48 protein-coding genes (2 of these 48 running past the window's edge) are annotated in these 57,671 nt (G+C 69.5%); 16 read left to right on the top strand and 32 right to left on the bottom strand.

The annotated features are described in order from the left end of the window. Together MJQ72_RS22790 and MJQ72_RS22795 are read right to left on the bottom strand one after the other, a co-directional pair. Positions 1-903, bottom strand: partial view of an alpha-lytic protease prodomain-containing protein gene (locus MJQ72_RS22790; RefSeq protein ID WP_240592997.1) — the 5' portion only. Its footprint begins 423 nt before the window's first position; only the first 903 of its 1,326 coding nucleotides appear in the window; it begins with the start codon at positions 901-903; the stop codon falls past the left edge of the window. 134 nt (positions 904-1,037) lie between these two features. After that, entirely contained in the window at positions 1,038-2,021 is a 984-nt protein-coding gene (locus MJQ72_RS22795) for a LysR family transcriptional regulator (RefSeq protein ID WP_240592998.1), read from the bottom strand. Between the two features lie 162 nt (positions 2,022-2,183). Between MJQ72_RS22795 and MJQ72_RS22800 the strand changes: the two genes are divergently transcribed. Next, entirely contained in the window at positions 2,184-3,491 is a 1,308-nt protein-coding gene (locus tag MJQ72_RS22800) for a hypothetical protein (RefSeq protein WP_240592999.1), read from the top strand. Between the two features lie 82 nt (positions 3,492-3,573). Further along, positions 3,574-3,888 carry a hypothetical protein gene (locus tag MJQ72_RS22805; RefSeq protein ID WP_240593000.1) on the top strand — a complete coding sequence of 105 codons (315 nt, stop codon included), beginning with the start codon at positions 3,574-3,576 and terminating at the stop codon, positions 3,886-3,888. Between the two features lie 123 nt (positions 3,889-4,011). Here MJQ72_RS22805 and MJQ72_RS22810 read toward each other — a convergent pair whose 3' ends face one another. From MJQ72_RS22810 to MJQ72_RS22825, 4 genes are all read right to left on the bottom strand, one after another. Next, positions 4,012-5,199, bottom strand: a complete 1,188-nt coding sequence (locus MJQ72_RS22810; RefSeq protein WP_240593001.1) for a sodium:proton antiporter — start codon at positions 5,197-5,199, stop codon at positions 4,012-4,014. Between the two features lie 91 nt (positions 5,200-5,290). Beyond that, positions 5,291-7,561, bottom strand: a complete 2,271-nt coding sequence (secD, locus tag MJQ72_RS22815) for a protein translocase subunit SecD (protein ID WP_240601395.1) — start codon at positions 7,559-7,561, stop codon at positions 5,291-5,293. Positions 7,562-7,615: 54 nt separating this feature from the next. Then, the gene (locus MJQ72_RS22820) at positions 7,616-8,002 is read right to left on the bottom strand and encodes a hypothetical protein (protein ID WP_240593002.1); all 387 of its coding nucleotides are present in this window, start codon (positions 8,000-8,002) and stop codon (positions 7,616-7,618) included. Positions 8,003-8,031: 29 nt separating this feature from the next. Next, positions 8,032-8,607: a TetR/AcrR family transcriptional regulator gene (locus tag MJQ72_RS22825; RefSeq protein ID WP_240601396.1), complete on the bottom strand. Its 576-nt coding sequence runs from the start codon at positions 8,605-8,607 to the stop codon at positions 8,032-8,034. 81 nt (positions 8,608-8,688) lie between these two features. Between MJQ72_RS22825 and MJQ72_RS22830 the strand changes: the two genes are divergently transcribed. After that, a complete protein-coding gene (locus tag MJQ72_RS22830; RefSeq protein ID WP_016335231.1) occupies positions 8,689-9,018 on the top strand; it encodes a rhodanese-like domain-containing protein in 330 nt (109 codons plus the stop codon). On the opposite strand, the gene MJQ72_RS22835 is transcribed toward MJQ72_RS22830, so the two are convergent. After that, positions 9,009-9,659 carry a maleylpyruvate isomerase family mycothiol-dependent enzyme gene (locus MJQ72_RS22835; protein WP_240593003.1) on the bottom strand — a complete coding sequence of 217 codons (651 nt, stop codon included), beginning with the start codon at positions 9,657-9,659 and terminating at the stop codon, positions 9,009-9,011. The two genes, MJQ72_RS22830 and MJQ72_RS22835, sit on opposite strands and share 10 nt — an antisense overlap. A gap of 107 nt (positions 9,660-9,766) precedes the next feature. On the opposite strand from MJQ72_RS22835, the gene MJQ72_RS22840 reads away from it, so the two are divergent. Beyond that, complete coding sequence (locus tag MJQ72_RS22840; RefSeq protein WP_240601397.1) at positions 9,767-10,180, top strand: RidA family protein; 414 nt, start codon at positions 9,767-9,769, stop codon at positions 10,178-10,180. Positions 10,181-10,334: 154 nt separating this feature from the next. On the opposite strand, the gene MJQ72_RS22845 is transcribed toward MJQ72_RS22840, so the two are convergent. Then, positions 10,335-16,706 carry a DUF11 domain-containing protein gene (locus MJQ72_RS22845; protein WP_240593004.1) on the bottom strand — a complete coding sequence of 2,124 codons (6,372 nt, stop codon included), beginning with the start codon at positions 16,704-16,706 and terminating at the stop codon, positions 10,335-10,337. Positions 16,707-16,943: 237 nt separating this feature from the next. On the opposite strand from MJQ72_RS22845, the gene MJQ72_RS22850 reads away from it, so the two are divergent. Further along, positions 16,944-17,870 carry a hypothetical protein gene (locus MJQ72_RS22850; protein WP_240593005.1) on the top strand — a complete coding sequence of 309 codons (927 nt, stop codon included), beginning with the start codon at positions 16,944-16,946 and terminating at the stop codon, positions 17,868-17,870. On the opposite strand, the gene MJQ72_RS22855 is transcribed toward MJQ72_RS22850, so the two are convergent. The 7 genes from MJQ72_RS22855 to MJQ72_RS22885 form a co-directional block, all read right to left on the bottom strand. Further along, the gene (locus tag MJQ72_RS22855) at positions 17,857-18,696 is read right to left on the bottom strand and encodes an alpha/beta fold hydrolase (protein WP_240593006.1); all 840 of its coding nucleotides are present in this window, start codon (positions 18,694-18,696) and stop codon (positions 17,857-17,859) included. The genes MJQ72_RS22850 and MJQ72_RS22855 overlap by 14 nt on opposite strands. After that, on the bottom strand, positions 18,693-20,396 hold the full coding sequence (locus tag MJQ72_RS22860; RefSeq protein WP_240593007.1) for an ABC transporter ATP-binding protein: 1,704 nt from the start codon (positions 20,394-20,396) through the stop codon (positions 18,693-18,695). The genes MJQ72_RS22855 and MJQ72_RS22860 overlap by 4 nt, the downstream gene beginning before the upstream one ends. Continuing rightward, on the bottom strand, positions 20,393-22,915 hold the full coding sequence (locus tag MJQ72_RS22865) for an ABC transporter ATP-binding protein/permease (RefSeq protein ID WP_240593008.1): 2,523 nt from the start codon (positions 22,913-22,915) through the stop codon (positions 20,393-20,395). Before MJQ72_RS22865 ends, MJQ72_RS22860 begins: the two co-directional genes overlap by 4 nt. Then, positions 22,915-23,613 carry a TetR/AcrR family transcriptional regulator gene (locus MJQ72_RS22870; protein WP_240593009.1) on the bottom strand — a complete coding sequence of 233 codons (699 nt, stop codon included), beginning with the start codon at positions 23,611-23,613 and terminating at the stop codon, positions 22,915-22,917. The genes MJQ72_RS22865 and MJQ72_RS22870 overlap by 1 nt, the downstream gene beginning before the upstream one ends. Before the next feature lie 833 nt (positions 23,614-24,446). Continuing rightward, positions 24,447-25,985 (bottom strand): S8 family serine peptidase, encoded by a 1,539-nt coding sequence (locus MJQ72_RS22875; protein ID WP_240593010.1) that lies wholly within the window; start codon positions 25,983-25,985, stop codon positions 24,447-24,449. A gap of 27 nt (positions 25,986-26,012) precedes the next feature. Then, the gene (locus MJQ72_RS22880) at positions 26,013-27,470 is read right to left on the bottom strand and encodes a trypsin-like serine protease (RefSeq protein WP_240593011.1); all 1,458 of its coding nucleotides are present in this window, start codon (positions 27,468-27,470) and stop codon (positions 26,013-26,015) included. Positions 27,471-27,629: 159 nt separating this feature from the next. Then, the gene (locus MJQ72_RS22885) at positions 27,630-30,449 is read right to left on the bottom strand and encodes a LuxR C-terminal-related transcriptional regulator (RefSeq protein ID WP_240593012.1); all 2,820 of its coding nucleotides are present in this window, start codon (positions 30,447-30,449) and stop codon (positions 27,630-27,632) included. 385 nt (positions 30,450-30,834) lie between these two features. On the opposite strand from MJQ72_RS22885, the gene MJQ72_RS22890 reads away from it, so the two are divergent. Next, entirely contained in the window at positions 30,835-31,425 is a 591-nt protein-coding gene (locus MJQ72_RS22890; RefSeq protein WP_240593013.1) for a papain-like cysteine protease family protein, read from the top strand. Positions 31,426-31,429: 4 nt separating this feature from the next. Beyond that, on the top strand, positions 31,430-32,182 hold the full coding sequence (locus MJQ72_RS22895; RefSeq protein WP_240593014.1) for a hypothetical protein: 753 nt from the start codon (positions 31,430-31,432) through the stop codon (positions 32,180-32,182). Positions 32,183-32,275: 93 nt separating this feature from the next. On the opposite strand, the gene MJQ72_RS22900 is transcribed toward MJQ72_RS22895, so the two are convergent. From MJQ72_RS22900 to MJQ72_RS22910, 3 genes are read right to left on the bottom strand one after another with little or no spacing between them, the layout of a single operon-like run. Beyond that, the gene (locus tag MJQ72_RS22900) at positions 32,276-33,757 is read right to left on the bottom strand and encodes an NAD(P)/FAD-dependent oxidoreductase (RefSeq protein ID WP_240593015.1); all 1,482 of its coding nucleotides are present in this window, start codon (positions 33,755-33,757) and stop codon (positions 32,276-32,278) included. Next, positions 33,754-34,602, bottom strand: a complete 849-nt coding sequence (locus tag MJQ72_RS22905) for an SDR family oxidoreductase (protein ID WP_240593016.1) — start codon at positions 34,600-34,602, stop codon at positions 33,754-33,756. Before MJQ72_RS22905 ends, MJQ72_RS22900 begins: the two co-directional genes overlap by 4 nt. Further along, a complete protein-coding gene (locus tag MJQ72_RS22910) occupies positions 34,599-35,384 on the bottom strand; it encodes a patatin-like phospholipase family protein (protein WP_396427000.1) in 786 nt (261 codons plus the stop codon). Before MJQ72_RS22910 ends, MJQ72_RS22905 begins: the two co-directional genes overlap by 4 nt. A 197-nt stretch (positions 35,385-35,581) precedes the next feature. On the opposite strand from MJQ72_RS22910, the gene MJQ72_RS22915 reads away from it, so the two are divergent. After that, positions 35,582-36,214, top strand: coding sequence for a TetR/AcrR family transcriptional regulator (locus MJQ72_RS22915; protein ID WP_240593018.1), 633 nt, complete (start codon positions 35,582-35,584; stop codon positions 36,212-36,214). A 99-nt stretch (positions 36,215-36,313) separates the two neighbouring features. Here the strand turns inward: MJQ72_RS22915 and MJQ72_RS22920 are convergent, their stop codons facing one another. From MJQ72_RS22920 to MJQ72_RS22940, 5 genes are all read right to left on the bottom strand, one after another. Beyond that, entirely contained in the window at positions 36,314-37,258 is a 945-nt protein-coding gene (locus tag MJQ72_RS22920; protein ID WP_240593019.1) for a helix-turn-helix transcriptional regulator, read from the bottom strand. A 94-nt stretch (positions 37,259-37,352) separates the two neighbouring features. Next, positions 37,353-38,174: a CoA ester lyase gene (locus MJQ72_RS22925; RefSeq protein WP_240593020.1), complete on the bottom strand. Its 822-nt coding sequence runs from the start codon at positions 38,172-38,174 to the stop codon at positions 37,353-37,355. Next, a complete protein-coding gene (locus MJQ72_RS22930; RefSeq protein WP_240593021.1) occupies positions 38,171-38,959 on the bottom strand; it encodes a mesaconyl-C4 CoA hydratase in 789 nt (262 codons plus the stop codon). The genes MJQ72_RS22925 and MJQ72_RS22930 overlap by 4 nt, the downstream gene beginning before the upstream one ends. Next, the gene (locus MJQ72_RS22935; protein ID WP_240593022.1) at positions 38,956-40,110 is read right to left on the bottom strand and encodes a CaiB/BaiF CoA-transferase family protein; all 1,155 of its coding nucleotides are present in this window, start codon (positions 40,108-40,110) and stop codon (positions 38,956-38,958) included. The genes MJQ72_RS22930 and MJQ72_RS22935 overlap by 4 nt, the downstream gene beginning before the upstream one ends. Before the next feature lie 17 nt (positions 40,111-40,127). Then, entirely contained in the window at positions 40,128-41,276 is a 1,149-nt protein-coding gene (locus MJQ72_RS22940) for an acyl-CoA dehydrogenase family protein (RefSeq protein ID WP_240593023.1), read from the bottom strand. A gap of 86 nt (positions 41,277-41,362) precedes the next feature. Here MJQ72_RS22940 and MJQ72_RS22945 point away from each other — a divergent pair, with 86 nt between their 5' ends. The 3 genes from MJQ72_RS22945 to MJQ72_RS22955 all read left to right on the top strand — a co-directional run bounded on the left by MJQ72_RS22945 (position 41,363) and on the right by MJQ72_RS22955 (position 44,503). Beyond that, positions 41,363-42,310 carry a LysR family transcriptional regulator gene (locus tag MJQ72_RS22945; protein WP_240593024.1) on the top strand — a complete coding sequence of 316 codons (948 nt, stop codon included), beginning with the start codon at positions 41,363-41,365 and terminating at the stop codon, positions 42,308-42,310. Then, a complete protein-coding gene (locus tag MJQ72_RS22950; protein ID WP_240593025.1) occupies positions 42,307-43,089 on the top strand; it encodes an alpha/beta fold hydrolase in 783 nt (260 codons plus the stop codon). Before MJQ72_RS22945 ends, MJQ72_RS22950 begins: the two co-directional genes overlap by 4 nt. Positions 43,090-43,153: 64 nt before the next feature. Further along, positions 43,154-44,503 carry an MFS transporter gene (locus MJQ72_RS22955; protein ID WP_240593026.1) on the top strand — a complete coding sequence of 450 codons (1,350 nt, stop codon included), beginning with the start codon at positions 43,154-43,156 and terminating at the stop codon, positions 44,501-44,503. Between the two features lie 811 nt (positions 44,504-45,314). Here MJQ72_RS22955 and MJQ72_RS22965 read toward each other — a convergent pair. Beyond that, positions 45,315-46,448 (bottom strand): DUF222 domain-containing protein, encoded by a 1,134-nt coding sequence (locus tag MJQ72_RS22965; RefSeq protein ID WP_315860739.1) that lies wholly within the window; start codon positions 46,446-46,448, stop codon positions 45,315-45,317. A 259-nt stretch (positions 46,449-46,707) separates the two neighbouring features. Then, positions 46,708-47,766 carry an NAD(P)/FAD-dependent oxidoreductase gene (locus MJQ72_RS22970; protein ID WP_240593027.1) on the bottom strand — a complete coding sequence of 353 codons (1,059 nt, stop codon included), beginning with the start codon at positions 47,764-47,766 and terminating at the stop codon, positions 46,708-46,710. Between the two features lie 82 nt (positions 47,767-47,848). Here MJQ72_RS22970 and MJQ72_RS22975 point away from each other — a divergent pair, with 82 nt between their 5' ends. Next, a complete protein-coding gene (locus MJQ72_RS22975; protein ID WP_240593028.1) occupies positions 47,849-48,412 on the top strand; it encodes a TetR/AcrR family transcriptional regulator in 564 nt (187 codons plus the stop codon). On the opposite strand, the gene MJQ72_RS22980 is transcribed toward MJQ72_RS22975, so the two are convergent. From MJQ72_RS22980 to MJQ72_RS23005, 6 genes are all read right to left on the bottom strand, one after another. Continuing rightward, the gene (locus MJQ72_RS22980) at positions 48,409-49,410 is read right to left on the bottom strand and encodes a TerC/Alx family metal homeostasis membrane protein (RefSeq protein WP_240593029.1); all 1,002 of its coding nucleotides are present in this window, start codon (positions 49,408-49,410) and stop codon (positions 48,409-48,411) included. The two genes, MJQ72_RS22975 and MJQ72_RS22980, sit on opposite strands and share 4 nt — an antisense overlap. A 10-nt stretch (positions 49,411-49,420) precedes the next feature. Continuing rightward, positions 49,421-50,335, bottom strand: a complete 915-nt coding sequence (locus tag MJQ72_RS22985) for a LysR family transcriptional regulator (RefSeq protein WP_240593030.1) — start codon at positions 50,333-50,335, stop codon at positions 49,421-49,423. Beyond that, positions 50,332-51,513, bottom strand: coding sequence for a glycine C-acetyltransferase (locus MJQ72_RS22990; RefSeq protein WP_240593031.1), 1,182 nt, complete (start codon positions 51,511-51,513; stop codon positions 50,332-50,334). Before MJQ72_RS22990 ends, MJQ72_RS22985 begins: the two co-directional genes overlap by 4 nt. Next, positions 51,513-52,544 (bottom strand): L-threonine 3-dehydrogenase, encoded by a 1,032-nt coding sequence (tdh, locus tag MJQ72_RS22995; RefSeq protein ID WP_240593032.1) that lies wholly within the window; start codon positions 52,542-52,544, stop codon positions 51,513-51,515. The genes MJQ72_RS22990 and tdh overlap by 1 nt, the downstream gene beginning before the upstream one ends. A 70-nt stretch (positions 52,545-52,614) precedes the next feature. Further along, positions 52,615-53,295, bottom strand: coding sequence for a GNAT family N-acetyltransferase (locus MJQ72_RS23000; RefSeq protein WP_240593033.1), 681 nt, complete (start codon positions 53,293-53,295; stop codon positions 52,615-52,617). A 55-nt stretch (positions 53,296-53,350) separates the two neighbouring features. Beyond that, the gene (locus MJQ72_RS23005; RefSeq protein ID WP_240593034.1) at positions 53,351-54,034 is read right to left on the bottom strand and encodes a TetR/AcrR family transcriptional regulator; all 684 of its coding nucleotides are present in this window, start codon (positions 54,032-54,034) and stop codon (positions 53,351-53,353) included. 88 nt (positions 54,035-54,122) lie between these two features. Between MJQ72_RS23005 and MJQ72_RS23010 the strand changes: the two genes are divergently transcribed. After that, positions 54,123-54,878, top strand: a complete 756-nt coding sequence (locus MJQ72_RS23010) for a sigma-70 family RNA polymerase sigma factor (protein ID WP_240593035.1) — start codon at positions 54,123-54,125, stop codon at positions 54,876-54,878. Between the two features lie 4 nt (positions 54,879-54,882). Here MJQ72_RS23010 and MJQ72_RS23015 read toward each other — a convergent pair whose 3' ends face one another. After that, on the bottom strand, positions 54,883-56,622 hold the full coding sequence (locus MJQ72_RS23015; RefSeq protein WP_240593036.1) for an ABC transporter ATP-binding protein: 1,740 nt from the start codon (positions 56,620-56,622) through the stop codon (positions 54,883-54,885). A 73-nt stretch (positions 56,623-56,695) separates the two neighbouring features. On the opposite strand from MJQ72_RS23015, the gene MJQ72_RS23020 reads away from it, so the two are divergent. The 3 genes in view from MJQ72_RS23020 to MJQ72_RS23030 are tightly spaced (at most 52 nt apart) and all read left to right on the top strand, a layout consistent with a single transcriptional unit that may run on beyond the window. Beyond that, positions 56,696-57,034 (top strand): TetR/AcrR family transcriptional regulator, encoded by a 339-nt coding sequence (locus MJQ72_RS23020; RefSeq protein WP_240593037.1) that lies wholly within the window; start codon positions 56,696-56,698, stop codon positions 57,032-57,034. Continuing rightward, entirely contained in the window at positions 57,019-57,264 is a 246-nt protein-coding gene (locus MJQ72_RS23025) for a hypothetical protein (RefSeq protein ID WP_240593038.1), read from the top strand. Before MJQ72_RS23020 ends, MJQ72_RS23025 begins: the two co-directional genes overlap by 16 nt. A gap of 52 nt (positions 57,265-57,316) precedes the next feature. Then, positions 57,317-57,671, top strand: partial view of a CPBP family intramembrane glutamic endopeptidase gene (locus MJQ72_RS23030; protein WP_240593039.1) — the start only. It continues 527 nt past the right edge of the window; 355 of the gene's 882 nt are visible here — the first part of the coding sequence; its start codon is at positions 57,317-57,319; its stop codon lies beyond the right edge, outside the window.

The raw sequence follows: 57,671 nt of genomic DNA on the forward strand, positions 1-57,671 counted from the left end.
CTGGATGGTGCCGCAGTGCCAGCCCGTCGTGGAACCGGAGCGGCAGACCGACGCGCCGATCGCGGCCTCCTGCGAACCCGCCACCGGCACGGTGCCCGGGTAGCGGTTCACCAGCGGGCGCGGGGTGTTGCCCGCGTCCACCCGCACCCACGCGTAGTCGTTGCCGGGGAAGCTGGAGCCCGCGACGGTCCCGCTCGGGTTCGAGGTGCGGGTGCCGGTGGTGCCGCAGTGGCCCGCGGTGACGAAGCCGCCCTCGACCGAGAAGCCGATCGAGCACCGGCCCGAGCCGAAGGTGTAGGCATTGCCGCCGATGACGTCGATCAGCGGGACCGGGCTTTCGGTGCTGGTCTCGACCCGCACCGCGTCGGCACGCACGCCGGAGGCGGTCGCCCAGGACTTCGCGGCGGCTTCGCCACCCGCGTTGGCCAGGACGACGATCGAGTTGGTGGTGGCGTCGACGTACCAGCCGGGCACGGTCTTCGGCGCGCTGGTTCCCTTGGCGTCCAACGACAACTTCGCGGCGTCGAGCTGCGCGGCACTCCGGGCGACCGTCTTCGGGGTCGCGCCCGCCGCACGGACGACGCCTTCCCAAGCGGCGTCGGTGACCGCGACGGTCAGCGTGGTCCCGGACGCGTCCAGCCACGAGCCGGCGTAGGACGGGCCGAGCCGGGTCTTGAGGTCGCCGTCGGTGCGGGCCGCCTTCTGCTCACCGGCGAGGCGGGTCCTTGCCTGATCCGGGCTGATCTTCAGGTCACGTGCCAAGGCGGCGACGATCTCCGGCTGGACCTGGTCGGCCGCCGAGGCGGTCTGGCCGGCGCTGGCGCTCGGCGTCAGCGCGACGGCCGTGACCAGGCCCGCGCCGGTCAGGGCCGCCGCGGCGGCCGCTACGATCTTTCGGTTCATTTCAGGCGTTTCCTCACCGCGTTCCGGAAAGAAGATCTCGTCCCAGACCGTACGAGGCACCTGCTACAAATGGTACATACCATTTAGGTCATATCCACCAAGTGGACTGGACCTTTCGACCGCTCCCGTGCTGGTCAGCCCACTCCCGCGTCCGTGTAGTCGACGCCATAACCCGGATTCAGCTCCAGGTACTTCGAGTAGGCCGGCCGCCGGTCGATCAGTTCGCCGTACACCGCACGGGACAGCGCGATCATCTCCGCGGCGAAGGGACCCATCTCCCCGCGCTCCGACCAGCCGACGAGATTCCGCCAGCTCAGCGGATTCCCCGCGATCGGGACCGCGACGATACCCGGGATCTCGTGGAACAGCGGCTGGCACAACACCACCGCGTGTCCCGATTCGACCATCTCGATACAGGTCAGCACATCGGTCTCGTACAACGAACGCGGCGTGAATCCCGACCGGGCGCACGCGGACGCGAAACAGTCGCCGAAGCATCCGTCGCCCGGCGTCGCGCACCACCGTTCGTCCGCGAGGGCACCGAGTTCGACCTCGCTCTGCTGCGCGCGCTCGTCTCGCGCGGACATCAGCACGAACACCGGATGATGCGCGAGCGTCCGCCAGCGAAGACCGGGCTCCGGCGGCGGGCCCGCGTCACCGCAGACGCCGACGAAGGCGAAGTCCAGCGCGCCCTCGGCGGTCATGTCCGCGAGTTTGTTGGCCGACCACGACGTATGCGTGGCGACGTGGATGTCGGGATGCGTGGTGCCGAGGCGTTGCAGGAGCGCCCCCAGCATCGGCCCCGTCGCCGAGCCGAGCCGCAGGGTCACCGGCTCGCCGGTGCCCGCGTGCTGGGCGAGCCGCGCCGCCTCGTCGTGCAGCGACGACACGGCGGGGAGCACCATCTTGGCCCGGTCGAGGACGAGGAGACCGAGCGCGGTCGGCCTGGTGCCCGTGTGATCGCGCAGGAACAGCTTCCCGCCGAGGGTCCGCTCGATGCGCTTCAGTTGTGCGGTCAGTGCAGGCTGGGCCATTCCGAGCGTGTTCGCCGCCTTGGTGATACTCCCGAGTTCGGCGATCGCGCACATGATGCGCAGGTGGCGCAGTTCCAGCTCCATCCCTCTACGTTAGTAGACATAACTGGACTGGACCAGACAAACGATTGAGCCAAATGGCTTCGTATCGCTTGGTTCGCGGTATGCCATCGATGTCAGCAATCCCGGACATGCCGGGGCGTCCGGCCGATACTGTCTCCACGCAACCGACGAAGAGGGGGTTCAGTGGCGGACGAGCGTGGACGGATCCGGCGATCGCTGGCGCGTGTGATCACCGACGACAACCTGGATCTGTACGTACTGGGCACCGTCGCGCTGGCGTTCACCGTGCTGGGCGCGACCGGGATCTCGGACGTCAAAACGCTTTCCTCCGTGGTCACGGCGCTGCTGGCCCTGCTCGCCTTCTCCCAGATCCGCTCGCGGCGGCTGACCGAACAGGTCCGGGATTCCACCCGCGGCGGCCCCGCGGCACTTTTCGAACCGGAGTTCCCCGCGGATCTCATCTCCCGGCGCGCGGCGGCCTTCGACATCCTGCTCATCGGCCATTCGATGACCAGGACCGTGCAGGGCATGCGCAGCGACATCCGGTCGATCCTCGATTCCGGCGGACGGATCCGGGTACTCGTCCTGGATCCGACCGACGAAGAACTCGTCGCCGTCGCCGATCGCCGAATCTCCCAGAGTCTCGGACAAGGACGGCTGCGGCAGCGGATCCTCGCGACCCTGGACGAACTGACGTCCTTGAAGAGCAGGGCGGACGGCAGGCTGGAGATCCGGGTGTCGTCGCGGATCTCCTCCGCGGGTTTCAACTGTCTCGACGTCTCCACCAAACGGGGACTGATCTGCGTCCAGCACTACGAATACCGGCCGACCGGTGAAGCCTCACCGGTGTTCACAGTGGAACCGAAGGACGCGCCCTGGTACCGGCACTTCGCCGACGAGGCGGAACGGCTGTGGGAGGACGGCACCCCCTGGCCGCTGTCCGCCGCGGACCAGATCGCGCGGGCGCGCCGTCCGGTGTTCAGCGAGGACTTCGGCCCCGGACTCGCCGAGGCGATCGACGGCACGAGCGAACTGCTGATCACCGGGATGGCCCGCAACACCCTGGTGAACAACAACTACGGCAAGCTCGAAGCACGGTTGCGCGCCGGGACGAAGATCCGGTTCGTGCTCATCGACCCGCATTCGCCCGCGATCGACACGGCGGCCTCCCGCTACTACGCCGTGCGTTCGCCCGAAAGCGCGCGGGAGCGCGTCCTCCAAACGTTGCGGGTGCTGGCCGAACTGAACCGTTCGACCGGCGGAGACCTCTCCGTCCGGCTCGTCGCGCATCCCCTCGCGATCGGGGTCATCGCCACCGGCTCGGCACTGTTCGCCGAGTACTACACCTACCAGGCCGGTGATCCGAAGTTCGTCCTGCAGCCCGCGGACGGCGCGGCGTACCGGACGTTCCTCGGTGAAGCGGAGGCTTTGTGGAACAGCGCCGAGCCGTACGACCTGGCCGTGGACGACGTGGAGACCACGGCCGACTGACCCGATAACGGTTCGGAAACGAGGCTCGCCCGCTCGATTCCTCTCTCATAAGGTGCCTCTTTCGCGCCCAAGGGGAGGGTTCGTGCACATCCATGCCAGACGCCGATCCATCAGCTTCAGCGGCCGGACGATCACGATCAAAGCCGCGGTCAGCGGGCTCAACGACAAGAAGCACACCTTCAACCTCGAGAAGGTCAGATCCATCAAGAACATCCCGCCGACGGCGTTCAAGCCGGGAAGGCTCGTCTTCGAGGTGGCCGGCGCGTCCAAGGCGATCGTCGAGGACGTACCCATGTACGCCGACAAGGTCGACATGAACACCTTCACCTATGGCGGCATGAATTCGAAGCACGTGAAAGAGCTCGAAGCGGCGATCAGGAAGGCGATGAGCGGCTGACCTCGGGCGCTCCGGCGCCACCGGTCGCGAGTGGGCTGAAGGCTCCCATCACCGCGTCTGATGCGGTGAAGGGAGCCTTCGGCCCACGATCGGATGTGGGGTGGCTGACTGCGAAGGTGCCGGTCAGGTCCTCTTCGACTTGCGGTTCAGGAACGCCGAAGCCCCGACACCGTGCGCGGCGACGCTCGCCAGCACGGTCACCGACATGACGCTCAGCGCGACGTCGGCCGCCTCCCCGTCGAGTGAGTTGAAGGCCAGCAGCCCGAACACGATCGACGCCGCGCCGCGCGGGGCCAGCAGGCCGATGGTGATCCGGTCCTTCCAGCGGAAGTCCGTCCGCAGCAAGGTGAGCAGCACCGGGACGAGCCGGGCGACGGTCAGCGCGACGAGGCTGACGATCACGATCCCCCAGGTGAGGCCGAAGGACAGCACCAGCACCGCGGTGCTGCCGAAGACGAACCACATCAGCAGCCCGCACAACGAACTGACGTCCTCGGCGAGCCCGAGTTCCTCTTCGCCGGGGTGCCGCGCGGTCTTGTACGCGATCCCGCAGATGAACGCGGCGACGAAGCCGTTGCCGCCGATCGCGACGGCGGCGGTGTAGGTCAGCAACGGCAGGGCGACGGCCGCGACCCGCGCGGAATGCCGGGTCGACCAGCCGTGCCTGGCCGTCACGTTCATCGCCACCGCGGCCACCGCCCCGATGACGGAGCCCGCCAGCACGGCCAGCAACGCCGCCGGGATCGCGGCCTGCAGCGCTTCGCCCGGCGTGTTCGCCTGGTGGCGGCTCCCCGCGAGGGTGAGCGCGAAGATGAAGACCGGCGCGACGACACCGTCGTTGTAGCCGCTCTCGACGTTCAGCAGGTGCCGCACGCGTTCGGGCACCCGGACGTCGTGCACCACCGAGGTCGCGGGCGCGAAATCCGTCGGGGCGATGATGCACGCGATCAGCAGGACCGCCGCCCAGCCGAGGCCCGGCAGCGTCAGCAGGCCGACGCCCATGACGATCAGGATCGTCAGCGGCAACGCGATCAGCAGCAGCCGCACCGCCGTTTTCCCGTCGTGGCCGAGATAACCGCCCTTGACCGCGGTGGCGTCCACGAACAGCAGCAGCGCGAGGATCAGTTCCGCCGCGTTGAGCGCGATCTCGGTGTTGAGCCCGTTGCCGAGATCGTTGCGGGTGGTGACCCCGATCGCCAATCCGGCCGCGACCATCGCCATCGGCGCGGTGATCTGCCAGCGTTCCAGCCGGGCCGCGGTCATCGTCCAAGCCAGCACGACGACCGCGCCGACGAGCACGCTCTGGATCATCTACCCGCCCCTCGTTCCCGGTGGACTCCCCTGCCACCGGGAACGAGCATAGAGGCCGGGCGGAGCGCGGCGGTCCACAAAGGAACGCCGATCACACCACCGCGCCGTTGTCGTCCCGCTGCCGTGCCGGATTCGCCTTCCTGGCGGGACGTCCGGCCCCGGGCCACCGCTTGTCGAGCAGGATCGCGACGGGCCCCGCGGTGGCCACTGTGGACACCGTGCCCGCGACGAGGCCGAGCAGGAGCGCGAGCGCGAAGTCGGCCAGCGAGCCGTCCCCGAGGACCAGCAACGCCCCGAGGACGAACAGCACCCCGATCCCGGTGTTGATCGTCCGTGGCAACGTCTGCAGCACCGCCGTGCCGACGACGCGAGGGAACGGTTCCTTGCGGCGTTGTCCCCGTACCTCCCGCACCCGGTCGAAGACCACCACCGAGTCGTTGACCGAATAGCCGATCACCGTCAGCAGCGCGGCGAGGAAGACGCCGTCCATGGATTTGCCCAGCCAGGCGAAGATCCCGAGGATGATCAGGACGTCTTGAGCGAGCGCGGCCACCGTGGCCAGGCCGAGCCGCCAATCGAACCGCACCGCGAGGTAGATCAGCTGCGCCAGCACCGCGAGGCCGAGCGCGATCATCGCCTTGGTGCGCAGTTCGGCGCCGAGGCTCGGGCCGATCTTCTCGTCGCGGATCTCGGTGGCGTCACCGGCGACCCCGGCGACGGCGGCCCGGATCCGTTCGGTGGCGTCCTCGTCGATCGGCTCGGTACGGACCGAGATGTCCTTCTCACCTGAGGTCTGCACGACGGCGCGGGGGAAGCCTGCGTCGGAGACCGCGTCCCGGACCCGCTCGACGTCGGCGGGCGCCGAAGTGCTGTATTCGACGACGCGGCCGCCGGTGAATTCGACGCCGAGGTTCGGCCCGGCGACGAACAGCCCCGCGATCGCGGCGATCACGACCGCGCCCGCCACCATCAGCCAGCGCTTCGGTTTCCCGAGGAATTCGGGATCGCGGCGGTTCACCCAACGGCGGACCCGGCCTTCGTGGGTGAGCCCGGACAGCCGCGGTTTGCGCGCGACCACACCCCGCATCGTGAGATGCAGCAGCAACCGGGTGAGCACGAGCGAGATGAACAACGCGACGACGACGCCGATCGACAGCGTCACCCCGAAGCCGCGCACCGGGCCGGACGCCAGCCAGAACAGCAGGCCCGCGGCGAGCAGGGTGGTCACGTTCGAATCGACGATCGCCGACAACGCGCCGCTGAACCCGCGGCTGACCGAACGCGGCAGCGAACCACCGCGTTTGACCGAATGTTCCTCTCTCGCCCGTTCGAAGACGAGCACGGTGGCATCGACGGCCATGCCGATGGCCAGCACGAATCCTGCGAGCCCCGGCAAGGTCAGCGTCGCGCCGACGGCGAGCAGCGCGGCATAGGACACGGCCGCGTACGCCACCAGCGCGCCCACGGCGATCAGCCCGGCCAGCCGGTACACCGCGAGCAGGAACAGCGCGGTCAGCGCCAGCCCGATCACGGCGGCACGGGCACTGGCGTCGATGGCGGCGGCGCCGAGCGTGGGCCCGACGGTGCGCTGCTCGATGATCTCGACCGGGGTCGGCAGCGCGCCCGCGTTGATCAGCAGCGCCAGATCCTTGGCTTCGGCCGGGGAGAACCGCCCGGTGATCTGCGTGCTCCCGCCGACGATCCCGACCCCGCAGGCGACCTGCGGGCTCACCTGCGGCGACGAGATCACCTTGTCGTCGAGCGCGATCGCCACCCGGCGGGCCGGATCACCTGGCGGCGAGCACGCGGCCTGCCCGGTCAGCCGCTCCCAGGCGCGACCGGCATCCCCTTTGAAATCGACCGAAACCAGCCAGCCACCGCCCTGCGAATCGACCGACGAGCGCGCTTCGTCGACGCCTTCGCCGGTCAGCGCGGCGGGTCCCAGGGTGATCGGCTGCCCGCTCTCGTCGTTGAGGACTCGTGAGTCGCCAGAGGCGGCGGCGAGCACGGGATGGAAGGACAGCTGCGCGGTGCGGCCGATCACTTCGACGGCCTCGCGCGGATCCCGGACGCCGGGCAGCTCGACGATGATCCGGTTGTCCCCCGAGCGGGCCAGCATCGGCTCGGCGACACCCAGGGCGTCGACCCGGCGGCGCAGCACCTCGAGTGTCCGGTCGGTGGTCTCCGCGTCGGCGGTGACGGTGGGCGAATCCTTGGTCTCCAGCACGATCTGCGTGCCACCACGCAGATCGAGCCCCAGTCTCGGGGCGGTGGTCAGCAACAGGTACACGGTCGCGGCGAGAACGACCAGCGAGACGACGGCTCGCCCGGTCATGCCTCGCCGCGCGGTTTCGCGCGGCACGAAGTTCTCCTTGGTGATTCCCGGTTCGGGCACGCGAATACGCGCCCGTGAGCGTCAGACGGCTACCGGGAAAGGAGGAGCGCGATCACCCAGCGCGAGGCGGTTCGCCTTGCGCGAGGCGGGAGTGGTTTCGTCGTGGAGTTCGCTGAGGCGCAGCAGCGTCGTCGACGCGGGCCCGTGCGGGACGGTGCCGAAGAGAGGCAGATCACCGTGACCGTGCACACCCAGGAGCGCGGGTTCGGCGGCGAGCCTGCCAGCGGCGCGCACCGGCGCGACGGCCTTGGAGACCGAGGAATCGACCGTCGCGTTCGCCCCGCGCGACTCGTCCGCCGAAGCGGAACCGCCCGAGTGGAGCGCGAAGAACAGGCCGAGCGCGGTCAGCACGGCGGCGAGCAGCACCAGCACGGCCTGCCTGGCCGCCCTTCGGCTCTCCACCATCATCGACACACTCCCGGGTTCTCGCCGACACCTTACTGGGATCCGGCCTGCCGCCACAGCCGCGTGATCCCGGCGCGGACGCGGTCCTCCCCCAGTTCCGGCAGCAAGGCGGTCAGATGCTCGGCCGCCAGCGGCGCCAGCAGGGCGTGCGCGGCGTGCTCGGGGTCGGGGGTGCCGTCGAGCAGGATCGCGACGTGCCGGTGCCAGAACCGGTACGCCCCGATGCGGTAGCGCGCGCCCGGAGCGGCGGTCTCCGACATCCGCACCAGCGGCAGGTGTTCGAGCACGTAATCGACGTACGCCTCGGCGAAGGCCACCAGCCGGTCGGCGGGCGGAGCGCCGGGGCCCAGCGGGGGCGGCCCGTGCAGGATTCCCTCCTGGAGCAGGCGTTCCCGCGCGTCCAGCAGCGCGACGGCCAGCCCGGCCTTGTCACCGAAGCGGCGGAAGAGTGTCCCCTTGCCGACCCCCGCGGCCGCCGCCACCTGGTCCATCGACACCGCTTCGACCCCGTGCTCGGCGAAGAGCGACGCCGCCGCGTCGAGGATCGCGGCCCGGTTGCGGGCGGCGTCGGCGCGTTCCTTGGGCGGCGGCGTGCGCAGGAGATCCAAGGACGTTGCAGAAGCGGACTGCGGTCCGTTATGGTCGTGAGGCACATGCGGACTATAGTCCGATTAACTGGAGGTAGCGACATGACCGCACTCATCACCCGTGACGAACTGAAGGCCGCGATCGACGCGAAGACCGTGACGGTGGTCGACGCACTGGGTGGCGAGTACTACGCCAAGCAACATCTGCCCGGCGCCGTTCCCCTCGTCCTCGCCGACGTCGACGCGCACGCCGCGACCGTGCTGCCCGATCGCGGCGCCGCCATCGTCACCTACTGCTCGAACCCCGCCTGCCCCAACAGCGGCCAGGTCGCCGACCGGCTCACCGCCCTCGGCTACACCGACGTCCGCAAGTACCGGGAAGGCATCGAAGACTGGGCCGGCGCGGGGCTGCCCCTCGAGTCTCAGGTCTGAGCAGGGACGCGTTCCCCGAGGATCGGGACCCCGTCTCCGTCGAGTTCGGGGAGGTAGGCCGCCCGTCCGGTCATGGCCATGATCAAGGCCGAGGTCGTGCCCGAGACGAGCGGCCCGGACCCGATGGCGAAGGGGCCATCGGTGGCCTGCAACCGCAGCCCGCCGATGCGCCCCTTCGCCGTCACCACCAGGTCCGAGCTCCCGTAGTACCCCGCCAGCGCGGTGAGGACGGGGATCGGGTAATCGCGGCGAAGGCCGAGCGGACGGCGGATGTCCTCGGCGTGCACGATCGCCTCCCCCAGCATCGCGATCTTCGGCAACGGCGGTTTCGTCGTGCTGGTGACCACACGGCGGAAGCGCTCCAGCGTCTCGGCGCCGTCGTCGCCCAGGTGCTCGGCGAGCCGCATGGCGACCTGCTTGTCGAAGTCCCACCGGCAGCGGATCACCCCGGCCATCCACCTCAGCGGCGTGAGGCTCGCCCCCGCGGTGAGATGCGCGAGCACCTCGCGCACCGTCAGCCCGGCGCACAGCGACGCCGTCTTCCATCGCTCCTCGGTGAGCTCCGCGAGGTCGTCCGCCAGCGCCGCCCGCTCGGCGAAGATCAGCGGCCAGACCTCGGTCTTCGCTCCTGAATCCGTCATCCGGAACCCTTCTCGGTCGTCGTTGTCGAAGGTGAGACTGCCGACCCGGCGCGGAATCATCGGTACGTTGGAGACGATTTTCCGCAGTGGACGAGAAAAGGGGATTGATGATCCAGCGCTGGAATCCGGAGACCGTGGCGGCGCCGATCGGCCCGTACAGCCATCTGGTCCGCGTGCCCGCCGATCACGAGCTCGTGGTCGTGTCCGGCCAGATCGGCGTCCTGCCCGACGGCGAACTCGCCGGGCCCGACGCCGAGTCCCAGACCCGCGCGTTGCTCGCCAACCTCGAGCGGCTGCTCGAAGCCGCGGGCGCCGGCCCCGAACACCTGGTCAAGGTGTTCAGCATGCTGTCCGGCACCGAGCACCTCGCCGGGTTCCGCACGGCGCTACGCGAGACCTTCACCCGCTGGTACCCGGAAGCGGATTGGCCCGCTCAGTCGCTGATCGTCGTGGCGGCGCTGGCCAAGCCGGAGCTCGTCGTGGAGGTGGAAGCCCTCGTCGCGGTGCCACGCGGGTCGTGATCAAAGCCGTAACTCGCGTGCTCGAAGCCGTAACTCGCGTGCTCAGAGGCGTAACACCGAGTGCGGCCTCCAGACACGCGAGTTACGTGCCTGATCACGCGAGTTACGCCTTCGCGCACGCCGCGCCTGTGTTCCCGGACCGGATCGCCCGTTCCTAGGACTCCCGGCGCCTCCGTCCGGCGAGGAGCAGCAGCGCGCCGATGGCCAGCATCCCGAGGGCCAGCACCGTCATCGTCGTCACCGGTGAGCCGGTCACGGCCAGACCGGGCGGACGCGGGGTGGTCGGCGGCTGCGGGTTCGGCTTCTCCGGCGGCTGCGGAGTCGGCGGCACCGGGGTGTCGGTGTCGCAGTCGGGGTTCGCCGAACCCGGCGGGCAGTTGCCACCGGGCGTGTCCGACGTGACGACGTTGCGGAGGCGGTGGTCACCGGTCGCCGGCTTCCGCACGGTCACCGCGTAGGTGATGGTCGCCTTCTCCCCCGGCTTCAGCTCGCCCTTCCAGGTGAGCTTCGGCGCGGAGTAGGTGACCGTGCCCATGCTCGCCTTCGCGGTGCCGTCGAAGGTCGCGTCGTCCAGCACCTGGCTCAGGTCGTCGGTGAACGTCGCGTCGTCCACCACGGCCTGCCCGGTGTTCTCCACCGTGACGGTGTACGTGACGACCTCGCCCGGCTTCGCCTCCGTCTTGTCGACCGTCTTCTTGATCTTCAAGCTGGACAGCGGTGTCGTCGTGCCGCACTTCGGGTCCTTGCTGCCCGGCGGGCAGTTGCCGCCCGGGGTGTCGGACGTGATCACGTTGGTGAGCTTGCCGTCGCCGCCGGTCTTGGTGACCTTGACGCTGTACGTGACCGTCGCCGTCTGCCCGATCTCCAGATCACCGGTCCAGGTCAGCTTCGGTTCCTCGTAGGTCACCGCACCGATCGTCGCCGCACCGTCCTTCTGGAACACGGCGTCGTCGAGGACCTCGGTGAGGTCGTCGGTGAACGTCGCACCGGTCAGCTTCGTCTTGCCCGTGTTGCGCACGGTCACCGTGTACTTCACGACGTCGCCCGGGTTCGCCGTGGTCTTGTCCGCCTTCTTCTCCAGCGAGATCCCGGGCACCGGGGTGACGGTCGAACACGCCGGATCGTCGGACTGCGGCGGGCAGGTGCCCGGGGTGTTCGTGCTGACGGTGTTCCGCAGTTCGTGATCGCCCGTCACCGGGTTCTTCACCTTCACCGAGTACTTCACCGTGGTCGTCGCCCCGACCGGGAGATCACCCACCCACACCAGGTTCGGCGCGGCGAAGGTGAACGTCCCGGCGACCGGGGCCGCCGTGGCGTCGTCGGCGTAGTCGGCGTCGTCCAGCACTTCGGACAGGTCGTCCGTGACCCGTGCGGCGTCCTCGCCGACCAGAGGGACCTTGCCGGTGTTGGTGACGGTCACGGTGTAGGTGACGACATCGCCCGGGTTCGCGGTCTGCTTGTCCGACGTCTTCTTGACCGTCAGTTCGCGGGACGGCACGTCCGCGACGCAGTTCGGGTCGGTCGAATCCGGCGGGCAGTTGTTCCCCGGCGTGTCCGAGGTGACCACATTGGACAGTTTCTTGTCGCCGGGGTCCGGGTTCTTGATCTTGACCGTGTAGGTCACCGTGGCGATGGCTCCGATGGCGAGGTCACCGGTCCAGGTCAGCTTCGGCGCCGCATAGGTGACGCCGCCGATCGTCGCCGCACCGTCGTTCTGGTAGTCGGCGTCGTCGAGGACCTCGGTCATGTCGTCGGTGAAGGTGGCGCCGATCTGTGCGGTCTGCCCGGTGTTGGTGACGGTGATCGTGTACTTCACCGTGTCGCCGGGGTCGACCGACTTCTTGTCGGCGGTCTTCTTGATGAGCAGTCCGGAGACCGGGGTCGTCGTGCCGCAGTCCGGATCGGTCGAACCCGGCGGGCAGTTCCCGCCCGGCGTCTCCGACGTCACCACGTTCTTGAGCCGGTTGTCGCCCGTGTTCGGCTTCTTCACCTGGACCGAGTAGGTGACCGTCGCGGTGGCGCCGATTTCGAGGTCACCGGTCCAGGTCAGCTTCGGCGCCGCGTACGTGACGCCGCCGATGGTCGCCGCGCCATCGTTCCGATAAACGGCGTCGTCGAGCACCTGGGCGAGGTCGTCGGTGAACGTGGCACCGGTCAGCTTCGTCTGGCCGGTGTTCTTGACCGTGACCGTGTATTTGACGACGTCACCGGGGTTCGCGGACTGTTTGTCGACCGTCTTCTTGATCTCCAGGCCCGAAACCGGGGTCACCGTGCCACAGTCCGGATCGGTCGAACCCGGCGGGCAGTTCCCGCCCGGCGTCTCCGACGTCACCACGTTCTTGAGCCGGTTGTCGCCCGTGTTCGGCTTCTTCACCTTGACCGTATAGGTCACCGTGGAGGTCTCGCCGACGCCGAGGTCGCCGGTCCAGGTCAGCTTCGGCGCGGCGTAAGTGATGCCACCGATCGTCGCCGCACCGTCGTTCTGGTAGTCGGCGTCATCGAGAACCTGGGTCAGGTCGTCGGTGAACGTCGCGCCCGAGATCTTCGTCTGGCCGGTGTTGGTGACGGTCACCGTGTACTTCACGACGTCACCGGGATTCGCCGACTGCTTGTCGACCGACTTCTCGATCTTCAGACCGGACACCGGCGTCGTGGTGCCGCACTTCGGATCGGTCGAACCCGGCGGACAGTTCCCGCCCGGCGTCTCCGAGGTGACCGTGTTGATGAGCTTCTTGTCGCCGGGGGCGGGATTCTTGACCTTCACCGTGTACGTGACCGTCGAGGTCGCACCGATCTCCAGGTCGCCGGTCCAGGTCAGCTTCGGCGCCGCATAGGTGACACCGCCGATGGTCGCCGCACCGTCATTCTGATAGTCCGCGTCGTCGAGCACCTGCGTCAGGTCGTCGGTGAAGGTCGCCCCGGTCAGTTTCGTCTGCCCGGTGTTCGTCACCTTCACCGTGTACTTCACGACATCGCCGGGATTCGCCGACTGCTTGTCCACCGACTTCTCGATCAGCAACCCCGACACCGGAGTCGTCGTCCCGCACTTCGGATCCGTCGAACCAGGCGGACAGTTCCCGCCCGGCGTCTCCGACGTCACCACGTTCTTCAGCAGGTTGTCACCCGTGTTGGGATTCTTCACCTTGACCGTATAGGTCACCGTCGAGGTGGCGCCGATCTCCAGGTCGCCGGTCCACGTCAGCTTCGGCGCCGCATAGGTGACGCCACCGATCGTCGCGGCACCGTCGTTCTGGTAATCGGCGTCGTCCAGCACCTGCGTCAAGTCGTCGGTGAACGTCGCACCGGTCAGCTTCGTCTGCCCGGTGTTCGTCACGGTGACGGTGTACTTCACGACATCGCCCGGGTTCGCCGACTGCTTGTCGACCGACTTCTCGATCTTCAGACCGGACACCGGCGTCGTGGTCCCGCACTTCGGATCCGTCGAACCCGGCGGACAGTTCCCGCCCGGGGTCTCCGAAGTGACCACATTGGACAGTTTCTTGTCTCCGGTGTTCGGATTCTTCACCTTCACCGTGTACGTCACCGTCGAGGTGGCGCCGATCTCCAGATCACCCGTCCACGTCAGCTTCGGCGCCGTATAGGTGACGCCACCGATCGTCGCCGCACCATCATTCTGGTACTCGGCGTCGTCCAGCACCTGCGTCAAGTCATCGGTGAACGTCGCACCGGAGATCTTCGTCTGACCGGTGTTCCGCACGGTCACCGTGTACTTCACGACATCGCCGGGGTTTGCCGACTGCTTGTCCACCGACTTCTCGATCAGCAACCCCGACACCGGCGTCGTCGTCCCGCACTTCGGATCCGTCGAACCCGGCGGACAGTTCCCACCCGGCGTCTCCGACGACACCGCGTTCTTCAGCACGTCGTCGCCCGTGTTGGGGTTCTTCACCTTCACCGTGTACGTCACCGTGGACGTCTCGCCGACGCCGAGATCGCCGGTCCAGGTCAGCTTCGGCGCCGCATAAGTGACGCCACCGATCGTCGCCGCACCGTCGTTCTGGTAGTCGGCGTCGTCGAGCACCTGAGTGAGATCGTCGGTGAACGTCGCACCGGTCAGCTTCGTCTGGCCCGTGTTCCGCACGGTCACCGTGTACTTCACCACGTCGCCCGGATTCGCCGACTGCTTGTCCACCGACTTCTCGATCAACAGCCCCGACACCGGCGTCGTCGTCCCGCACTTCGGATCCGTCGAACCCGGCGGACAGTTCCCACCCGGCGTCTCCGACGTCACCACGTTCTTGAGCCGGTTGTCACCGGTGTTCGGCTTCTTCACCTTGACCGAGTAGGTGAACTCCGCGTTCTGCCCCGCGGCGAGTGTGCCCGTCCAAGTCAGTTTCGGTTCCACATAGGACACCGACCCGGGCGACGCGGTGGCGTCGTTCTGGTACACCGCGTCGTCGAGCACCCCGGTCAGATCGTCCACGACCTTGAGGTCCGCCGCGGTCACCTTGCCGGTGTTGGCGACGACGACCTTGTAGCGCACCGTGTCGCCGGGGTTCGCGGACTCCTTGTCCGCGGTCTTCGTCACCGTGTACGACGGCGACGGCACCTTGGTCTTCGCGCACGCGGCCGCGGGATCGTCCGGGCAGCGGTTGTCCGGCGGGACGACCGGCGGCGGCCCGGTCGGGACGTTCGCCCGGTTCACCAATTCCTTGCCGATCGCGGCTTCCTCGACCTTCACGCGCACGGTCAGCGTGGCGGTCTCCCCGACCGCGAGACCGTCCACGGCCCAGTCGATCGGCCCAGTGCCGGACGCGGTTCCCTTCGAGGGAGTGGACGACACGTAGGTCGTTCCCGGCGGCAGCGTGTCGCGCACCGTGAGCGCGGGAACGGGGATCACGCCGGTGTTCCGCAGGGTCACCTGGTAGGTCAGGGTGTCACCGGGGATCGCCTCGGCGAGATCGACCGTCTTCGTCAGCTGATATCCGGGCGAGGCGACCGTGTTCCGCACCGTGTTCGACGTGCGTTCCTGCGGGCGCCCGGTGTCCTCGCCGCGGAAGGTCAGCTTGCCGGTGTTGTCGAGTTTGGTGCCGTCCGGCACCGAAGCGCCGACCTTGACCTTGAACACGACCTTCTGCGACTGCCCCGGTTTCAGATTCCGCAGGGAGCAGGTGACCACCTGCCCGGCGGCCGAACAGTCGGGATTGGACCCGGCCACGAACGTGACGCCGTCGGGAAGGGTGTCGGTCAGCACGACGTTCGTCGCGGTGTCGAGGTCGTTGGTGGAGCCGTCGGCGTGCCGGTTGGCGACGTCGAAGGTGTACGTGATCTCGCCGCCCTTGGTGACGTAGCCCGGCGGATTGTCGTCGGTGTTGCCGACCGGATCGTTCGCCTTGGTGATCTGCAGATCCGGTTCGAGCGCGTCGGTGACGAGCCAGATCGTCTGCGGGTACAGCGCGTCGCCGACGGTGCCGATCTTCACCTGGAGCGCGGTGGTCCCGGCGGGGACCTTGCCGGTGATGTCGATACTGCGGGCGTCGTACCCGACGTTGTTCACCGGATTGGGAGTCCGCGACGTGACGTTCGTGCCCGAACCGGTGGCCGTGACCCGGTCGATGCGGCTGCTGAAGGCGTTGTTGGTCGCCACCCCACCGGGCGCGGGCATGGCGATCGTCTGCAGGCTGGAGGCGTCCGGCCCGACCTGGAGGTAGTCGCCGCTGATGGGCGCGTCGCCGTCGCCGGCGACGATCCCGAGTTCGACGTTGGGCTGACGCGAGGTCGGGGCCTTGATGCCGCTCAGCGCGATGGTCGCCGAACTCGGCGTGCTGCCGCCCGCGACCACCTGCATCCCGTCCCAGACCTGCAGGTACCGCAGCGGCTCGCTGGGCAGTTCGTAGGCCACCACCAGCGACCAGCCACCCCAACAGCCGAGGTTCGTCCGGCTGATCGACTGGCCCTGGCAGGCCTGGATGTCGGCGACCGTGTACTGTCCGGCGCCGGCGTCCGTCACGAGGGAAGTGACGTCGGCCGCGCCGCCGTAGGCGTACAACGTCGGGAACCCGCCCGTGGTGGTCGCGGGGAACCAGTCATAGGTTTCGGCGGTGATGCGCTGGTACGCGCCGGAGCCCGGGGTCTTGACGGACACCTGGTTGCCCCGGTTGCCGTCGCCGGAGGTCCCGCTGCTGGCGACCGGGTTGAACTGCCAGTACAGCCGGGCGTTGAGCACCTTCGCACCGGCCGGGACGTTCAGGTTCGCCGCGGAAGCGGTGTTGCCGGGCGCGGCGGGGTCGGTCTTGATCCACGACACCGGGCTCGCGTTGCTCGCGGACTCGTTGCAGACGACGCCGACCCCGCACTGCACGACGGAGTTGGCGGCCATCGTGATGCCGCCGTGCGCCAGCCCGGAGTACACCGGCTCGGGCCCGATCGGCCGCTCCGTGCCCGCTCCGCGCGGCTGCGTCTGGGCGGTTGCGGGCAGCGGGGCGCCCATCAGCAGGGCCACGGCGACCACCGCGAGCAGTGCCACGCCCCGGCGCCACCGATTTTGCCCACGACGTTCCGCCATGCCGCCTCCGCCTCACCCCTCGCTCCCGTCGGCCCAGGTCAGGACGGCGGGGACAGCGAGCCCGATTCACGGTCATCCTGGGTCGGCAAGATCGTCGACGGCAAGCGGGATCAGCGGTGTCTCCTGGATAAAACCCGTTGAGTGGCCCCGAAACCCCCGGACGGGTGATGAAACACCGTCCACAACGGACAAAGGCGAGGGTGGCGTTCCGGCCCGAAAACTGCCATCGTCGAACGCGTGATCGAAATTCCTTATCGCGGCTCCGGCCCCTATTGCTATACCCATTCCCTCGCGATGATGCTCGGCGCGGAGGCGCCGGGACCCGAAGTGCTCGAAACCTTGACCGGCAGCCCCTTCGGCATGCAGCTGGTCGGCGGAACGCTGCCGTTCTTCGACGCCTTCGGCTGGGATCCCGATCTCGGTATCGGCGAGGCGCTCGACGTCCTCGGCTGGAGCGCGGAAACGACGAGCGAGCCGGATCCGGACGCCGCGTTCGCCCGGCTCGTCGAGAGCCTTTCGGACGGGCCGGTCCTGATCGGCCCGGTCGAAATGGGCCATCTGCGCCACCAGCCGGGGATGACCGGCCCGATCGGCGCCGATCATTTCCTGGTCGCGCTCGCCGCGGACGCCGAGTCCGTCACCGCCCACGATCCGCAGGGATATCCGTACGCGCGGATCCCCCGGGAGGATTTCGCCGCCGCCTGGCTCGCCGAAACCGTCGCCTACGGCAAACCGCATACGATGCGGACGAATTTCGTACGGCACACCGAGGTCGGCGACGAAGCCGCGATCGTCGCGGCCCTCCCCCGGGCCATCAGGCGGCTCGGTGGTGAAACGGGCACCGGGCTCCCGCCCGGCACGGTGGGCAACGGCGACGCCGCCCTCGCGCTCGCCGCCCGGATCGGCGACGGCTGCGACCCGGAGCTGCGCGGGCTGCTCGTCCATTTCGTGGTGCGGCTCGGCGCACGGCGGACGAACGACGCCGCGACGTGCCTGCGGCGGGCCGGTCACGAAGACGCGGCCGCCGTCCTCACCGCGCAGGCGCGGCTGATCGGCTCCCTGCAGTATGACCTCGTCGTCGAGGACGACGCGCGGGCCGCCGCGACCCTCCGGACGCTCGCCCCGACTTACGAAGATCTGCGGCTGGCGCTCACGTCATCCTGACGATCTCGCGGACGATCACCTCGGGCTCGGTCTTCGGGACGTAGTGACCGGACCGCTCCGCGATCACGTGCCTGCCGGCGGGCGAAAAGGTCACCCGGTGGGCGTGGGACGCGTTCGCCCGCGCCCTCATCCCGCCTCCGAGGCCGCCGGACACGACCGTGAGCGGAATGTCCCCGAGCACCGGCGGATCGTGCCGCCAGAGGGCCAGTTCGTCGAGGAAGGTGCGGGCCTGCTCCCGGTGGGTCCGCACCGTCCCGATGGTGAACGCCTCCCGTTCGAGGTCGCGGCGGACGTCGTCCGGGATGTCCCGCAGCAGACCGCGGAAGACGACCTTGAGCAAGCCGAGCCGCGCGAGCACGGCCCCGGCCCCGAGAAAGACGCGTTCACCGGTGCGGAAGGCCCGGCCGAAGAGCACTTCCGCCGCTTCGTCGGTCGGGTCGACCAGCACCAGCCCGGCGATCCGCTCCGGACGGCGGGCGGCGGCCTGCCGCACGATCGGCCCGCCCGCGCTGTGCCCGGCGAGGATGTACGGTCCCTGGCCGAAATGGTCGAGGACGTCGTTGAGGTCGTCGGCCATCCGGCGCAGCGTGCGGCCGCCGGGGTCGGGGGCGCTGCGGCCGAGCCCGGAGCGGTCGTAGACGATCGCGCGGGTGTGGCGGCCGACCTCCGGCTGGACCGCCGCCCAGGACGACCGGGTGGCGGCCGCGCCCGCTTCGAACACCACCGTCGGCCCGGTGAAACCCTCCGGTCCCGGGTGCACCATCGCGTAGAGCCGTCTGCCGTCGCGGGTGGCGACCCATTCCGGCTGGCCTTGGGTGTGGGTCATCGCGCGGTGATCCTCCAGCCGGTGGCGTCGAGCTGCCGCCGCCAGAACTCGGCGAAACGTCCTTTCGCCGCAAGGAGTTCCTCGACGGTGCCGGCTTCGGTGATCCGCCCGTCCTCGAGGAAGAGCACCCGGTCGGCGTGCCGGATACCGGCGATCCGATGGGTGACGATCACCCGTGTCCTCGGCACGGAATCGGCGCTGAGCGAGCGGACCACGGCGTCCTCGTTCTCGGTGTCGAGCGCGCTGGTGGCCTCGTCGACGAGCAGCACGGGCGCCGGTTTGAGCAGCGCGCGGGCGATGGACACCCGCTGCCGCTCCCCGCCGGAGAGCGCGGTGCCCGCCTCACCGACGGCCGTGTGGTCCATCAGTTCGTCGATCTTGGCGAGCCCGGCGACCTCGGCGACCCGCTCTCCGCCCGCCGCGGGATCCCCCGCGAGCACGTTGTCCCGCACCGATCCTTCGAAGAGATACGGCTGCTGGAAGACGAAGGTGACGAGATCCCGGCTGAACTCCGCGACATCCTTGCCGTCGGCGAGCACGCGACCGCTCGTGGGCCGGTGCAGACCGGCGAGCAGCGCGAGCACGGTGCTCTTGCCCGAACCGGACGGTCCGACGATCGCGGTCGTCGTGCCGGGTTCCAGGGTGACGTCGAAGTCCTCCAGCACGTTCTCGGTGCCCGGCGCATACCGGAAACCGACCTTCTCGAACCGGATCAGCGGCGCCTCGGCCGGTGCCGCGGCCTCCCCCGCCGGGGCCACGGGCGCGGTGAGCACGGTGCGGATACGGCCGAGCGTGGTCGTGGCGGTCTCGATACCGGGTGCGAGCGCGCCGAGCGCGGTGAACGGTTCGAGGTACCGGGCGATCACGACGATCAGGGCGACGGCCTCGGGCACGCTCAGACCGCCTCGCGTGGTGAGCAGGACGGTCGTCCCCGCGAGCAGGATCAGCGCGAGCTGACCGGCGACGCCGAACAGCACCTGCCCCGGGATCTGCAGACGGAGCAGCCGCACGGTCGCGCCATGATGTGCGGTGAGCGCCGCGCCCGCGTGACTGCGCGCGGGCTCGACGCGGCGGGCGGCACGCAGCGTCTGCTGGGTGCGGGCGAACTCGACGATCCGCTCGGTCAGCGTGGTGTTCGCCTCCGCCGTCGCCCGGTCGGCGCGCCGGGTGATCCGCCCGGTCGCCCACAACGCGCCGAGCAGTACCGGAACCCCGGCCAGCGCGGCGACGCCGAGCGGCCAGGCGATCGGCAGCAGGGCCAGCGCGATCGCGATCGGCAGGAGGACCGCGCCGATGAGCGGGGTGAGCAGGTAGCCGACCAGGCCGACGAGGTCGGGGCCGGTGGCGGCGATGGCCTGCCGGGCGGTCTGGGTGTGCTCACCGTCCAACCAGGACAGCCGGACCTCAGTCAGCCGCTCGGCGACGTCGTGCTGGGCGTGGTCCAGCACCCCGAAACCGAGTTCGAACCCGAGCCGCCCCACGACGGCGTCGACGGCCCAGCCTGCCGCGGTGACGGCCGCGAGCGCGCCGAGCCAGGGCAGCGCGTCCGACGGCTCCGCGCCGAACAAGGCCCCCACCAGCGGGACCAGCAGGACGACACCGGCGGCGCGCAGGAGCACCGAAAGCACGGCGAGCACGACATAGCGCCGGAACGCCGGGCGTTTCGACCCGGGGATCAGGCCCAGCAGCGTGCGGATCACGCGGTCACCCCCGCACCGGCACCGGCCTGCCACAAGCGGGCGTACCGCCCTTCCGAGGCGAGAAGTTCTTCGTGAGTCCCGCTTTCCGCGATCCGCCCGCGGTCGAGGACGACGATCCGGTCGGCGCCGGTGACGGTGTGCAGGCGGTGGGCGATGACCAGGACGGTGCGGCCCGCGGTGAGCCGGTCGAGTGCTTGCTGCACGAGGTACTCCGACTCGGGATCGGCGAAGGCGGTCGCCTCGTCGAGGACGAGGACGGGGGCGTCGGCGAGGATCGCGCGGGCGATGGCCACCCGCTGGCGTTCCCCTCCGGACAACTGGGAGCCCGCACCGAGAACGGTGTCGTACCCCTGGGGCAGCCGGACGATCCGCTCGTGGATCTGCGCGTCACGGGCCGCGGCGACGACCTGCTCTTCGGTGGCGCCGGGGACGGCGAGGGCGATGTTCTCCCGCACGGTCCCCTGGACGAGTTGCGGATCCTGCAGCACGAATCCCACCCGGCCGTAGAGTTCGTCGGCGGCGAAGGCGCGGACGTCCCGGCCGCCGACCCGGATCGAGCCTTCGGTGACGTCGTGGAAGCGCGCGACGAGGGCGGCGAGCGTCGACTTCCCCGCTCCCGACGGGCCGACGAGCGCGGTCACCGTGCCGGGACGCAAGGTCAGGGAAACGTTCTCCAGCACGGGAACGCCCGTGCGGTAGGCGAAGCCCACCCGGTCCAGTTCCACGGTGCCCGGCTCGACGCCCTCGCGGGCCGCAAGCTCCACTGTGGACAGTTCGGGTTCGTCGAGGACGACCTGGATCCGTCGGGCGGCCAGCATTCCCTCGCGAACGCCGCCGAGACCGTAGCCGATGCCCAGCAGCCGCGCGCCGAAAGTGGTGCCCAGTACCAGGAACGGGATCAGTGTCACCGGCTCCGTCCCGCCGCCCGCCACCATCGGCACGCCGGCTCCGGTGATCAGGAGCAGGAAGGTGGCGGGCCGGGTGGCGAAGTCCAGCATGGTCTTCTTGCCGGTGAACGGGCGCTGCCAGTCGCCGAGGAAACCGATGTACTCGTCGAGCCGCCGCCGGAACGACGAAGCCGCGGCGCCGCCGAACACGCGGATCACCGGCTGCCCCTCCAGATACGCGCCGGCCTCGCCCGCCATCCGCTCCGCCCAGCGTGTCGCCTGGCCGGTCTTGGGGCCCGATTGGACGACCATGATCGACGTGGTGACGAGGTAGACGAGGATCGGGACGAGCAGCACGAGGGCGAGCCGCCAGTCCACCGCGAACAGGTACGCCAGCACCGCGACCGGCGCGACCACGGCCGCCACCGCGTCGGGTACGGCGTGCGTGACCAGGTAATGGAGCGACAGCGTGTCACCCTGCACGAGTTTCGCGACCGCGCCCGAGCCCCGGGCGGTGAACCAGCCCAGCGGCAGGCGCGCGAGCTTGCCCAGCAGGCGCCGACGCAGGTCGCGGGCGAACCGCGCGTCGGCCGCGTGCAGCCAGAGCACGACCGCGGACTCCAGCAGGGTGCCCAGGCCGAGCAGGACCAGCGCCGAGACACCGAGCGCCCACAGCGATTCGCCGCCCATGCGCAGCCGCCGGACCAGTTCCACCAGCAGCACGAAGGGCGCGAGACCGATCAGCGTCACGACGGCCTGCAGGATCCCGGCGAAGATCAGCGTGCGCCGCACCGGCGCGAGCAGCCGTCCGGCCGCCTGTGCCCGCCACGCTCCCTTCGGCGCCGCTTCGACGGGCTTCGGGACTTCGGCCGCCGGTTCTTCCTTCTCCCCGCGAAAAGCGCCCATGGCCCGGCCGTAGTACCAGTACGCCCGGCCGTGCACTTCGGACTTGGGGAAGCCGAACGCCTCGCGCAACCGCGTCTTCAGATGCTTGAACGAACCGGCTTCCGTCGCGATCCACGCCTGCCAGTCCGACCAGTCACGCGTCTCGATCGCCGACGCGAGTGAAGTCGCGTCGAGGCGCGGCACCCAGTGCACGGTCAGCCGCGCGTGCGAGCCCAGCGGGATCAGCCTGTCGGTCTCGTCGTGCTCTTCGAGGTACAGCTCGATCGGGAGGTCGGCCGGGATCACCGCGAGGATCGCGTTGATCGCCGGGATCGAGGCCGAGTCGCCGATCAGCAGGTAGCCGGCGGGAGGTTCGGCGGGGACCGAGAAGGACGACGAACCCAGTGACATCACCGGAACCTTCGATCCGGGGCGAGCCTCACGCAGCCATCGCGACGCCGGACCGGCGGGCTCGTGCAGGACGACGTCGATCGCGAACGTGCCTGCTTCCGGGTCGGCCTCGGTGAGCGTGTACGCGCGCTGGAACTCCGTCGTGCCGCCTTCCGGATCCGGGAACCAGAACCGGAGCCAGGCCGCCGGCTCCACGACGACGTCCTCGAACAACGTCGACGAGACGAACCGCACCCGCACGAAGCGCGGCGTGATCTCCTCGGTCTCGACGACGGTCGCTTCGTGGTCTCTTGCCCCGAAACCCCGCATCACCGCGCCTTGGAATCCGCGCGCCATCACAGCCCCTCCCCCGTGGTCGCCAGATCGGCCACCATCTCGGCGACCGGCCTGCCCGGCGGGCCGGATCCGACCAGCCCGCGGATCGACGCGGTCAGCAGCAGCCGCACGTATTCGGGCCGCGGCACCTGCGGCAGCGCGGCGGACGGTTCGGCGAGCCGGTCGTCGCGGGACAACCGGTCGCGGACCGCCTGCCGCTCCCGGTCCAGCCCGTCGCCGTCGGCCTCCTCGGCGGCCGCGCTGTTCTCCTCGGACACGGTCATCGCGATGGTCATCTGCGCGACCGCGCCACTGAGCACGATCGCCGCGCCGGGCTCGTAGCCCCGGCGGACGAGGGCGTCGACCTCGGTGTTCAGCAAGCGCTGACCGCCGTCACCGCGCGGGAACAGCAGTTGCAGATAGCCCGCGAGGCCCGGGTGCTCCAACATGAAGCCCCGCAGTTGCAGCGCGAAGGACAGCAGATGCCGTTCGAGGCCGTGCCGTGGGTCGTCCCGGAGCCGAAGCTCGGCCAGGATGCTCTCCCCGACCAGCCGCTCCAGCCCCCAACGGCCGTCGACGTGGCGATAGAGGGCGGTCGCGGTCACCCCCAGCCGGACCGCGACCGCCTTGACGCTGAGCCTGCGCATCCCGAGCTCGCGACCGGCGCGCACGATGTCGTCCACCGCGACCGTGGCCGGACGGCCACCGATGTTCGGCATCTCGCCCCCTTGGAAAGTTATAGGGGGAAACTAAGGGTCGGCTTACTTGATGTCAAGGCGCTTCTTGCGCCTTGGTCGAGGCTCGCGTTTGGAGACGCTCCAGCGATGTCGCCCGCGGGATGGCGATCGTCGTGCCCGGCGCGGCTCTCGGTCGGCGACCCACCCCCGACCTGCGACGAGCAGCGCCCCCAATGCGGCATTGGAGACACTCAGCGCCCCTAACGCCACATTGGGGGCACCGGGCCGAAGTCACCGCCGGCGCCCGGCGCGGTCCTCGCCGAAATCCGGCAACAGTGGCCTCGCGGTCAGCGACCCACCCCCGACCTGCGACGAGCAGCGCCCCCAATGCGGCATTCGAGACACCGAGCGCCCCTAACGCCACATTGGGGGCACCGGGCCGAAGTCACCGCCGGCGCCCGGCGCGGTCCTCGCCGAAATCCGGCAACAGTGGCCTCGCGGTCAGCGACCCACCCCCGACCTGCGACGAGCAGCGCCCCCAATGCGGCATTCGAGACACCGAGCGCCCCTAACGCCACATTGGGGGCACCGGGCCGAAGTCACCGCCGGCGCCCGGCGCGGTCCTCGCCGAAATCCGGCAACAGCGGCCTCACCTCCGACCCGCACCAAGCAGTGCCCCCAATGACGCATTCGAGACACTCAGCGTCCCAAATGCGACATTGGGAACCCCGAACCTCACCGAGCGCCCAGCAGCGGCACTGGCCGTCGCGCTGCTCCCGCAACCGCGAGGACGACCCGCATATGACACCGGCGGGACCGCCGAAGCGGCCCCGCCGGTGTTTCCCTCCCGCCCCTGCCGGCGAGTCTCGGTGACCTCAGAACGTGATGGTGAACCCGTCGATGCTGCCGGTGTCGAACCGGTAGACGTCCTGTGCGCTCAGCTTCCAGGTGCCGTTGGCCGTTTCGGCGGAGGCGTCGACCGTGAAGGTCTGGTGCACGCCGCCGGCCGAGCCGACACCGCCGGAATCCTTGAGGCGGTAGGCCTTGCCGCTCGGCCCGATCAGGTCGAGGACGAGGTCTGCGCTGTAGGTGTGCGAAACGTCCACCTTCACCGACAAGGCCGCGGAAGCCTTGCCGTCACAGCCGTCCTGGGTCACGGAGCTGGTAACGGCCGCCCCTGCGTCCGGAATGGACACCGGCGTGGTGTTCGACCTGGCCCCGCAGTTCGGGCCGGGGCCGCCGCTGCCGATGAACGACACGTTCAGCAGCTTGTTCGGCGTACCGCTGCCCGCGTTCTTGATGACGCCCGTGGTCGCACCGTTCACCAGCGCGTCGCGCACCTGCTGCGGCGTGGCTCCCGGATTGGCCGACAGGTAGAGCGCGGCCGCGCCGACGACGTGCGGCGTCGCCATCGAGGTCCCGTTCATCACCGCGGAACCGCCGCTGCTCGGGCTCAGCGACGTGATGTTCGACCCCGGCGCGAAGATGTCGGTGCAGCTTCCGTAGTTGGAGAACGAAGACCGGTTGTCGGCCGAGTCCGAGGCGTTGACCGTGATCGCCTCGGGCACCCGGGCCGGGCTCGTGTTGCACGCGTCGGTGGAAGCGTTGCCCGCCGCCACCCCGTACACGACACCCGACGCGATCGACCGCTTCACCGCGTCGTCCCCGACGCCGGGGGCGTCCATGGTCAGGCTCATGTTCGCCACGGCGGGCTTCTTCGCGTTGGCCGTCACCCAGTCGACGGCGTCGATGATGCCCGAGTCCGGTCCGGAGTTGTTGCAGCCCAGCACCTTCAGCCCGACGATCTTGACCTTCTTCGCGACACCGTAGGTCTTGCTGCCGATCGTGCCCGCGGTGTGGCTGCCGTGCCCGTGGCAATCCGAGCCGTCCCCGCCCATGAAGTCCTTGCCGAGGCTGGCACGGCCTTCGTACTCCGGGTTCGACGGGTTGATGCCGCTGTCGAGGTCGTACGCGGTGACACCCGCGCCTTCGTTGGGATAGTTGTAGGTCTTGTCGAGCGGAAGGCTCTTCTGGTCGACGCGGTCCAGTCCCCAGGTCGGGTTCTGCTGGGTGCCGGTGCCGCGTGCGGTGCCGTCTTCGTACACCGCCTTGACCGACGGGTCCGCGGCCAGCTTGCGCGCCTCGGCCGGGGTCATGCCCTTGGCCGAGAAACCGCGGAGAGCCGCCGTCCAGACCGAACGGACCTCGCCGCCGTACCGCTTGGCCAGATCGGCGGAAGCCGCTTGCCCGGCGGCCGCGACGTCCTGGAGGACGACGATGTACTGGTCGCCGTAGTGCTCCTTGGCCGGGATCACCGCGCCTTCGGCCTCGGCGGCGACGGCCGATCCGGCGCCGAGCGCGAGCAGCGGGCTCAGCAGACCGAGCGCCAGCAGCGTTTTCGTCTTGTCACGCATGGGAAGTCACCTCTGTTTCGGCGAAGGTCACTGGACGGTGAGCAGGTACGTGGTGGTCGCGGTCTTGCCGCCGGTGTCCTTGGCGGTCACCGTGACCGGATACGTTCCCGGCTTGAACGGCGCGAAGACCTGCATGGTCGAACTGCCGCCGCTCGAAACGATCCGCGGCGAGAACATCGGGTTGACCGGCAGCCCGGAACCACTGGCGGACAACGTGATCGAACCCGTACCGCCGGTCGCGGTGACGGTGGCGCTCACGAGCGAACCCGCGCGGCCGGATCCGGACGACGGGTTCACCGTCACCCTCAGGTCACCGACGGGAGGTTCGCCCGCCCCGACGGTGAGCGACAGTCCGGCGGTCGCCGTGTCAGTGGTCCCCTTCCCGGAAATCGTGACCTGGTAGGCCTTTTCCGGGGTTCCGGCGGCGGTCTCGATGGTCAGTTTGGCGACCTCGCCAGCCTTGATCGTCGCGGGCTGGAACGTGGCCTTGGCGCCCTCGGGCAGTCCCGACGCCGAAAGCGTGATGTCTTCGGTGCCGTTCTTGCCCGGTTTGCTCGTGACACTCGCCGACACGTACTTACCCGGCAAGACCTTCACCGACGCGGGCGAGGCCGCGAGAGTGAAGACGTCGCCCGGCTGCTCGCCGCCGATCTGTTCGGCGACCCAGTCCCCCATGTCGTTGTTGAGCCTGCTGTAGACGCTGTACCAGCGGAAATCGCTGCGGCTCCAGGAAGCGACGCCGACGACCTTCCCGTCGACGACGAACGGACCGCCACTGTCTCCGGGCAGGATGGTCTTGCGGCCGTCGGAGTAGCCGGCACAGATCATCGTCGCCGGGTCGACGCCGTTCTCCACACCCGTGCACTGGCTCGCGTTCACGATCGGCAGGGTCAGCTTGTGCAGCGTGACGTCCTGGGTGGAATCGTTGATGTCCTTCTTGCCGTAGCCGAGGCTGAACCCGTCCTTGCCGGGCGTCTCCAGCCCGGTGTCGGCGGAGGTGGCGACCTTCGCGTAGCCGCCGGGCGGGACCGGGATGTCACCGTCGACGGTGATCACCGCGACGTCGTAGCCGTTCCAGGGCTGGGTGAACTTGGGATGTGTCCGATAGTCGACGGCCTTCAGCTGGGTCCCGCCCGCGCTCTTCAGGTCGTCGAGTCCATAAAGGACACTCTTCTCGCCTGCCAGCTCCTTGCAGTGGGCCGCGACCAGGACCTTCCGTGGCGCGATGACGGAGCCGGCGCAGCTCTGGCCCCTCGGCCGCGAACCGCCTTCCCGCAGGGCGGCGATGACGTACGGGTAGTCCTTCACCGACGCGGGAGAGCCACCGATGCTCTGACCGTGGCCGCCTCCCGACGGCAAGGGCGCGACATCGGTCGGGGCGATGGCATCAAGGGTGCCCGCCGGTTCCGCATCGGCGAGGCCCGCCGCCGATGCCAGCGCGGCCATGGTCAGGGCGACCACGCCTAAGATCCGTTTTCTGCTCACGGTGATTCCTTTCCGGGAAAGCGCGACTGCCCGACAACTGTCGATCGGCACCGGAAGCGGAACAATAGTGGAATACGGCGATGCCCCCACTATTTAATGAAAGCACTCCTGACCTGCTGTTTCTCCGGCCTTACCCAGCGAATCGGCGAATACGTGCCCTTAGGGAATGTCGCTGAGCAGGTCCGCGGTCAGGACGGTGCGCGAAGGCAATCCCAATTTGCGCAACGCTCGTCCGACATGGATCTCGACCGTCCTCGGCGAAAGGAACAGCCGCTCCCCGATCTCGCGGTTCGTCAGGTTCTGGGCGGCGAGACGGGCCACTTCGAGCTCCCTCGGGGACAACGCTTCGCCGTAACCCTTGCGTCCGCGCCGGGGCATCTCCGGATCGCATCGCCGCAACGAGCGTCGGCAGCGGAGCGCGTCCACGGCGGCGCCGAGGCGGGCGTACGTCGTCTCCGCGGTGGTGAAGGAAGCAACAGCACGCTCCCGCGCACCGGCCTCCGAGAAGCATCCGGCCGCGAGTTCGTCGGCGTAGGCCGCGAAATACGGGAGAGGCAGCGCGTTGTAGGCCTGCGCGGCGCCCAGCAGCAGGTCACCGGCGGCGAGGGTCTCACCACGCGCCTGCGTGAGCATGCCCCGGCACAGCAGCGCCGACGCGTTGGCGACCGGTGCGTCCTTCCCGTCGATACCCTGCCGGTACTCCGCCAGCAGCTCTCGCGCCTCGACGTGCTGCCCCAGCCCGAGCATGGTGCGCACGGCGAACGGCATCAGCTCGGCCGCCCAGACCCAGTTGTTCTTGCGGCGCACGGTTTCCAGGCCGAATTCGGCGAGGCGCCGGGCGGCCTGCAGATCCTTGCCCGCCTGATGGACGGCCACCCGGCCCGCGTACGCCGAAGCCTGCACCGGGACACTGCCCGCGGAAAGCGCGAACGCGGCGTCGAAGCTGCGCAGTGCCGCCGTCGGCCGGTGCTGCCCGTACTCGTACCAGCCGAGCACCAGCAGCGGCTCGGCCGCCAGCGAACTGTCCTTGTCGACCCGCGTCAGCATCGCGCGAGACTTCTCCGCGACACTCGCCCATTCCCCCATCGCGAGGTCCAGGCGCAGCTCCGTACCGTCGGCGAGCGCGTCGAGATAGGGCTGGTGGTCGTCGCGGATCAGCCGCCGCGCGGTCGCGAGATAGGCCCGCGCCACCGGATAGTGCCCGTTCCACGCCACCGCGTCGGCCAGGTTGATGTAGGTGCGGGCGACCTGGCGGCAGACCTCCGCCGACTCCGGAGCGCGCGGCAGATCGGCGACCTCGTGCCAGGCTTCCGGATCGGCGATCTGCATCCGCGCCGAAAGCCGGTTGGCGGCGATCGCGGCGAGCAGCCCGGCGTCGTGCTCCCCCTTGCTCACCTGCTCGGCCTCGTCGAGCCAGCGGAAGTTCTCCTCGACCGGCACCGTCCCGATATGCGGCAGCGCCAAGGTGACCAGCCCCCTGGCGAGCAGCGCCTGCCGCCTGCCGAGATCGGCCGCGCCCAGTTCGATCTCCAGCCTGCCCGCTTCGACCTTGCCCACCTGGTTGATCAGCACCTGCCCGAGGTGGACCCGGATCTCGCCCCGCGCGGCCTTGCTCAGCGGCCATTCGCGCAGGATCTCCCGCAGCAGCCGCACCGTGCCGGCGTGCGCGATACTGCGCGGCAGTTCCCTGCCGAGCCGGACGGCGAACGATTCGCGCGCGGTGCGCGGCAGATCCGTGTCCCGCAAGGCCGCTTCGAGCAGACGGCCCGCTTCCTCGGTCCGGCCGTCTTCGATGGCGTTGTCGACCGCGACACCGGTCCACTGTGTCCACGCGGCGATGTCGCCCGCCAGCCGCGCGTGACGGGCGATGAGCGACGCGAAGGGTTCGGCGGCCGCCGCGAGCCGGGCGGCGGCGCGTCCGTGCATCGCGCACCGCTGAGGTCCGGGCAGCAGGGCGTAGACCGCTTCGGCGATCAGCGGACTTCCCGAGACATAGCGGCCGCGGCCGAGATCCCGCAGCAGTCCCGCTTCCACGGCTTCGGTGATCGCGCCGGAGACCTCCTCGGGCGGCGGCGCCGCGACCGCGCCCAGATCCGGCTCCCCGACGGGTGATCCCAGCACCGCGGCCGCGCGGACGACATCCCGGGCGGCGGGTCCGATGGCCGCCATCAGCCCGGAAACCCGGCTCCGCACGATCGGCGGCACCGTCGCCGAAGCCAGCCTGTCCGCCGAAAGCGCTTCGGCCGTGTCTCCGACGCTCTGGACCAACGCCGTCAGGTCGACGGCGATCCCGGACGTCCGGCGGTGGGCCGCTTCGGCGAAATCCGGCGCGCAGCGGCCGAAGGACGCGTCCAGCAACGTCCGTACCTGGACGGCGGTGAACGCCGCGAGCGAGAGCTGCGCGGCGGTCTCGCGCAACGGCGGGAATCGCCTCGGCCCGCACACCACCGCGCTGACCACCACGCTCAGCGCCGCCGCAGGCGAGGCCGCGAGCCCGCGCAGGAACTCCCAGGTGTCGTCGTCCGCGCAGTGGACGTCGTCGAGCACCAGCACCGCCGGACCACAGCCGGTCAATACCTCCCGCACGGCACGGAACTCCTGCTGCCGGACGGTTTCGGCGTCCGCGTTCTCCGGGAAGGGCGGCAGCCACGGCGACCATTCCGGGACGAGCCGCCGCAGGACGCCGGTCACCGGGGAGAAGCCCGACGCGTGGGCGGCGGCCACGGCGCTCTTCCCGAGCAGCGCGTCGACCAACGACGCCAGCCGGGAAGGCCGTGAGAACGAACCGCACCGGGCGGACCAGACCACACGCGAGGCGATCGCGGGATGGGCGGCCAGTTCTTCGAGCAACCGGCTCCGGCCCACTCCCGGTTCGCCCTCGACGACGGCGACCGACGGCGGGCGCGAGGCGACGCGCACCAGTTCGGCCAATTCGGTGTCGCGGGCCACGAACACCGATGCCGTACCGATCGTCGGCATGCTCGGGACCATACCGAGCGGACACCCGCCGAAAGGCGGGAACACGAACAGTGACCACGAGCCGCGCGCTTTCCGCTGGTCCACACCACCGGAGTCACGACCTCGCCGCACTGTTAACTCGATCGGACGACGACGACCTGCGGTGACACCGACCCCCGCATCGCCAATACGGACCCTTAGGTATTGCCGCGAACCTTGCCATGAGACCACCAGAGGGTGAATCTCAGACTGTTCGCAGTGCCCCTCTGTCACTTCGCCACAGCGCAACTCCCCCTGCTCGCGCCGGTCCGCCACCCATTCGGGTAGCCGAAGTCCCCACCTGTCCCTTACGGGTGGCCGCCGCGCCTGCTTCGCGTTCGACCATCCAGTTAGGAGTGTTCCGACGGTGAAGATCTCGTTCAGGCGCGGGCTGGCCACGGCCTGCGCCGGTGTCGCCGCGCTGGTCGCCCTGCAGGCGCCCGCCACCGCGGCACCCGCCATCACGGCGGCCACCACGATCCCGATCAGGATGCAGGCACAGGAGAAGAGCAACTGGTGCTGGGACGCCAGTGGCAACACGATCGCCGCCTGGTGGGGCCACTCCCTCACCCAGACGAAGTTCTGCCAGATCGCGCACAACGAGTCCGGTTCGGACTGCGCGAACAACCAGGGCTACCTGAGCGACCAGCAGCGCGTGTTCCGCTGGCTCGGGTTCAGCAACGTCGGCACCTACAGCTCCTCGGGCCAGACGCTGAGCTTCGCCTCCATCAAGAGCCAGGTCGACGCGCGGCAGCCGATCGGCACCCGGATCGGCTGGCGCAACGGCGGCGGCCATATGCACGTGCTCTACGGCTACGACAACACCAACGGCGCGACGACGGTGTACTACGGCGACCCGTGGGGCTCGAGCCCCCGCTACAACCAGATGAGCTACAACGCCTACCGGTCCAACAACTCCTTCACCTGGACCCACACCGTCTACGGGATCAAGGACTGAAACCATGAAGCGAACCTTCCTCGGCGCCACGATCCTCGCTCTCGGGCTGTCGCTGGCGCTCGGCGGCCAGTCCTCCGCCGCCGACGCCCCCAGCGGCGCGCCCACCGCCGCCGACCTCGCCGCGGTGTCCACAGTGGTCACCAGTGACGCGACCACCCAGCGGCTCGCCAAGGCGCAGTTCCCCGGCGCGGCCAAGGCGGACACGGCCCTCGCGGCCAAAACCGCCAAGGCCGATCCGCGGACCCCGGTGGCGGTCTACCAGCCGACCGCCGCCTTCATCGACGGCACCTCCACCGTGCCCGCCGAGCTCGCCTACGTCGCCACTCCGGCGACACTGGGCAACGGCGACGCCGCGACCGTGTGGTCGCAGCGTGAGGGCTCGGGCTGGTCGGTCTACAACGTCGCCTCGGGTGACGTCGAAAAGCGCCTCGCGGCGCAGGTCGGCAAGGGCTACCTCCTGAGCGAACCTCAGGCGGGCGCCTGGTACGCCGTCGACGGGGACACCGTGACCGTCCTCGACGGCTCGTCGGTGGCGAAGACCGGCGAGAAGATGTCGCTCGCCGCCTACCGCGAAGCCCTGCAGAGCCGCTACGGCGACAAGCTGCCCGGCTCGGCCTACGACCGCACCGGTGCGGCCGGCGGTTACGGTGCCGCCCCGGTGGGCGACACCGACGTGCCGTGGTGGCCGTACGCGCTCGGCGCGCTCTTCCTCGCCGCCGCGGGCACGGCTGCCACGCTGCGGCTTCGCAAGCAGTAAGCGCCGTGGGCTGAAGGACGCTTTCACCGCATGCGATGCACTGAAAGCGTCCTTCGCCGCGTGTCATGCGGTGAAGGACGCTTTCAGCCCACGCTAGGCGAACGTGTAGTCCTCGATCGGGAAGCTCTGCGCCTCCTTGATGGCGTTCAGCGTGGAGGACGGCCGCAGCAGGGTCGCCTCGCCGTGCGGGTTGAAGTAGTAGCTGTTCGCCGGGGCGCAGTTCCCGAGCGTGAAGATCGAGTCGCCGAGGCGTTCGGTCATCCGGTCGAGGAACGCGTCGTTGGCCTCCTGCGTGACCTCGAACTCCGTGGCGCCGCGCCGCCGCATCGCGCCGAAGAGCCGGTCCATATGCCGCATCTGCGTCTCGATGGTGGTGAAATAGGACAGTCCCGAGTAGGAATACGGGCTGTTGAGCGAGATGAAGTTGGGGAACTTCGGGATCGCGACCCCCTCGTAGGCCTGGAAACGGTTCTCCCGCCACCACTTCCCGAGATCCCGGCCGCCGCGCCCGATGATCTCGATCGCCGGGAAGTTCGCCTCCCACAGGTCGAATCCGGTCGCCAGCACCAGCACGTCGATATCCCGCCGCCGTCCGTCCGCGGTCTCGATCCCGGTCTTGTCGATCTTCGCGATGGACGTCGTCTCCAGGTGCACGTGGTCCTTGGTGAAGGCCGGGTAGTACTCGTTGGAGAACGTCGGGCGCTTGCAGCCGAACGAATAGCGCGGCGTCAGTTCCGCGCGCAGCCCCGGATCCCTCACCTGACGGCGCAGATGCGCCTGGCACCACAGCTTGCCGAGCCGGTTCGCCATCGGCAGCTGCTTGTAGTGCAGCACCCCGGAGACCATCATCAGTTCCAGCAGCGCGGTCCCGGTCAGCCGGGCGGCCCGCTGGGTGAACGGGAGCGCGGCGAACGCGCGCCGGACCGCCTTGGGCACCGGGAAGTCCAGTTTGGGGCTCACCCAGATCGGGGTCCGCTGGTACACGGTGAGGTCCCGCGCGACCTTCGCGACCTCGGGGATCAGCTGGACCGCGGTCGCGCCGGTGCCGATCACCGCGACCCGTTTGCCGGCGAGTTCGTACTCGTCGTCCCACGCGGTGGTGTGGATGACCTTGCCGCCGAAGGTGTCGATCCCGGCGATGTCGGGTTTCTTCGGCTGGGAAAGGAATCCCGTGGCGGTGAGGAGGTACTTGGCGGTGACCGGGTCGCCGTCGGCGAGCGAGACCTTCCAGTGCGCGTCCGCCTCGTCCCACACCGCGCCGGTGACCACCGAGCCGAAGCGCATGTAGCGCCGCAGCCGGTACTTGTCCGCGACGTGCTCCGCGTATCGCTTGAGTTCCGCACCCGGCGCGAAGAGACGCGACCAATGCGGATTCGGCTCGAACGAGTAGGAGTAGGTGGCCGACGGGATGTCGACGGCCAGCCCGGGATAGCGGTTCACGTGCCAGGTGCCGCCGAGATCGGATTCGCGTTCGAGGATGAGCAGGTTGTCGTAGCCGAGCCGGTTGAGCTGGATCGCCGCGCCCATCCCGCCGAAACCGGCGCCCACGACGACGGCGTCGTACTGCGTGGTCATGCGTTTTCCTCCCGGTGGGTGTCCTGGTCGAGGCGGGCGCGGTAGCCGTCCCGCTCGGGTGGATCGGGGCGCAGCGCCCGGTCGTCCCGCACCAGACGGCGGAACGCGTTGAGCGCCGGTTCGGGGGTCACGGCCGCGAGGCTCGCGAGCGCGCCCACATAACCGGGCACGGCGATCTCGGCGGCCCGGGTGCGGACGGAATCCACGACGGCGTCGGCGATCCGGCCCGGTTTCACCTTCGGGATCGGCCGCATGTCGAGCCCGGAGGCAAGCGCGGTGTCGACCGCCGACGGCAGCACGGCGGAGACGCTCACGCCGTGCGGCGCGTACTCCAGGCGGGTCGCCGCGGTCAGGCCGACGACGGCGAACTTGCTGGCGTTGTAGATCGCCAGCCCTTTCACCGGGAACTTCCCGGCCAGCGACGCGACGTTGACGATATGCCCGCGCCCGCGTTCCAGCATGCCGGGCAGGGCCAGCCGCATACCGTGGACGACGCCGAAGACGTTGACCTCCATGGTCGCCCGGTTCAGCGCGTCGGAGAGATCGAGGAAGCCACCGTTCGGCATGATCCCGGCGTTGTTGACGAGTACCGCGAGCGGTCCGTTCGCCTGTTCGGCCTCGCCGAGGAACGCGGCGAACGACGCCGGATCGGCGACGTCCAGGTGATACGCGGTGCCGCCGATGTCGTCGGCGGTCCGCTTCGCGGCTTCGAAGTCGAGATCGCCGATGGAGACGCGCGCGCCGAGGGCGGCCATGCGTTCCGCGGTCGCGCGGCCGATACCCTGCCCCGCGCCGGTGATCGCCACGTGCGCGCGGGCGAGTTCGAGGTCCGGGTACTTGGTCATGCGCGTACTCCTGCTCGTTCGAAGGCTTCGGCGACCAGGCCGGGGGCCGTCCTCGACGCCGTGGCCAGCACGTGCTCCCGCCGCCGTCCGTCCATGAAGTTCGCGCCCATGGCGGCGAGATCGGCGGGCCCCGGCTCGATCCGCACCACCCGGACACCCGCCGCGCGCAGCCGCCGTGTCTCTTCGTCGACCCGCCTGGTCATCGCCGTCCGCAGCAGCCGTTCCAGCCGGGCCGCACCGCGCGCCGGAGCACCGCCTTCGCTGCTCATCGGCGCGATCAGCACCACCTCGCCGACATCGTGACCGAGCAGGAGATCGGCCGATGTCGGGGAGAGCGTGCCACCGTCGATCAGCGGCCGTCCGTCCACAACGGACGGTGGGAACCAGCCGGGGATCGCCCACGACGCGGCGATCGCCTCGCCGAGGCGGGCGGGCGGCGCGTCCGGGGAGCCGAGCGCGATCCGCCTTCCCGTCAGGTCGGCGGCCATCAGCCAGGTCGCGGGGTGCGGGACCCAGCCGCCGGGCGCCAGCGCGTCCCCGAGTTCGCGCAGCCAGCCGGCGTCTCCTCTGCCCTGGGGCAGAAGACCGGCGAGTCCGGCGAGCGTGTCGACGTCCCGCCGCAGCGCGGCCCGGACCAATCCGGTCGACGGCCAGCGCGGAGTCGGCACCGGCGGGAGCCTGCCCGGCGCCCGGCGGACGTGCGCGGCGACGACGGCGTCACCACCTGGCGCGCCCGCCACCGCGTCGAGGATCGCCTTCGCCGGGATGCCCGCCCCGAGCATGGCCACCGCTTCGGCCCCGCCGACGTGCCGACCAGGACGTCCGCCTCGCGGGGATCCCAGCCGAGCGCGTCGAGGACCGCGGCCGTCCAGGCGAACCCGAGGGTCCCGCCGCAGCCGAGCACCAGCGCCCTCGCGGAATGACGTATCATTTCCGGAACGGTATGTCATTTGAACGCCTCAGGCAATAAGCTGGCGGAATGACGACGGAGATCCCGGTCAGCAGGGCCGCACGGAAGAAGCAGGAACTACGGCGCGAGATCGTGGAGACCGCGTTCGACTGCTTCGCCGAGCGCGGCTACCACGCGACCGGGATCGCCGACATCGCCGCCCGGCTCGGCATCGGGCACGGCACGTTCTACCGGTACTTCCAGAACAAGCGGGACATCGTCGACCACGTCATCACCGACCTGGTCGAGAAGGTGGTCGGCGCGCTGGCCGCGGACAACGCGCCGGACGCGGTCAACAGCCTCGCCGAATATCGCAAGCAGAGCGCCCGGATCGGCGACGCGCTCGCCCGGATCTTCGGCAGCGACCCGCGGATGGCCCGGTTCCTCCTGCTCGAAGCGGCGGGTATCGACGCCGAAATGCGGGAACGGGTGCTGGACTTCTACGAGACCGCCGCCGAGCTGACCGCGGGCTATCTGCACCACGGCGTCCGCCTCGGGTATCTGCACGAGGACCTGGACGTGGACTCCACCGCCCGCGCGATCAACGGGATGATCCTCGCGTCGATCCTGTCCGAACTGCGCGATCCCTCACCGGAGCGGCAGGCCGCGATGAGCCGGGCGGTCCGCCGCGTGATGTACGACGGGATCGCGACGCACCAGTAAGCGGGGTCCGGGCGATACTGGTGCCACGCTCATGGAACAGGGTCCGGATATCCCGGGTCTAGCGGCGAAAACGCAGACCGGCACCGACGAAAACGAACCTCAGGGGTCCCGCAGGGTGTGGCTGGGCGGCTCGCCGAACGCCGCGCGGTACTGCGCGCTGAACCGGCTGCCGTCCAAGAACCCCCACTTCGCCGCCACCCCCGTCACCGTCGTGCCGTCGCCCGGTGCGGCGGCTCGGAGGTCCGCCCTGGCCAGGTCGAGCCGCACCCGGCGCAGATAGGCCATCGGCGTGGTGTCCAGATGCCGCCGGAACGCCAGTTGCAGGGCCCGCACCGAGACCCGGCAGGCGCGGGCGACGTCGGCGACCCCGAGGTCGAGGTCCGGATTCGCCTCCAGGAAGGCGATCCCGCGGCGCACCGTGTCCGGGAGGGCGTCCCTGCGATCACACGGGCGATCGTCGCCCGTGCCCGTGGTGAAGGTGTCCAGTGCCATGGCCGCCATCAGCCTGCCCGCCGCGCCGAGCACCAGCGGGCCGTTCTCCACGCCCGGATCGGTGAACAAGGCGGTCAGGTACTCGACCGTCCGGCACCATCGCCGTGCCTTCCCGGGACTCACCGGCTCGTAGCACAACCGTTCGATCACGTCGCCGACCTGCAGCCCGTCGAACAGCGAGAGGTCGATGCCGGTGATCTGCAACCGCGTGCCGTGCAGCCCCGTCCGGTACTCCCGTCCGGGGTGCGGTCCGACGAACACGTCTCCGGGGACCAGCCTGCGGTCGCTCATCCCGTCGTCGAGCTCCTGCTCACCGTCCAGCACCCGCAGCAGCACCACCCTGCCCAGCGGCTGGACGACGACCTCCGTGGTCAGCGTGTTGTGCAGGGTGTCGAAATGCATTTCGCCGAGATCACAGCGGTTGTGCTCGAAACGGTAGCTTTCGACACTGCCGCGGACCCGCAGGCGATTGTCACGGTAGGTCTCGGCGAGCAGGGCACACGCCTGTTCCGGATCGGTGGTCGCGAACTCCGTCAGTTTCGGTTCGTGCACGCCGGCCACGCCTCCTTTCCGTTCGCCCGTAACGAAAAGTCCGCCCGTCGGAACGCTACCGCCGCTCAGCGGGCGCTACCAGGACCCGTCGGCGTCATCCGGCTGGTCGAAATGGCCGACCCGCGCGCTGGAGGATCGCCCTGGCCCTGGCTTCGACCGGCTTGTCGACCATCTGGCCGTCCGCCACGGCCACTGAGCCGTCGCCCACGAGCGCGGCCACTCCCCTCGCCCACTCGATCTCGCTCGCCGACGGGGCCAGCCCGCGATCGGCGACCGCGACCTGGCGCGGGTGCACGCAGAGTTTCCCGGTGAACCCGAGGGTCTTGGCGTGTTCGAGGTCGGCGGTGAGCGCGGCCTCGTCGTCGAGCGCCGTGGTGACGCCGTCGATCGGGGCCGCCCGGCCCGCGGCCGCCGCGGCGACGACGAGCGCGGACCGCGCGTACCGCAACGCCTCGTGCGACCGGTGATCGACGCCGAGCTGCGCGGCCAGGTCGACGCTGCCGAAAGCGGGCCGCACCACCGCGTCCGCGCCGCAGACCGCCACCGCGTTCGCGATCCCGGCCGCCGTCTCCACCAGCGGCACGATCGGGACCCCCGGCAGCCGCCCGGCGAGGGAATCGATCTCGGCGGGATCCTCGGCCTTGGGCAGCATCACCGCGAGCGCACGCCCGGCAGTCGCGACATCGTCGTGGTACCAAGCGGTTCCGGCGGCGTTGATCCGGACGATCGCCTGATTTCCTTCTTCCAGCCACGTCCGGACGTGCTCTCGGGCGGACTCCTTCCGCTCGGGCGCGACGGCGTCCTCCAGGTCGAGGATCACGACGTCGGCGCCGCTCGCCGCCGCTTTGGCGAACCGGTCCGGCCGGTGACCGGGGACGAACAGGAAGGTCTTGGCGCCGCTCAGGATTTCGTTCATCGATCGAGGCTCCGCACCGTCCCGGTCGCCGTCCGCCGTCCGTGACGATCGCGCACGGCGGTGCCGCTCTCGTCGGCCCGGACGATCATGCCCTGATGGTCGAACAGGGGCGAGACGAGGCGATAGTCGAAGGCCAGCCGGCCACCGCTGCCCCGCCGCCGGGCGGCTTCGGCCATCGCGAGCGCCTGCAACGGGCCGTGGGTGAGCAGCCCCGGATAGCCCTCGACATCGCGGGCGTAGTCGCGGTCGTAATGGATGCGGTGAGCGTTGTAGGTCAGCGCCGAGAAGCGGAACAGCAGGGTCGGCGAGACGTCGATCTCCCATTCGTCCTCGGCCACCGGCACCTCCGGCTCCTCGGTGGCCGTCTCGGCCCGCCCGGCCGCGGCGTCGCGGTACACGATGTCCTGTTCCTCTTCGACCACGACCACCCCGTCCTGGACGATCCTGTGGCCGGTCACGACGAAGGTCAACCGTCCGGTGCGACCCTGCTTTTCCTGTGTGGAAAGCACTTCCGTATGCCGTTCGGCAGGCAACCCACATCGCAACGGTCCGAGCGTCCGCACTCGCCCGCCTGCCCACATCCGGCGGCGACCCGGCTCCGGCGGCGCGGGGATCACGCCACGGACCGGATGGCCGTCCGGTCCCAGATCGGCCTGCGCGGGCCGGTCGAGCAGGTAGAACCAGTGCCACAGCAGGGGCAGGCCTTCGCCGCCCAGGTCCGGCAGGTCGACGTCGAGCAGCGAGGCCAGTGCCTCCGCGGGGCCGGGCTGCAGGATCTCCTTCACGTTCGCACCTCCCGCCGGGCACCGAACTCGGCCCGGATCGACTCGTTGTGCGCTCCCAGCGCGGGCACCGGCCCCATCGCCGGTTCTCGGCCGTCGACCTCGACCGGCGGGAGCAGCGCCTCCAGCGTGCCCGCCGGGGTTTCCACCGCACGCCACCGGTTCCGCGCGGCCAGCTGCGGATGCCGGGTGAACTGCTCGGGCGTCCGCAACCGGGCATTGGCGATCCCGGCTCGCTCCAGCAGATCTCCGACCTCGGCCGCGGTCAGGCCGGCGAAGGTCTCTTCCAGGATCGCGGTGAGCTCGCCGTCGTTGCCGACGCGGTCGTCGTTGGTGCGGAAGCGCGGATCTTCGGCGAGCCCGGGGCGCGCCAGGACGTCCCGGCAGAGCACGACCCATTCCCGTTCACTTTGGACACTCAGGAAGACCTGGTCGTCGCCCGTGCGGTACGGCCCGTACGGCGAGATCGACGGATGCGCCGCCGCCGTGCGCCTCGGCGGTTCCTGGCCGTAGCGGGAGAAATAGGCGGGCTGGCTCATCCATTCGCCGAGCGAATCGATCATCGCGACGTGCAGGCTCGCCCCCTCGCCGGTGCGCTCGCGCTCGTACAGCGCGGTGAGGATGCCGCTGTAGGCGTACATCCCGGTGGCGATGTCGGCGATCGAGATCCCCGCCTTGGCCGGGGTCTCCGGCGTGCCGGTGGACATCACGAGCCCGGTTTCGCACTGCACCAGGAGATCGTAGGCCTTCTTCGTCCGATATGGACCTTCCGGACCGTAGCCCGAGATCGAACAGTGGATCAGCTCCGGACGCTCCGCGCACAGCGTCCCGGCGTCGAGACCGAGCCGTTCCGCCGCTCCGGGGGCGAGGTTCTGCAGGAAGACGTCCGCCCGGCCGATCATCGTGCCGAGCAGTGCCCGGTCTTCCGGATCCTTGATGTCGAGTTCGACGCTCTCCTTGCCCCGGTTGAGCCAGACGAAGTAGCTCGACTGCCCGTGCACGGTGCGGTCGTAGTCGCGGGCGAAGTCGCCGACGCCGCGGCGTTCGATCTTGATCACGCGCGCGCCGAGGTCGGCGAGCTGGCGTGAGGCGAAGGGCGCGGCGACGGCCTGTTCCAAGGCGACGACGGTGATTCCCTCGAGTGGTTGGCGCATGAAGCCTTCCTCGGTGGTCAGGACGGGATGCGGTGCCGTTCGATCAGCTGGCGCGCGATCACGCCACGCTGGATCTCGTTGGTGCCCTCGCCGACGATCATCAGTGGCGCGTCGCGGAAGTAGCGTTCGACGTCGTACTCCGTCGAGTAGCCGTAACCGCCGTGGATGCGGACCGCGTCGAGCGCGATCTCCATCGCGGCCTCGGAGGCGAACAGTTTCGCCATGCCGGCCTCCAGATCCGCGCGTTCACCCGAGTCGTAGCGGCGCGCCGCGTGGTGGACCAGCTGGCGGGCGGCTTCGAGTTTGGTCGCCATGTCCGCGAGATGGTTCCCGACCGACTGGTGCCGCCAGATCGGCTTGCCGAAGCTCTCGCGTTCCTGGGCGTAGCGCAGGGAATCCTCCAGCGCGGCCCGGCCGACGCCGAGTGCCCTGGCGGCGACCTGGATCCGGCCGATCTCCAGGCCCCGCATCATCTGGGCGAACCCGCGCCCCTCCACCCCGCCGAGCAGCGCCGTCGCCGGTGCGCGGAAATCGTCGAAGGAGAGCTCGCAGCTCTCGACGCCCTTGTAACCGAGCTTCGGCAGGTCCCGCGAGACCTCGAAACCGGGGCCTTTCTCCACCAGCAGGATGGAGATCCCCTTGTGCGCGGGTTCCGCGGCGGGGTCGGTCTTGCACAACAGCGCGACCAGCCGGGACCGGCGCGCGTTGGTGATCCAGGTCTTGCTGCCGTTGATCACATACTCGTCGCCCTCGCGGCGTGCGGTGGTGCGGAGTGCCTGCAGATCCGAGCCGCCACCGGGTTCGGTGAGCGCCATCGTCGCGCGGATCTCGCCCGTCGCCAGCTTCGGCAGGTAGGTGTCCTTCTGCTCCTGTGTGCCATACGCGGCAAGGAGTTTCGCGACGACGGTGTGGCCGCCCATCGCGCCGGCCAGGCTCATCCAGCCGCGCGCGAGCTCCTCCGTCACCGACGCGTAGCACTGGGCGGAGACATGGGTCTCGCCCCACGGCTCGGGCACGGCCAGCCCGAACACGCCCATCGCCTTCATCTTGTCGATGAGTTCCCCGGGGTAGGTGTTCGCGTGGTCGAGCTCCCGCGCGACGGGCCGGACCTCGCGATCCACGAACTCGGCCACGAGCGCGACGATCTCGATCTCTTCCTCGGTCATGTGGTTATCATGAGCGATGATGAGAAGGTATGTGAAATACCGAATCATGATAGCCGTATACCGGTCCGCGATGTGAAGGGGCGACGGTGGACTTCAAGCAGCTCAAGGCGTTGGTAACGGTCGCCGAGGTCGGCAGCGTGACCCGCGCGGCCGAGCTGCTGCACCTGGTCCAGCCCGCGGTCACCCGGCAGATCCGCACCTTGGAGCAGGAGCTCGGGGTGCCGTTGTTCGAGCGGACGCGCCACGGGATGCGCCCCACCGAGGCGGGCGCGACGCTCGTCGAACGAGCACGGCGGGCGCTCACCGAACTCGACCGGGCCAGGGCCGAACTGGCCCCGAAACCCGGGGTGGTCACCGGGATCGTCACGGTCGGCCTGCTGGAGAGCTCCGCCGAACGGCTCGCCGCGCCGCTGACGACGGCCGTGCTGCGCGAGCATCCGGGCATCGAACTGCGGCTGCTCACCGCGTACTCGGGGCATCTTCAGCGGTGGATCGACGACGGTGACGTCGATCTGAGCCTGCTCTACAACCTGACCAGTACGCCGTCGCTCAACGTCCGTCCGCTGGTCCGCGAGCGGCTCTGGGCGGTCGCTCCCCCGTCGGCCGGGCTCGACCCGGCGCGGCCGGTCCCGTTCGCCGAGGTCGCCGCGCATCCGCTGGTCATGCCGTCCGAAGGGCACGCGCTGCGCACCCTCATCGACGGCGCGGCCCGTGAGGCGGGCGCCGAGGCGGAGGTCACCGTGCAGACCAACGCCATGACCTTGCAGAAACGCCTCGTGCTCGGCGGGCACGGCTGGACGATCCTGCCCGGCATCGGTATCGCGGCGGACGTCGCCGACGGCCTCCTGAGCGCGGCCCCGGTCTGCGAACCGGAGGTCTGGCGGACCGTCGTCCTCGGCACGCCCAGGACAGGGCGCGTCACACCCGCCGTCGACGCCGTCGCCCGGGCACTGGTCAGGCAGATCCACCGGACCGTACGCGAGGGCGAGTGGCCCTCGGCGCGGCTCTGGGAAGACCGAACAGGAGAAGAATGAGCACGCACCCCCGCACCGGCCACGCCGTCGCCGCCGACGGCACGCGGCTGGCCTACCAGTGGCACGGCTCGGGAAGGCCGCTCGTCCTGCTGGCCGGGCAGGCGAACGACCACACGTGGTGGGACCGCACGCGCGGGGACTTCCCGAGCACGATCACCATGGACTATCGCGGGACCGGCGCCAGTGACGCACCCGATTCCGCCTACTCCACAACGGGTTTCGCGGACGACGTGATCGCCGTGCTCGACGGGCTCGGGGTCGGGGAAGCCGACGTCTACGGCACCTCGATGGGCGGGCGCGTCGCGCAGTGGGTCGCCGCGCGGTATCCCGATCGCGTGCGGCGGCTGGTGCTCGGCTGCACCACGCCGGGCGGCGAACACGGTGTCGAACGATCGAACGACGTGCGGCTCGCCCTGGCGCGGCGATCCTCGGCGGAGGCTCGGGAGACGCTGGAGGACCTGATGTACACGCCCGCCTGGCGAGCGGCCAATCCCGGCCCGTACCGGGTGCTGGGCGCGCATGGCATGCCTCCGCACGCGGTGCGCGGGCATCTCGTCGCGAGCAACACCCACGATGCCTGGGACGCGCTTCCGGAGATCACCGCGCCCACCCTGGTCCTGCACGGCGACGACGACCTGCTCGCGCCGGTGGCGAACGCGCCGTTGCTGACGGACCGGATTCCCGACGCGCGGATGCATCTCTTCGCCGGGGCACGGCACGCCTACTTCGACGAATGCCGTCCCGAATCGAGCGACCTGGTGAGCGACTTCCTCGGGTAGACCATGCCGACCGGGTATGTGCCCATCGCGGATTTCTATTTCTCAACCGCAGGGATCACAGCTCATGATGGTCGGCATTCCCGGAGCGAAGGAGCTTCCCTTGCCGCACAAGAAACCCGGCGTCGTCGCGAACGTGGTGCGCGGCTGCCTCGGAAACCTGGTCGAGTGGTACGACTGGTTCGTCTACGCCTCGTTCAGCATCTACTTCGCGGCCAGTTTCTTCCCCGAGGGAAACCTGACGGCACAGCTGCTTTCGACGGCCGTCGTGTTCGCCGTCGGGTTCCTGATGCGCCCGCTCGGCGGCTGGCTCCTGGGTCTCTACGCGGACAGGTTCGGCCGCCGGGCGGCGTTGACCCTGTCCGTGACGCTGATGAGCTTCGGCTCGCTGGCCATCGCGCTCACGCCGGGCTATTCGTCGATCGGCATCCTGGCGCCCGTGATCCTCGTGGTCGCCCGGCTCGCGCAAGGTCTCTCGGTGGGTGGCGAATTCGGTTCGAGCGCGACCTACCTGTCCGAGATCGCCACTCCGCGGCGACGCGGGTTCTACTCGAGCTTCCAGTACGTTTCGATCACCGTCGGGCAGCTCTCGGCCCTGCTGGTGATGATCGTGATGCAGTCTCTGCTCACCGAAGCGCAGATGTACGCGTGGGGCTGGCGGGTCCCGTTCGTGCTCGGTGCCATCGCCGGACTCGTGGTGATGTACCTCCGCCGCAGCATGGTGGAATCGGAACACTTCCAGCGCTCTTCGGCGGCCGGCTCGCCGCCTCGCGGCGGCCTGCGGGTCCTGCTGCGCGAGCACCGCCGCCAGGTCCTCGCCGTCCTCGGTCTCGCCATCGGCGGGACGGTGGCGTTCTACACCTTCACCAGTTACCTGCAGAAGTACATGGTGAACACCGCCGGGATCCCGAAGCCGACCGCTTCGCTCATCGGTTTCGCCGCCCTGTTCCTGTTCATCTTCATGCAGCCCGTCGCCGGCGCCCTTTCCGACCGCTGGGGCCGCCGCCCGGTCATGTTCGGCTTCTCCGTCGGCGGCATGCTGCTGACCGTGCCGATCATGACGCTCGTGGGGCGGACGGGGAATCCGTGGGTCGCGTTCCTGCTCATGATCACCGCCACGGTCTTCCTCAGCGGCTACACCGCCTTGTCGGCCATCATCAAGGCGGAAATGTTCCCCACCAACGTCCGCGCGCTCGGCGTCGGCCTGCCCCACGCCCTGGCGACCGCGGTGTTCGGCGGGCTTTCGGAGCCGATCGCGCTGGCCCTGAAGCAGGCTGGGCACGAGAGCGTGTTCTTCTGGTGGGTCACCGGGTGTATCGCACTGACTTTCGTCGCGACTTTGGTGGTGCGGGAACCTTCGCGTGACTCGGCCTTGGAGGCCGGGGTGCTGCCTGCTCGGGATTCTGTTGCGCGGTAGGCGGGGCTTGTTCCGGGTGGGCTACTGGGATGGGGTGGCATGTTGGGGCGTTGTCGGATTTCGGCAATGCGGCAGGGCACGCGAGCGCCTTGGCGGGCGGGTAGCGACGATTCCGGCGACACGGCCTTGCGACAGGTGCGAACAGTGCGGCGGTGCTTCTGCGTGATGTTCGCTTTGGCGTCGCCGTATTTCGGCTACAGCGGTCCCAAGCATCGGTGCGGTCGCTGAACCGTGGTCGGTTTTCGGCAACACCGTCGTCGTTTTCCGGTGACGACTCGGAACGGTGGCCGGCGGTGGTCACGGCGGGACGGATCGGCAAGTTCGGTATCGGCGCCGAATTGCCAGGACAGCGAGTGGCGGAGGTCGCAGGCCTGGGGATGCGGTGGCTGCCGGGTCTTCGGTTCTCACCCTCAGCGGGTCGCCGGGCCAGCGAGGCCGGGTGTGGCCCATGCCCGGTGGGAGCGTCGGGCACTCCGAGAAACGACGACACTGCACAGCAGCGACGACATCCGCAGTCCCTGGCCCGTCGCCGATTCCTGACAACACCGTCGTCGTTTTCCGGCAACAGCTCCGAGCCCGCACGAACTCGTCCGCTCCGGCCGTGGATCGGATACCGACCCCGGCCCACGTCGAGAACCCGCCCCGACGCCGGTGATCCACCGCAACACCGTGCTCGACCCGGACCAGCGATGTGCCCATACCCGGACCACCGCTCACTCCGAGAAACGACAACACAGCCGCAGCAACAACATCCACACCCCCGACCCGCCGCCAATCCCCGACAACACCGTCGTCGTTTTCCGGCAACAGCTCAGAACGGCGGTGGCTCCTCAGCGCGGGGTTGGTGCAGTGGCGGAGGTGAGCTGTCGTGGCTTTGTCCGGTGGGTGTGGTGATGGTGAGAGTCCCATCAGAACCCAACCGGTAGTTCCAGCCGGGTTCGTCTTTCAACCGGTGGTCGCGACGACACAGATCGACCAGCTCGGTGTCGGCGGTATGACCACCGAACTGCCACGGCAGTGAGTGGTCGAGGTCGCAGGCCTGCGCCACACGGTGACAACCGGGTCTTCGGCACTCCCGATCCCGCACCCGCACGAACTCGCCCAGGCCCGCCGTCGGCCGATACCGGTCACGGCCCAAGTCGAGGACCTGCCCGGAGAGTGGGTCGGTGATGATCCGCCGTAACACCGTGTTAGGCCCGGAGGCGATCTCTCGGGCCAACGAGGCCGGGATGTGGCCGTGTCCGGCTAGCTCCGCGGGGTCATCGTTGAACCCGAGGTAGGTGTGCAGGTCCATGTAGAGGAACACCTCCGACCGCTCGCTCTTCCCGCCCTGGCCACCCAGCAGAAGATCAAGAGCGACATCCGCCCGCAGCTGGTCCAGCGTGCGTGTCTCCCCACCGGCCCGCAGCGCCCGTGCCTCACGGTCGATGCGAGTGTAGGCGGCGGCGACCTTCTCGACAGGGCCGTCTTCGACCTCGATGGAGGCCACCCCGGTCTCACCCTGCCGCACCGTCACCCGGCGCCCGCCACGATTCCGCTCAGCCCGCCGCGCCGCACCCTCACGATCGGCCACCATCGCCGCGTGGTTCGCCGCCTTCCGGATCTGATCAGAGTTCCTGTCCGGCAGCCGGTCCTCCAACACCGCATCCACCGCCCGGGCATCCTCATCGGACAACCACGCGGTGGCCGTGGCGACTTTCATCGCTCCGAAGCCGCCTACCTTTCCCCGGTCCAGCAGTCCCAGTGTGCACGGCAGGCGGGTCGTCAACGCCTCAGCCGTCGACACCAGGCCGGCAGCGTGACCGTCCACAACGGACAGCGCGAGCGTGACCTCCTGCGCCACACTGCCTGCCCCGTCACGATGACGGCTCAACCGCCCCAACGCATGGAACCGGACCGCCTCCAGGCGTGCGATCCCTTCCGACGCCGCGACTGCGGCGTCCATGGCATCGTTGTCCCCCAATGAATCCAGTGAAGCATTGACCTCCCGAAGAGCATCCGACGACGTGATTTCCTTCAATAGCGCCACAGTGGCGTTGAGAGTGTCCACACCCAGAACGTACAACCGACCACCGACAGTTTCCGGCGGCGAGACTGTCGCCGATTTCCGGCAACAACCATTTCCGCCGAGAAACCGACGACACCGAGCGGCTCATGAAACCCGTTGAGCCAGATCGCATGGAACATTCCGTTGCACAGCAAGGCTAATCGCGGTCGAGCAATCCCTGAGCACCGTTCTCCAGCTGCCGCGCGATCTCCACGGATCGCGGCAACATCGTTCCCTCATAACCCCGGACAGCCTCACCCAAACCGGCCGAACCAGCCAGCGCGAGGGCGAGTTCGCAAGCGTCGAGCATGGCCAGATTGACGCCGACGCCCAGCGGCGGCATCAGATGAGCCGCGTCGCCGAGGAGGGTCACCCAAGGCCGGTGCTCCCACGTGTGCGGGACGGGAAGGGCGAACAACGGCCGATCGACGTACGGCCCGTCGTTGTCGGTGATCATCCTCAGCAGCGACGGCGACCACCCCGAGAACGCGTCGAGCAGCCGGGCGCGGATCTCCGGGGTGTCACCGCCGGCGACCCAGTCCGCGGGCATCCGCTGGATGATGTAGACGCGGATGTGGTCGCCGCTGTTGCGCTGCGCGAAGAGGCACCGCTCGCCGTCGGCCGCCATCGCGCTGCCCTGGCCGACGAGTTCGGCGAGTTCGGGGTGCGCGTTCCGGACATCGTCGAACCACGCCTCCAGGAAGGTGATCCCGGTGTATTCGGGCACGGCCGCCGACACCGCCGGGCGGACCCGCGACCACGCGCCGTCGGCGCCGATGACCAGATCCGTCTCGACCGTGCCACCATCGGTGAACCGAAGACGTCCGGGAGCTTCGACACGGTCCAGGGTCCGTCCCCAGTGGACGGTGTCCGGCTTCAGCGAGTCGAGAAGCAGGCCGCGCAGCTGACCGCGGTCGATCTCCGGCTTGAACATCTCCCCCTCGACGGGGACATGGTGCGCCAAAAGCCGCCCATCGGGATCCAGTTTGCGCATCTCCTGCCCTTCCGGACGGGCGAGCGCGAAGAACTCGTCGAGGAGGCCGGCTTCGCGCAGGGCCAGCTGTCCCTCGTCCACGTGGAGGTCGAGGGTGCCGCCCTGGTTTCGGGCATGCGGATGGGGGTCGCGGTCGTAGACCGTCACGGGGACGCCGTGCTGCTGCAGGATGCGGGCGCAGGTCAGGCCGCCGGGGCCCGCTCCGATGATGCTGATCGTCATGAACCCCAGAAAAGCAGAACGAGTTAAAAAGTGCAACGAGTCAACTTGGTGACCGTGACAACTCATGGGGTAGAGTGCGCCCATGGAGACACCGGGACGGCGTGAACGCAAGAAGGCGGCCACCCGCCAGGCATTGGCGGACGCCGCGCTGAACCTGTTCCTGGAGCACGGCTACGACAAGGTCAGCATCCGCGACATCGCCGAGGCGGCCGACGTCTCGACGACGACACTGTTCAAGCACTTCCCGGGCAAGGAAGCGCTGGTCTTCGACGAGTCGCAAGACCGCGAGGCACGTCTGGTCGCCGCCGTCCGGGAGCGAGAAGAGGGCCAGAGCATCGTCGAGGCGTTGCGCGCATACGTGCTCGCCACCTGGCTTCCGATCACGACACACCCTCAGTACGCCGAGTTCACCACGCTGGTGAACGGCACCCCCGCCCTGCAGGAGTACGGCGAGCGCATGTGGACCCGCCACGCCGCGGCCCTCGGCGCCGCGATCGCCGAAGAGAGCGGCGTGGGCCCGGAAGACATCGCTTGCCGCGCGCTCGCCCGCTTCGTGCTGGACATCCCGGCCCTCACCCGAGGCCGGAAGGATCCGCGGGAGGACGTCGAGAGGATCTTCGATCTCCTCGAAGCAGGCTGGCGTTAATCCTCTTCGGACGCGGGACGGGAGCCTCGCAGCGAGCCCGGATGCGCCTTGGCCGAGGGATCCTTGCGGGTCTTGAGCAGGCTCGCCACCGTCACCACCACGAGGATGCCGATGATCACCGACAGGCTGACCGGCGTCGAGATCTCCGGAACGCTCTCGTCGATGTCCACATGGGCCCAGTGCAGGATCAGCTTGATCCCGATGAACCCGAGGATCACCGCGAGCCCGGCGGACAGGTACACCAGGCGATCGAGCAGGCCCTTCACGAGGAAGTACAGCGCCCGCAGGCCCAGCAGGGCGAACGCGTTGGCCGCGAAGACCAGATACGGCTCGTCGGTGACACCGAAGACCGCGGGGATCGAGTCCAGCGCGAACAGCAGGTCGATCCCGCCGATCGCGAGCAGCACCACCACGAGCGGCGTGCCCACCCTCTTCCCGTCCACGCGGGTGAGGAGTTTGCCGCCGTCGTACTCGGTCGAGAGCGGCAGCAGGCGGCGCGCGCTCCGCACCACCACGTTGTTCTCGACGTCCGGATCCTCGTCGCGATGCCGGAACAGCTGGACGCCGGTGTAGATCAGCAGCAGCCCGAACAGCAGGAACATGAAGGAGAACAAGGAAAGCAGCGTCGCGCCTAGGGCGATGAAGATCGCGCGCATGATCAGCGCGACGACGATGCCGAACGTGAGCACCTTGTGCTGGTGTTCCTCGGGTACCGCGAAGGTGCTCATGATGATCACGAAGACGAAGAGGTTGTCGACCGACAGGCTCTTCTCGACGATGTAGCCCGCGAAGTACTGCTGCCCGAAGTCGCCACCGTGCGCCAGTGTCAGCCAGACGCCGAACGCCACCGCGACCAGGATGTAGCCGATCGACCAGGCCACCGCCTCGCCGAAGCCGACCTTGTGCGGCCGCACGGCCGCGAGGATGAGATCGAGTGCCAGGAGCCCGAGCACCAATCCGATCGTGACGATCCAGGTGAGGGCATCGATCTGGAGCATGCCCAAGATCCTAAGTGCGACTCTCCCGGCCCGCATTCGCATGACCCGGCGCCGCGTCCAGCAGTGCGGCGAGCACGGTCTTGAGCAACGGATGGTCCGCGCTCCCCCGCCGGACGGCCGCGAACACCCGGCGCAGCGGCGGTTCGCCGCGCAACGAAACGGCGACCGCACCGGGCACGGGAGCGAAAGCGTTACGCGGCACCAACGCCACGCCTTCACCCGCGGCGACCAGGGTGGTGATCGCGTGGAAATCGTCCGAAACGTGCCGGATCTCCGGGTTGGCGCAGACGATCATCAGCACGTCGCGACACGGATTCCCGGGTTTCGGGGCGATCCACTCGTCGTCGGCGAGGGCGTCGATGTCCACTTCGGACGCCCCGGCGAGCCGGTGCGCGGTGGGCAGCACGACGTCGAAGGGCTCCACATAGAGGGGGAACCGGGTGAGCCTGCTTTCATCCGTCCGTGGCGACAGCCGGTACTCCTCGGTGATCGCCAGGTCGACCTCACCGTCGAGCAGCAGCGGGATACTCGCGTGCCCCTCGACGTCCTGCACCTGCATGGTGACCCCGGGCGAACCGGCCCGCAGCGAGGCGATCGCCGGCGCCACGACCATCGTGATGGCGGAGGCGAAACTCGCCAGCCGCACCAGCCCCTGGACGCCGGAATCGAGCGCGGCCAAGGTGGCGCGCGCCCGTTCCAGTTCGGCGGCGACGGCGTTGGCGTGCACCACCATCATTTCACCCGCCGGGGTCAGCGAAACCCGCCTGCCCCGGCGGCGGAGCAGCTGCTGGCCGCACTCGGCTTCGAGGGCGGCCAGCTGCTGGGAGACCGCGGACGGCGTCAGATGCAGCGCCTGTCCCGCCGCCGTCACGGTGCCGTGGTCGGCGAGGGCACGCAGCACGCGCAGCCGTCGCGGATCGATCATTCGCCCATCATGGACCTTGCCGTCACGAACGCGTCGACGGCCCGGTTGACGTCGTCGGTCGAGTGCGCCGCCGACATCTGGGTCCGGATCCGGGCCTTGCCGTGCGGCACCACCGGGTACGAGAAGCCGATCACGTAGATGCCCTGGTCGAGCAGCAGATCCGCCATCTTGCCCGCCTTGGCGGCGTCACCGATCATCACCGGGATGATGGGGTGCTCACCAGGGAGCAGATCGAAACCCGCCTCGGTCATCCGGCGCCGGAACAGTTCGGTGTTGGCGCGCAGCTTGCCCAGCAGGTCGCTGGAGGAGTCCAGCAGCTCCAGCGTGGCGAGCGCGGCCGCGGTGATCGACGGCGCCAGCGAGTTCGAGAACAGGTACGGCCGCGAACGCTGCCGCAGCATCTCGACGATCTCCGCGCGCCCGGAGGTGTAGCCGCCGCTCGCGCCGCCGAGTGCCTTGCCGAGGGTGCCGGTCAGCACGTCGACCTTGTCCTGCACGCCGAACAGCTCCGGCGTACCGCGGCCGGTCGGACCGGTGAAGCCGACGGCGTGCGAGTCGTCCACCATCACCAGCGCGTCGTACCGCTCGGCCAGCTCGCAGATCTCGTCGAGCGGCGCGAGGTAGCCGTCCATCGAGAACACGCCGTCGGTGGCGATCATCCGGTACCGCGCGCCGGACGCCTCCTTCAGCCGGGCCTCCAGATCCGCGACGTCACGGTTGCGGTAGCGCATCCGCTTCGCCTTGCAGAGCCGGACACCGTCGATGATCGACGCGTGGTTGAGCTCGTCGGAGATGATGACGTCCTGATCCGTCAGCAGCGTCTCGAAGAGCCCGGCGTTGGCGTCGAAACAGGAGCTGTAGAGGATCGTGTCCTCGGTGCCGAGGAACTCCGACAGCTTCGCCTCGAGCTCCTTGTGCGGCTGCTGGGTCCCGCAGATGAACCGCACCGACGCCATGCCGAAGCCCCAGCGGTCCAGCGCCTCTTGCGCGGCCTTGATGAGCTTGGGGTGGTCGGCGAGGCCGAGATAGTTGTTGGCGCAGAAGTTGAGGACGTCGCCGTCGCCCACGCTGACCGAAGCCCGTTGCGGCCCCTGGATCACCCGCTCGCCCTTGTACAGCCCGGCTTCCCGGATCTCGGCGAGCCCGGCCTTGAGGTCGTCGCGCATCGCGCCGTACATCAGTTCTCCGTCCAGTCCAGAATGACCTTGCCGCAGCGGCCTTCCCTGGCCGTCGCGAACGCCTTCTCGTATTCGGTGTAGCCGAACCGGTGGGTGATCACCGGCGAGATGTCCAGCCCGGCCTGCAGCAGGACGGACATCGAGTACCACGTCTCGAACATCTCGCGCCCGTAGATCCCCTTGAGCTGGATCATCTTCAGCACCACGGACGCGATGTCGACCGACACCTCGGAAGCGGGAAGGCCGAGCAGCGCGACGCGCCCGCCGTGCGACATGTTCGCGATCATGTCGCGCAGCGCCTCGGGCCGCCCGCTCATCTCCATGCCGACGTCGAAGCCCTCGGCCATGCCGAGCTTCTGCTGCGCGTCGGCGATGGTCGCGGAGGAGACGTCCAGCGCGAGATCGACGCCGACCTTGCGGGCCAGTTCGAGGCGGTGCTCGCTGACGTCGGTGATGACGACGTTGCGCGCGCCCGCGTGGCGCGCGATGGCGGCGGCCATGATGCCGATCGGGCCGGCGCCGGTGACCAGCACGTCCTCGCCGATGACGGGGAAGGACAGCGCGGTGTGCACGGCGTTGCCGAGCGGGTCGAAGATCGCGGCGATGTCGAGATCGACCTTGGTGCGGTGCACCCAGGCGTTCATCTCGGGCAGGACGGCGTACTGCGCGAAGGCGCCGTCCGTGTGCACGCCGAGGCCCTTGGTCCTGGCGCAGAGGTGACGCCGCCCGGCCTTGCAGTTGCGGCAGCTTCCGCAGACGAGGTGCCCCTCGCCGCTGACCAGGTCGCCCACCTTCACCGTGGTCACCGACCGGCCGATCTCGACCACCTCGCCGACGAACTCGTGCCCGACGACCAGCGGCGCGGCGATGGTGCGCGCCGCCCAGTCGTCCCACGAGTCGATGTGCAGATCGGTGCCGCAGATCCCGGCGCGCAGCACGCGGACGGCGACGTCGCCGGGGCCGACGGCGGGGTCCGGCACGTCGGTGAGTTCCAGCCCGGGTGCTCGGTCGGCTTTGACCAATGCCTTCATGGCGCGAAGTCTGGTCCGCCCGTGCTGTTCAGTCCATCGCGAGTTTCTGAAATCCCTCGTTAGAGCAACTTCACAAGGAGCCCGGCACCCGGATGGACACGAAGTCCGGCCGCGGCACCACCTCGAAGCCGATCGACCGGTACAGCCGGATGGCCGGCGTGTTGGCCGCCGCCGCGTGCATCATCGGCTGTTCGCCGCGGGCCCGGATCCCCGCCGCCACCGCGCGGATGAGCCGGGTCGCCAGCCCTTGGCCGCGATACGCCGGGTCGGTGCAGACGGCGCTGATCTCGGTCCAGCCGGGCGGGCGCATCCGCTCCCCCGCCATCGCGATCAGCTCGCCACCGCGCCGGATTCCCAGATATGTCCCCAATTCGATGGTCCGCTTCCGGAACGGCCCCGGTTTGGTCCGCTCCACGAGGTCGAGCATCTCCGGGACGTCGTCCGGCCCCAGCACGACGGCTTCGGGATCTTCGGCGGCTTCGAGCGCGACGTCGACCAGCCGGACCCCGGCGATCCTGCCGAGGACTTCCCAGTCCGCCGGGACGGGCAGCACGTTGTGGACGGTGACCGTCTGGCCGGGACCCGCCAGCGCGGCGACGTCGGCCCAGACGCCGTCGTCCGGTTCCGGCGGCAAGGCGAAGAACGGCGCGACGTCGACCTGGTAGCGCAACACCTGGCCGAAGCGTTCCGCGAAGTGCGCGTGCGGGCCGGTCAGCGAAGCCCAGGCCGGGTCGTCGAAGGGGGTGACCATGATCGCTCCGACACCGGCGGGCGGGTTTTCATTCCCGCTCCCATATCCTGAGCGCTCAGCCGCCCGGCACGAGCAGCGGCGAATGCGGGTCGAGTTCGATCCCGCGCTCCCGGAGCGTGTCGTCGATGACCCGCCAGATCCATCGCACCAGCAGGGCCGCGAGCTCCGGCAGCTCGATGCCGCCCGGGTTCTCCAGCCAGCGCGCGGCACTCGCGTCGACGAGGCCGACCAGCCCGAAAGCGAGCGGTTCGGCGATCCGGCCGTCCAGGTCGAAGGTGTCGAGGTAGTGCTCGAACAGGATGGAGAGCTGCCCGGCGATCGCCGTTTTGACGTCGGTGATGGCGTCGCCGCCGCGCCGCCCGGCTTGAGAATGCCTGGCGAGATAGCGGTAGAGGTTCCCGTACTCGGCGAGCCAGTCGGTATGCGCGCCCACCGCGATGGTGATCAGCTGCATCGGCGTCCCGCTCGGGTCCCACAGCGGGGCCAGCTCGGCGGTGATGAGCCGGACGGCGCGGTCGGCGATCGCGCGCTGCAGGTCGGCGGCGTCGTCGAAATGCTTGTACACCCGGGTTCTCGCCACCCCCGCCTCGTCGGCGATCTGCTCGGTGGAGACCTCCGGACCGTGCTCGGCGATGGCGCGCAGCGCCGCGTCGACGAACTCCCGTCGACGGCGCTCCCGCTGTCCCGCCCAGCGCGCCGCCCGGCCGTCCGGCCGTGGCGCGTCGGCTTCAGGCGTCATCCCCCGGAGTTTATCCGCGACCGGTTAGCAGGTACACTGCCGTACCCGTTACTTTGAGTATGCAGATCGGCCCGTCCGGGAGACCGCGATGAGGGAAGACGTCGAAACCACAGCGGACGCCACCCTGCTCGACGCCTTCCGCGCCGGCGACATCGCCGCCGGCGAGACCCTTTTCCGGAGGCACGCCGAGCCGCTCCGCCGGATTGCCGCAGGCTGGGTCTCCGAACCCGCCGAACGGGACGACCTCGTGGCCGAAGCGTTCGTGCGCGTCCTGAGCGTCATCCGCGACGGCGGCGGCCCGCGGGAGAACCTCCGCCCCTATCTCGCGGTCACCATCCGGAATCTCGCCGCCAAGTGGAGCCGTCACCACAAACGGGTCGAGCTGTACGGCACGACCCCGGCGGTCGAAGAGGCCGCCGGAGTCGTGGACACGGAGGAACTCCTCATCCTCCGCGCGAACGCCCGCTTGGCGTGGACCGCGTACTGCGCGCTGCCCGGCCGCTGGCGGACCGTGCTGTGGCGGACCGAAGCGGAAGGCGATTCCCCGAAGGTGGTGGCACCGCTGCTGGGCGTGTCCCCCAACGGCGCCTCCGTCCTCGCCTTGCGGGCCCGCGAAGGGCTGCGCCAGGCCTTCCTGCAGGCACAGGTCCCCGAGACGGGAACGCCGTGCTGCCAGGAGGCGCGGCGCCGGATGGGCGCGTGGCTCCGCGGCGGCGTGCCGGGTCGCCGAGCGGATCTGATCGCCGCGCATCTGGACGGCTGCGAACCCTGCCGGACCGTCGCCACCCGGCTCGACGAGGTCAACCGCGAGATGCCACCGGGCGTCCGCGCCGTCCCCGCCTGAGGGATCAACCGGGTACCGGGGCGGCCTCCCCCGCGATCCTCAGCGCCTCCACCAGTTCCCGGTACAGCGTGTCGGTGGCGAGCAGGTGCTCGTGGCTTCCGCTCGCCCGGACGCGGCCCTCCTCCATCACCACGATGGTGTCCGCGTCGATCACGGTGGACAGCCGGTGCGCCACGGTGACCACGGCGCCCTCGCGGGCCAGCCGCCGGATGCAGTCGTGGATCGCGCTCTCGGTCCGGCCGTCGACCTGCGCGGTCGCCTCGTCCAGCAGCACCACGTCCGGGGTGCGCAGGATCGCCCTGGCCAGCGCGATCCGCTGGCGTTCCCCGCCGGACACCGACGTCGACGACAGCGGTGTGTCCAGTCCGTCGTCGAGTGCGGCGATCTTGTCGCTCAGCCGGACTTCGGCGATCGCCCGCCGTACTTCTTCCTCGGTGGCGTCCGGATGGGTGAAGAGCAGGTTCTCCCGGATCGTGCCCGGCACGATCGGCGTCTCCTGCTCGACGTAGGCCAGCCGGGACCGCACGTCCGCGTACGGCAGGTCCGTGTACTCGCGTCCGTCCAGCAGCAGTGAACCCGATCGTGGCCGCACGAACCGCATGATCAGCGACAGCATCGTGGTCTTGCCCGCGCCGGACGGCCCGACGATCGCGGTGTGCCCGCGTCTCGGGATCGCCAGCGAAACGTCGCGCAGCGCCGGGTCGCCGCCGTAGTCCGCGGTCACGCCGCGCAGCTCCAGCACCGGACCGTCCGGGTCACCGGCGGGCTCCGTCCCGGCGGGCGCCTGGTCCTCTTCCACCTCCAGCGTGTCCATCTCCCGGATCCGCCCGGCCGCGGCGATCCCCGCCTGCAGCGCGGTCATGTTCTGGCTCAGTTCGGTGATCGGCTCCATCAGCGCGAACGCGTACAGCAGGAACGCGATGAGGCTCGACACTTCGAGCAGGCCCGCTTCGACCCGCCAGGCGCCGAGACCGAGGATCACCAGGATCGCGCCCTGGATCCCCGTCCAGGCCACCACCCAGGCGACGGCTTCCCGGCGCACCGCACGGACGCCGTGCGCCGTGGCGGCTTCCGCGTCGACCAGGATCCGCTCGGCCTGCCGGGTTTCGGCACGGCTCGCCTTCACCGTGCGGATCGCCCGCAACGCGCCCTCGAGGGCCCCGCCGAGACGGCCCAGGCGGTCCTGCGCCTTCTCCTGTTCCTTCGCGATCGCGGGCATGAGCCAGGCGAACAACGCGACGACCACGAGCACGGCCGCCACGGTCGTCGCCAGGAGCACCGGGTCGAGCACGCTCATCAGCACCAGGGTGCCGACGAGCATCACCACGCCGTTGATCAGGCCGATCACGCTGGACGACGCCGCCTCGCGCAACAGCACCGTGTCCGAAGTGACGCGGGTGACCAGCTCCCCCGTCGGTCGCTTCGTGATCGCCGGGATCGTCGCGCGGAAGAACCGCCGCACCATCGATTCCCGCACCTTCAGCACCACCCGCTCGCCGATCGTGCCGAGCAGGATCCACTCCGCCAGCCAGATCACCGCTCCCACCAGCATCAGGCCGAGCAGCGCCAGCACCGGACCGGCCAGCGAGGCGGACGAGCCGAGTGAGTCGAGCACCCATTTCGTGACCATGGGCGACGCGAGACCGGTCGCCGAACCGAGCAGGGCGAGTACCAGGCCGATCGCGAGTGCCCCCTTGTGCGGTCGCGCGAACGACCACAGCACCTTCAATCGTGGAGTCTTCATGGTTCCTAATGGAACATGCGTGTTCTAAAATCGTCAACTGAGTTCCATATCGGGAGCGAGGTACGGTACCGCCATGAGTGAGGGTGTGGTCACCGAGACGGGTGTCCGGGCGAGGACCCGGCGCGCGATCCTGGACGCGGCCATCGAGACGTTGATCAAGCAACCGAGCGCCACGCTGGCGGATATCGCGGCGGCGGCGAACGTCGGGCGCACCACGGTCCATCGGTACTTCGCGGAGCGATCGGACCTCATCGACGCGATCAGCCACGACGCCCTCGACAAGGTCTCCCAGAGCACGGAACGGGCCCGGCTCGACGACGGCCCGGCCCGGACGCGCTGGCGAGACTGTGCCAGGAGTACTTCGAACACGGCGACGTCTTCCAGCTGCTGTTCACCATGCCGGAACTGGTGACCCGGCCCGAATGGGCGGAGGAGAACGACGACGACCGCCGCCTGCTGCGGCTCGTCGAACGCGGGCACGCCGAAGGCTCGATCGATCCGGCGATGACGAAGGAATGGTTGCTGCAACTGCTCTGGAGCCTGCTGTACACGGCCTGGGAGCTGACGCGGGAGAAGACGCCGAAGCACGAAGCGCTCACTTTGTGCCTGCGCAGCCTGGAAAAGGTCATCGCGGTCGGCTGAAGTCCTCCGAAGTGATGACGCGGACTCGCGCCGCTTCGAAGATCCTGGCCCGGTGACTGAAAAAACCGGCACCCGCCCGGGTGCCGCCTTGGGGATCCTCATCGGCGGGCTCGCGGTGTTCGCCGCCGCGCCCGCCCTGCTGCTGGCCACCGGGCACGACACGATCAAACCGTCCGCGGATTCGGCCAAGGAGCTTTCCCTCGCCGGCGCCCTCCTCCCCGCGCTCGCCGGGATCCTGCTGATCCACGGGATCCCGCTCCACGCACCGAAACTGCTCCCGGAGGTGACGGACCGGCGCGGACTGGGCAGACAGGCGACGGCCTTGGCGCTCATCGCGTTCCTGTGGCCGTCGGCGTTGTACCTGGTCTCGGCGGCGGGACAGCAGGCACTGGTCCGCGACATCTGGG

Origin of the sequence: Amycolatopsis sp. EV170708-02-1 (genome assembly GCF_022479115.1) — a bacterium.
In the GTDB taxonomy this organism is placed as follows: Bacteria; Actinomycetota; Actinomycetes; order Mycobacteriales; family Pseudonocardiaceae; genus Amycolatopsis.

Coding starts and splice junctions, on each gene's coding strand:
- MJQ72_RS22810 (WP_240593001.1), bottom strand. CDS start 5,199: ATGATCCAGAGCGTGCTCGTCGGCGCGGTCGTCGTGCTGGCTTGGACG.
- MJQ72_RS22845 (WP_240593004.1), bottom strand. CDS start 16,706: ATGGCGGAACGTCGTGGGCAAAATCGGTGGCGCCGGGGCGTGGCACTG.
- MJQ72_RS22950 (WP_240593025.1), top strand. CDS start 42,307: ATGAGCACGCACCCCCGCACCGGCCACGCCGTCGCCGCCGACGGCACG.
- MJQ72_RS22895 (WP_240593014.1), top strand. CDS start 31,430: ATGAAGCGAACCTTCCTCGGCGCCACGATCCTCGCTCTCGGGCTGTCG.
- MJQ72_RS22980 (WP_240593029.1), bottom strand. CDS start 49,410: ATGCTCCAGATCGATGCCCTCACCTGGATCGTCACGATCGGATTGGTG.
- MJQ72_RS22905 (WP_240593016.1), bottom strand. CDS start 34,602: ATGACCAAGTACCCGGACCTCGAACTCGCCCGCGCGCACGTGGCGATC.
- MJQ72_RS23000 (WP_240593033.1), bottom strand. CDS start 53,295: ATGGTCACCCCCTTCGACGACCCGGCCTGGGCTTCGCTGACCGGCCCG.
- MJQ72_RS22820 (WP_240593002.1), bottom strand. CDS start 8,002: ATGATGGTGGAGAGCCGAAGGGCGGCCAGGCAGGCCGTGCTGGTGCTG.
- MJQ72_RS23015 (WP_240593036.1), bottom strand. CDS start 56,622: ATGAAGACTCCACGATTGAAGGTGCTGTGGTCGTTCGCGCGACCGCAC.
- MJQ72_RS23025 (WP_240593038.1), top strand. CDS start 57,019: ATGCCGGAACTGGTGACCCGGCCCGAATGGGCGGAGGAGAACGACGAC.
- MJQ72_RS22985 (WP_240593030.1), bottom strand. CDS start 50,335: ATGATCGATCCGCGACGGCTGCGCGTGCTGCGTGCCCTCGCCGACCAC.
- MJQ72_RS22835 (WP_240593003.1), bottom strand. CDS start 9,659: ATGACGGATTCAGGAGCGAAGACCGAGGTCTGGCCGCTGATCTTCGCC.
- tdh (WP_240593032.1), bottom strand. CDS start 52,544: ATGAAGGCATTGGTCAAAGCCGACCGAGCACCCGGGCTGGAACTCACC.
- MJQ72_RS22915 (WP_240593018.1), top strand. CDS start 35,582: ATGACGACGGAGATCCCGGTCAGCAGGGCCGCACGGAAGAAGCAGGAA.
- MJQ72_RS22885 (WP_240593012.1), bottom strand. CDS start 30,449: ATGCCGACGATCGGTACGGCATCGGTGTTCGTGGCCCGCGACACCGAA.
- MJQ72_RS22910 (WP_396427000.1), bottom strand. CDS start 35,384: ATGCTCGGGGCGGGCATCCCGGCGAAGGCGATCCTCGACGCGGTGGCG.
- MJQ72_RS22855 (WP_240593006.1), bottom strand. CDS start 18,696: ATGACCCACACCCAAGGCCAGCCGGAATGGGTCGCCACCCGCGACGGC.
- MJQ72_RS22870 (WP_240593009.1), bottom strand. CDS start 23,613: ATGCCGAACATCGGTGGCCGTCCGGCCACGGTCGCGGTGGACGACATC.
- MJQ72_RS22970 (WP_240593027.1), bottom strand. CDS start 47,766: ATGACGATCAGCATCATCGGAGCGGGCCCCGGCGGCCTGACCTGCGCC.
- MJQ72_RS23020 (WP_240593037.1), top strand. CDS start 56,696: ATGAGTGAGGGTGTGGTCACCGAGACGGGTGTCCGGGCGAGGACCCGG.
- MJQ72_RS22965 (WP_315860739.1), bottom strand. CDS start 46,448: ATGGACGCCGCAGTCGCGGCGTCGGAAGGGATCGCACGCCTGGAGGCG.
- MJQ72_RS22875 (WP_240593010.1), bottom strand. CDS start 25,985: ATGCGTGACAAGACGAAAACGCTGCTGGCGCTCGGTCTGCTGAGCCCG.
- MJQ72_RS22830 (WP_016335231.1), top strand. CDS start 8,689: ATGACCGCACTCATCACCCGTGACGAACTGAAGGCCGCGATCGACGCG.
- MJQ72_RS22795 (WP_240592998.1), bottom strand. CDS start 2,021: ATGGAGCTGGAACTGCGCCACCTGCGCATCATGTGCGCGATCGCCGAA.
- MJQ72_RS22925 (WP_240593020.1), bottom strand. CDS start 38,174: ATGAACGAAATCCTGAGCGGCGCCAAGACCTTCCTGTTCGTCCCCGGT.
- MJQ72_RS22840 (WP_240601397.1), top strand. CDS start 9,767: ATGATCCAGCGCTGGAATCCGGAGACCGTGGCGGCGCCGATCGGCCCG.
- MJQ72_RS22900 (WP_240593015.1), bottom strand. CDS start 33,757: ATGACCACGCAGTACGACGCCGTCGTCGTGGGCGCCGGTTTCGGCGGG.
- MJQ72_RS22935 (WP_240593022.1), bottom strand. CDS start 40,110: ATGCGCCAACCACTCGAGGGAATCACCGTCGTCGCCTTGGAACAGGCC.
- MJQ72_RS22865 (WP_240593008.1), bottom strand. CDS start 22,915: ATGGCGCGCGGATTCCAAGGCGCGGTGATGCGGGGTTTCGGGGCAAGA.
- MJQ72_RS23010 (WP_240593035.1), top strand. CDS start 54,123: ATGAGGGAAGACGTCGAAACCACAGCGGACGCCACCCTGCTCGACGCC.
- MJQ72_RS23005 (WP_240593034.1), bottom strand. CDS start 54,034: ATGACGCCTGAAGCCGACGCGCCACGGCCGGACGGCCGGGCGGCGCGC.
- MJQ72_RS22955 (WP_240593026.1), top strand. CDS start 43,154: ATGATGGTCGGCATTCCCGGAGCGAAGGAGCTTCCCTTGCCGCACAAG.
- MJQ72_RS22940 (WP_240593023.1), bottom strand. CDS start 41,276: ATGACCGAGGAAGAGATCGAGATCGTCGCGCTCGTGGCCGAGTTCGTG.
- MJQ72_RS22975 (WP_240593028.1), top strand. CDS start 47,849: ATGGAGACACCGGGACGGCGTGAACGCAAGAAGGCGGCCACCCGCCAG.
- MJQ72_RS22990 (WP_240593031.1), bottom strand. CDS start 51,513: ATGTACGGCGCGATGCGCGACGACCTCAAGGCCGGGCTCGCCGAGATC.